At 51.4% G+C, this 54569-nt stretch carries 54 protein-coding genes (1 of these 54 cut by a window edge); 47 read left to right on the top strand and 7 right to left on the bottom strand.

The genetic code is table 11. The annotated features are described in order from the left end of the window. Positions 1–569 precede the first annotated feature (569 nt). From rpmH to JD108_RS22035, 15 genes are all read left to right on the top strand, one after another. Positions 570–704: a 50S ribosomal protein L34 gene (rpmH, locus tag JD108_RS22105; protein WP_198828040.1), complete on the top strand. Its 135-nt coding sequence runs from the start codon at positions 570–572 to the stop codon at positions 702–704. A 379-nt stretch (positions 705–1083) separates the two neighbouring features. Then, positions 1084–1452, top strand: a complete 369-nt coding sequence (rnpA, locus tag JD108_RS22100) for a ribonuclease P protein component (protein WP_198828039.1) — start codon at positions 1084–1086, stop codon at positions 1450–1452. 6 nt (positions 1453–1458) lie between these two features. Next, positions 1459–1686, top strand: coding sequence for a membrane protein insertion efficiency factor YidD (gene yidD, locus JD108_RS22095; RefSeq protein ID WP_198828038.1), 228 nt, complete (start codon positions 1459–1461; stop codon positions 1684–1686). A gap of 51 nt (positions 1687–1737) precedes the next feature. Beyond that, positions 1738–2496: a membrane protein insertase YidC gene (gene yidC / locus JD108_RS22090; protein ID WP_228728249.1), complete on the top strand. Its 759-nt coding sequence runs from the start codon at positions 1738–1740 to the stop codon at positions 2494–2496. After that, positions 2493–3122, top strand: coding sequence for an RNA-binding cell elongation regulator Jag/EloR (gene jag, locus JD108_RS22085; RefSeq protein ID WP_198828037.1), 630 nt, complete (start codon positions 2493–2495; stop codon positions 3120–3122). The genes yidC and jag overlap by 4 nt, the downstream gene beginning before the upstream one ends. 760 nt (positions 3123–3882) lie before the next feature. Further along, positions 3883–5259 (top strand): tRNA uridine-5-carboxymethylaminomethyl(34) synthesis GTPase MnmE, encoded by a 1377-nt coding sequence (gene mnmE, locus JD108_RS22080; RefSeq protein WP_198828036.1) that lies wholly within the window; start codon positions 3883–3885, stop codon positions 5257–5259. A gap of 72 nt (positions 5260–5331) precedes the next feature. Then, positions 5332–7230 (top strand): tRNA uridine-5-carboxymethylaminomethyl(34) synthesis enzyme MnmG, encoded by a 1899-nt coding sequence (gene mnmG / locus JD108_RS22075; RefSeq protein ID WP_198828035.1) that lies wholly within the window; start codon positions 5332–5334, stop codon positions 7228–7230. Positions 7231–7314: 84 nt separating this feature from the next. Then, positions 7315–8031, top strand: a complete 717-nt coding sequence (gene rsmG / locus JD108_RS22070) for a 16S rRNA (guanine(527)-N(7))-methyltransferase RsmG (protein WP_198828034.1) — start codon at positions 7315–7317, stop codon at positions 8029–8031. Between the two features lie 250 nt (positions 8032–8281). Then, positions 8282–8839 carry an MgtC/SapB family protein gene (locus JD108_RS22065; protein WP_228728248.1) on the top strand — a complete coding sequence of 186 codons (558 nt, stop codon included), beginning with the start codon at positions 8282–8284 and terminating at the stop codon, positions 8837–8839. A 542-nt stretch (positions 8840–9381) separates the two neighbouring features. Further along, positions 9382–10233 carry a nucleoid occlusion protein gene (noc, locus tag JD108_RS22060; RefSeq protein WP_198828033.1) on the top strand — a complete coding sequence of 284 codons (852 nt, stop codon included), beginning with the start codon at positions 9382–9384 and terminating at the stop codon, positions 10231–10233. A 534-nt stretch (positions 10234–10767) separates the two neighbouring features. Next, complete coding sequence (locus JD108_RS22055) at positions 10768–11526, top strand: ParA family protein (RefSeq protein ID WP_198828032.1); 759 nt, start codon at positions 10768–10770, stop codon at positions 11524–11526. After that, entirely contained in the window at positions 11523–12365 is an 843-nt protein-coding gene (locus JD108_RS22050) for a ParB/RepB/Spo0J family partition protein (protein ID WP_198828031.1), read from the top strand. The genes JD108_RS22055 and JD108_RS22050 overlap by 4 nt, the downstream gene beginning before the upstream one ends. A 157-nt stretch (positions 12366–12522) precedes the next feature. Beyond that, positions 12523–13683 (top strand): aminotransferase class V-fold PLP-dependent enzyme, encoded by a 1161-nt coding sequence (locus JD108_RS22045; RefSeq protein ID WP_198828030.1) that lies wholly within the window; start codon positions 12523–12525, stop codon positions 13681–13683. Positions 13684–13703: 20 nt separating this feature from the next. Then, positions 13704–14417 carry a DUF554 domain-containing protein gene (locus tag JD108_RS22040; RefSeq protein WP_198828029.1) on the top strand — a complete coding sequence of 238 codons (714 nt, stop codon included), beginning with the start codon at positions 13704–13706 and terminating at the stop codon, positions 14415–14417. Positions 14418–14596: 179 nt separating this feature from the next. Further along, positions 14597–15496 (top strand): diacylglycerol/lipid kinase family protein, encoded by a 900-nt coding sequence (locus tag JD108_RS22035; protein WP_198828028.1) that lies wholly within the window; start codon positions 14597–14599, stop codon positions 15494–15496. Positions 15497–15666: 170 nt separating this feature from the next. Here the strand turns inward: JD108_RS22035 and yyaC are convergent, their stop codons facing one another. Beyond that, positions 15667–16281, bottom strand: coding sequence for a spore protease YyaC (gene yyaC / locus JD108_RS22030; protein ID WP_198828027.1), 615 nt, complete (start codon positions 16279–16281; stop codon positions 15667–15669). A gap of 283 nt (positions 16282–16564) precedes the next feature. On the opposite strand from yyaC, the gene JD108_RS22025 reads away from it, so the two are divergent. From JD108_RS22025 to JD108_RS22010, 4 genes are all read left to right on the top strand, one after another. After that, positions 16565–16837, top strand: coding sequence for a putative Se/S carrier protein (locus JD108_RS22025; protein ID WP_198828026.1), 273 nt, complete (start codon positions 16565–16567; stop codon positions 16835–16837). A gap of 5 nt (positions 16838–16842) precedes the next feature. Further along, the gene (locus tag JD108_RS22020; RefSeq protein WP_198828025.1) at positions 16843–17775 is read left to right on the top strand and encodes a mechanosensitive ion channel family protein; all 933 of its coding nucleotides are present in this window, start codon (positions 16843–16845) and stop codon (positions 17773–17775) included. A gap of 84 nt (positions 17776–17859) precedes the next feature. Next, entirely contained in the window at positions 17860–18069 is a 210-nt protein-coding gene (locus JD108_RS22015; RefSeq protein WP_198828024.1) for a DUF951 domain-containing protein, read from the top strand. 94 nt (positions 18070–18163) lie between these two features. Continuing rightward, complete coding sequence (locus JD108_RS22010; RefSeq protein ID WP_198828023.1) at positions 18164–18949, top strand: Ig-like domain-containing domain; 786 nt, start codon at positions 18164–18166, stop codon at positions 18947–18949. A gap of 151 nt (positions 18950–19100) precedes the next feature. Here JD108_RS22010 and JD108_RS22005 read toward each other — a convergent pair whose 3' ends face one another. After that, positions 19101–19190 (bottom strand): YjcZ family sporulation protein, encoded by a 90-nt coding sequence (locus tag JD108_RS22005; RefSeq protein ID WP_198828022.1) that lies wholly within the window; start codon positions 19188–19190, stop codon positions 19101–19103. A 351-nt stretch (positions 19191–19541) separates the two neighbouring features. Between JD108_RS22005 and pepF the strand changes: the two genes are divergently transcribed. The 11 genes from pepF to JD108_RS21950 all read left to right on the top strand — a co-directional run bounded on the left by pepF (position 19542) and on the right by JD108_RS21950 (position 30825). Next, on the top strand, positions 19542–21452 hold the full coding sequence (gene pepF, locus JD108_RS22000; RefSeq protein WP_198828021.1) for an oligoendopeptidase F: 1911 nt from the start codon (positions 19542–19544) through the stop codon (positions 21450–21452). Positions 21453–21730: 278 nt separating this feature from the next. After that, the gene (gene ychF, locus JD108_RS21995) at positions 21731–22831 is read left to right on the top strand and encodes a redox-regulated ATPase YchF (RefSeq protein ID WP_198828020.1); all 1101 of its coding nucleotides are present in this window, start codon (positions 21731–21733) and stop codon (positions 22829–22831) included. Between the two features lie 139 nt (positions 22832–22970). Continuing rightward, positions 22971–23258: a 30S ribosomal protein S6 gene (gene rpsF, locus JD108_RS21990; protein WP_198828019.1), complete on the top strand. Its 288-nt coding sequence runs from the start codon at positions 22971–22973 to the stop codon at positions 23256–23258. A gap of 30 nt (positions 23259–23288) precedes the next feature. Beyond that, positions 23289–23747, top strand: a complete 459-nt coding sequence (locus tag JD108_RS21985; RefSeq protein ID WP_198828018.1) for a single-stranded DNA-binding protein — start codon at positions 23289–23291, stop codon at positions 23745–23747. Positions 23748–23803: 56 nt separating this feature from the next. Continuing rightward, the gene (gene rpsR, locus JD108_RS21980; protein WP_023559077.1) at positions 23804–24034 is read left to right on the top strand and encodes a 30S ribosomal protein S18; all 231 of its coding nucleotides are present in this window, start codon (positions 23804–23806) and stop codon (positions 24032–24034) included. Positions 24035–24163: 129 nt separating this feature from the next. Then, positions 24164–25072, top strand: coding sequence for a DUF2232 domain-containing protein (locus JD108_RS21975; protein ID WP_198828017.1), 909 nt, complete (start codon positions 24164–24166; stop codon positions 25070–25072). A gap of 4 nt (positions 25073–25076) precedes the next feature. Continuing rightward, on the top strand, positions 25077–27014 hold the full coding sequence (locus JD108_RS21970) for a DHH family phosphoesterase (RefSeq protein ID WP_198828016.1): 1938 nt from the start codon (positions 25077–25079) through the stop codon (positions 27012–27014). Positions 27015–27043: 29 nt separating this feature from the next. After that, the gene (rplI, locus tag JD108_RS21965; protein WP_198828015.1) at positions 27044–27490 is read left to right on the top strand and encodes a 50S ribosomal protein L9; all 447 of its coding nucleotides are present in this window, start codon (positions 27044–27046) and stop codon (positions 27488–27490) included. A 36-nt stretch (positions 27491–27526) separates the two neighbouring features. After that, on the top strand, positions 27527–28876 hold the full coding sequence (gene dnaB, locus JD108_RS21960; protein ID WP_198828014.1) for a replicative DNA helicase: 1350 nt from the start codon (positions 27527–27529) through the stop codon (positions 28874–28876). Positions 28877–29073: 197 nt separating this feature from the next. Beyond that, positions 29074–30360, top strand: coding sequence for an adenylosuccinate synthase (locus tag JD108_RS21955; protein ID WP_198828013.1), 1287 nt, complete (start codon positions 29074–29076; stop codon positions 30358–30360). A gap of 261 nt (positions 30361–30621) precedes the next feature. After that, positions 30622–30825 (top strand): hypothetical protein, encoded by a 204-nt coding sequence (locus tag JD108_RS21950; RefSeq protein WP_198828012.1) that lies wholly within the window; start codon positions 30622–30624, stop codon positions 30823–30825. Positions 30826–30896: 71 nt separating this feature from the next. Here JD108_RS21950 and JD108_RS21945 read toward each other — a convergent pair whose 3' ends face one another. Then, positions 30897–31265, bottom strand: coding sequence for a hypothetical protein (locus JD108_RS21945; protein ID WP_198828011.1), 369 nt, complete (start codon positions 31263–31265; stop codon positions 30897–30899). A 269-nt stretch (positions 31266–31534) separates the two neighbouring features. On the opposite strand from JD108_RS21945, the gene JD108_RS21940 reads away from it, so the two are divergent. The 7 genes from JD108_RS21940 (at position 31535) to JD108_RS21910 (ending at position 40147) form a co-directional block, all read left to right on the top strand. Continuing rightward, positions 31535–33031 (top strand): LysM peptidoglycan-binding domain-containing M23 family metallopeptidase, encoded by a 1497-nt coding sequence (locus tag JD108_RS21940; protein WP_198828010.1) that lies wholly within the window; start codon positions 31535–31537, stop codon positions 33029–33031. Between the two features lie 213 nt (positions 33032–33244). Further along, a complete protein-coding gene (gene yycF, locus JD108_RS21935; RefSeq protein ID WP_198828009.1) occupies positions 33245–33946 on the top strand; it encodes a response regulator YycF in 702 nt (233 codons plus the stop codon). Further along, positions 33943–35790 carry a cell wall metabolism sensor histidine kinase WalK gene (gene walK, locus JD108_RS21930; RefSeq protein ID WP_228728247.1) on the top strand — a complete coding sequence of 616 codons (1848 nt, stop codon included), beginning with the start codon at positions 33943–33945 and terminating at the stop codon, positions 35788–35790. Before yycF ends, walK begins: the two co-directional genes overlap by 4 nt. Further along, positions 35787–37166, top strand: a complete 1380-nt coding sequence (locus JD108_RS21925; RefSeq protein WP_198828008.1) for a YycH family regulatory protein — start codon at positions 35787–35789, stop codon at positions 37164–37166. The genes walK and JD108_RS21925 overlap by 4 nt, the downstream gene beginning before the upstream one ends. Next, a complete protein-coding gene (locus JD108_RS21920) occupies positions 37153–37938 on the top strand; it encodes a two-component system regulatory protein YycI (RefSeq protein ID WP_198828007.1) in 786 nt (261 codons plus the stop codon). Before JD108_RS21925 ends, JD108_RS21920 begins: the two co-directional genes overlap by 14 nt. A 39-nt stretch (positions 37939–37977) precedes the next feature. Further along, on the top strand, positions 37978–38766 hold the full coding sequence (locus JD108_RS21915; protein WP_198828006.1) for an MBL fold metallo-hydrolase: 789 nt from the start codon (positions 37978–37980) through the stop codon (positions 38764–38766). A gap of 163 nt (positions 38767–38929) precedes the next feature. After that, positions 38930–40147: a S1C family serine protease gene (locus JD108_RS21910; RefSeq protein ID WP_198828005.1), complete on the top strand. Its 1218-nt coding sequence runs from the start codon at positions 38930–38932 to the stop codon at positions 40145–40147. 197 nt (positions 40148–40344) lie between these two features. Here JD108_RS21910 and JD108_RS22510 read toward each other — a convergent pair whose 3' ends face one another. Genes JD108_RS22510 through JD108_RS21900 form a run of 3 tightly spaced genes read right to left on the bottom strand, consistent with a single transcriptional unit; the run spans position 40345 to position 41531 of the window. Then, on the bottom strand, positions 40345–40596 hold the full coding sequence (locus JD108_RS22510; RefSeq protein WP_228728454.1) for a hypothetical protein: 252 nt from the start codon (positions 40594–40596) through the stop codon (positions 40345–40347). Then, positions 40587–40823: a methyl-accepting chemotaxis protein gene (locus JD108_RS22505; protein WP_323958394.1), complete on the bottom strand. Its 237-nt coding sequence runs from the start codon at positions 40821–40823 to the stop codon at positions 40587–40589. Before JD108_RS22505 ends, JD108_RS22510 begins: the two co-directional genes overlap by 10 nt. 45 nt (positions 40824–40868) lie before the next feature. Beyond that, positions 40869–41531: an MCP four helix bundle domain-containing protein gene (locus JD108_RS21900; protein WP_198828004.1), complete on the bottom strand. Its 663-nt coding sequence runs from the start codon at positions 41529–41531 to the stop codon at positions 40869–40871. 292 nt (positions 41532–41823) lie between these two features. On the opposite strand from JD108_RS21900, the gene cls reads away from it, so the two are divergent. Further along, the gene (gene cls, locus JD108_RS21895) at positions 41824–43275 is read left to right on the top strand and encodes a cardiolipin synthase (RefSeq protein WP_198828003.1); all 1452 of its coding nucleotides are present in this window, start codon (positions 41824–41826) and stop codon (positions 43273–43275) included. A 47-nt stretch (positions 43276–43322) separates the two neighbouring features. Here cls and JD108_RS21890 read toward each other — a convergent pair whose 3' ends face one another. Next, positions 43323–43505, bottom strand: a complete 183-nt coding sequence (locus JD108_RS21890; protein WP_198830231.1) for a small acid-soluble spore protein H — start codon at positions 43503–43505, stop codon at positions 43323–43325. Between the two features lie 291 nt (positions 43506–43796). Here JD108_RS21890 and JD108_RS21885 point away from each other — a divergent pair, with 291 nt between their 5' ends. The 9 genes from JD108_RS21885 to JD108_RS21845 form a co-directional block, all read left to right on the top strand. After that, complete coding sequence (locus tag JD108_RS21885; protein WP_198828002.1) at positions 43797–44039, top strand: CxxH/CxxC protein; 243 nt, start codon at positions 43797–43799, stop codon at positions 44037–44039. Positions 44040–44044: 5 nt separating this feature from the next. Further along, on the top strand, positions 44045–44524 hold the full coding sequence (gene rlmH / locus JD108_RS21880; protein ID WP_198828001.1) for a 23S rRNA (pseudouridine(1915)-N(3))-methyltransferase RlmH: 480 nt from the start codon (positions 44045–44047) through the stop codon (positions 44522–44524). A 327-nt stretch (positions 44525–44851) separates the two neighbouring features. After that, positions 44852–45154, top strand: a complete 303-nt coding sequence (locus tag JD108_RS21875; RefSeq protein ID WP_198828000.1) for a hypothetical protein — start codon at positions 44852–44854, stop codon at positions 45152–45154. A gap of 38 nt (positions 45155–45192) precedes the next feature. Next, positions 45193–45312, top strand: a complete 120-nt coding sequence (locus JD108_RS22905) for a zinc-ribbon domain-containing protein (protein ID WP_198827999.1) — start codon at positions 45193–45195, stop codon at positions 45310–45312. A gap of 170 nt (positions 45313–45482) precedes the next feature. Continuing rightward, a complete protein-coding gene (locus JD108_RS21865; RefSeq protein WP_198827998.1) occupies positions 45483–45908 on the top strand; it encodes an ankyrin repeat domain-containing protein in 426 nt (141 codons plus the stop codon). A 365-nt stretch (positions 45909–46273) separates the two neighbouring features. Continuing rightward, entirely contained in the window at positions 46274–49516 is a 3243-nt protein-coding gene (locus tag JD108_RS21860) for a helicase-related protein (RefSeq protein WP_198827997.1), read from the top strand. An 11-nt stretch (positions 49517–49527) separates the two neighbouring features. After that, positions 49528–50181 (top strand): DUF4391 domain-containing protein, encoded by a 654-nt coding sequence (locus tag JD108_RS21855; protein ID WP_198830230.1) that lies wholly within the window; start codon positions 49528–49530, stop codon positions 50179–50181. Between the two features lie 17 nt (positions 50182–50198). After that, positions 50199–52115: a site-specific DNA-methyltransferase gene (locus JD108_RS21850; RefSeq protein WP_198827996.1), complete on the top strand. Its 1917-nt coding sequence runs from the start codon at positions 50199–50201 to the stop codon at positions 52113–52115. 15 nt (positions 52116–52130) lie between these two features. After that, positions 52131–54569, top strand: the 5' portion of a protein-coding gene (locus JD108_RS21845) for a type III restriction-modification system endonuclease (protein ID WP_198827995.1). It continues 612 nt past the right edge of the window; only the first 2439 of its 3051 coding nucleotides appear in the window; it begins with the start codon at positions 52131–52133; its stop codon lies beyond the right edge, outside the window.

Below are 54569 nucleotides of genomic sequence, written 5' to 3'. Positions count from 1 at the left end.
CAGAATCCCTCCTTTCGGGAAAGTACAAATATATAATAAAGAGAAAAGTGCGTACGAGAGAAAACGGGTATGAAATCAGCAGTTTCATGAATAAATCGACTGTGGATAAAAAAAGTCGAAAAAAAGGGATTCCTCTCGGATGTGCGCAAAGTAGTAGACATTATCCGCAAACTTGTGAATAATTTGATTCACAGAAGAGGAAAACTGTCCACAAACTTATCCACATGCTGTGGAAAACTGAAATGGTAGGTGGAAGTTATTCACGTTCCAAAACAAAAATATAATAACAAATAAAAGCTATGTCAGCAATGCTTTTTTCGCACTTATCCACAAACACAACGGATTGTATTCTGCACATATTCACACCCCTATATTTTGTGTACAAGCTGTAGATAATCCTGTCGAAATTTGCGAGTGTGGATAAATGGATATCCACAATTTTGGGAAATAGAGCCTTGGGGATATTTGCCGAGAATCTATGGAACGGGCTTTCTTGACTTTTTTAAAAAATCTCCTTATAATTTGAAAGTATGGTTTGAATGGTTTGTGAGGACGGAGGTGTTACAGGGATGAAACCATCTTTTAATCCAAATAATCGTAAGCGTAAAAAGGACCACGGGTTCCGCCAGCGTATGAGCACGAAAAACGGCCGTAAGATTTTGGCTGCCCGCCGTCGTAAAGGGAGAAAAGTTCTTTCTGCATAGGCCACAACATAAGTGGCCTTTTTTGCTGCATATCTGTCGGGAGGAATCCCCCTCATGCGCACGCTCCTTTGAAAGTGAAGCATGGGCTTCTTTGTCGTTTTGTTTGCTGAGACTTTTCGGGGGCCGATCCGTATTTAGTGAAAGTCCTGATCGTTTTGGCAGAGGGAGAAGGCGACTGGAAGGCTTGCCTAAAGCGGGATGGGGATTCCTGCCGACTTTTTTCATCAAGACGGGCAAAGGCATCCCTCATTTTCGCGAAAGATTGAGATGAACCGGAGCAATGGTGCCGTTTTTGGGAAAAAAGTGGTTGAAACAAGGATATACTGGTAGATGCTGCAAGCGTTTTCTACTATAATTATGATGTTAGGGGTTGTTTACCTTGCATCGTTCCCATCGGCTTAGGAAAAACGAGCATTTTCAAGAAGTATTTCAAAAGGGAAGCTCCGCTGCCAACAAGCAGTTTGTACTCTATTCCTGCAAGCAAGAGGGACAAGCAGCCTTTCGCGCCGGAATTTCTGTCAGCAAAAAGATTGGAAACGCCGTCATCCGCAATCGGGTGAAGCGAAAGGTGCGGGAGGCGATCTCTCGGCTGGAGAGGGCGATCCCGCCAGATATGGATGTGGTCATTATCGCGAGGCCGGGCGTGGAAGACATGTCCGTGGACGATATCGAGCAGTCCCTGATTCACGTCATGAAGCGGGCCAAGGTGATCAGACAGGCATCCGTACATAGCCATAAAAGAAGGTGAGCGGCCATGGGACGCGTTTTGATTTGGCTCATACGAGGATATCAACTGTTTGTTTCACCGTATAAGCCGCCGTCCTGCCGCTTTGCTCCCACGTGCTCCCATTATGCGTTGGAAGCGATTCGCCGCTTTGGGCCGTGGAAGGGGAGCTGGCTGGCCATTCGCCGCATTTTGAAGTGCCATCCCTTTCATCCGGGTGGATTTGATCCTGTACCCGAACACCGCAATCACGAATAGCAACAAGGAAGTACCACTGATAACCGAAACAGGGAAAAGGAGGACCATCCCTTGAAGAGACGCATCCTCAGCATATCGATGCTGGCCCTGCTGGTTTTAATCCTGTCGGGCTGTAATCCTCAAGCGGCGGCGCCAATCGGACCGGACGCGGAAGGAATGTGGGACAAGTACTTTGTCTATCCGCTGTCCTGGCTGATTCAGGAGAGTGCCTTGCTGCTGGGAGGCAGCTATGGCTTGGGCATTTTGGTAGCAACGATTATTATCCGGTTGCTCGTGCTCCCGTTAATGGTGAAACAAATCAAGAGCTCCAAGAAAATGCAGGAGCTGCAGCCTGAACTGCAGAAAATCCGCGAGAAGTACAAAAACGATCCGCAAAAGGCCCAGCAGGAAACCCTTCTGGTGTTTCAAAAGAACCAGGTCAATCCGTTGGCCGGATGTCTGCCTCTGTTGGTGCAAATGCCGATCTTGATCGCGTTTTACCATGCGATCATCCGTACGGAAGACATCAAGACGCACACCTTCCTCTGGATGTCTCTCGGCGAGAAGGATCCGTACTACATTTTGCCGATCATCGCTGCGGTCACGACCTATTTCCAGTCCAAAATGATGGGGGCCGTGGCACAGAGCAATGCACAAATGCAGATGATGATGATCATGATGCCGCTGATGATTCTGGCGATCGCCGTCACGCTGCCGTCCGCTCTGTCGCTGTACTGGGTATACGGCAACCTGTTTACGATCGTCCAAACCTATTTCTTGTATCGCGATACCAATAAATCACCTCGTCCCAAGGAGGGAGCCTCCAAGTGAAAAAGGTGGTAGCTACGGCTAAAACGATTGAAGATGCTGTGCAAAAGGCCCTGGAAGAGCTGTGTGTACCTCGTGAAAAAGTGAACGTTCGCATCCTGGAAGAGCCAAGCAGGGGGTTGTTTGGACTGATTGGTTCCCGCGATGCCAAAGTGGAAGTGGAAGTTCAGTATGATCCGGTGGATCAAGGGCTTGCTTTCCTGCAGGACGTGCTAGCAGGCATGAACGTGGACGCCAGAGTAGAAACGCGCCGCGGGGAAGAAGGCATGCTGTTTGACATTCAGGGTGCCAACCTCGGAATCATCATTGGCCGCAGGGGTCAGACGCTTGATTCGCTGCAGTATCTCGTAAACGTCGTAGCCAACCGCCATGCGGACAAGCACGTTCGGATCGTGCTGGATGCCGAGAATTACCGGCAGCGCCGCAAAGAAACACTGGAGCAGCTGGCCGAGCGGGTCACCAAAAAGGCCCTCTCGATGAAGCGCAGCGTCCGCCTGGAACCGATGTCGGCCGCCGAACGGAAAGTGATCCATTCGTTTTTGCAAAAGCGGGCGGATGTGGTTACGTTCAGTGAAGGTGAAGAACCGAATCGTTATATTGTGATTGCACCGAAAGAAGCCTCGTCGTAGGCTTCTTTTTTTTTGTCCTTTTTTTCTATAACTTGATTGCGTGGCTCTGGGGGCATCTTTCGGACGGAGCCGTGTGGGAAGAAGCGTGTTTCCCTGCTCAGCTCCACCTCAGTCCTGCGGGGAAGGGGAGACTGTCCGCTCCGAGGAGATTGGCGGGGGATCGCCAAAGCCGCCCAGCTCCGCGGTGTTTGCAGAGGTGGCGCTCCTTTTTCCCGCCAATTCCCTCTCCGCTAGGCTGGACATCACAGTCGCGCCGCAGGGAAACACGCTTCTTCATGGGGCATATGCGGATGCAAGGAGTGTAAGCATTTTCGGGACGAAGGAGAGGGAAAGAAAGAATCGGGGCAAAGCGATGCGGCTTTTACGCACCCCCGCCGGCAGCTGCGGAGCGGACAGTGGCGGCTCCCTTGCAGGGCGGAGAACGGAGCCTAGCATGGGAATATGCTTCTTCTCACGACAGTAACTCCCCAGGGAGCTTCGACCGCTTGCTTTTTCCATGCCACATGCTGACAACCAAGCATTCCGGCATCGCTGCAATCCACCTGTGGATAGTGGATAACGCCGCTCCTTCCGATTGGAGGGGAACCAAATCGAACATACTGTGGATAACATCAAAAAACAGGCAGCACGGCAACGATGTGGATAGATTGTTGAAAAAGTGTTTTTGGCTGATGCTTTTCTTGGAATTTTTCACAGGGTTCTGTTATGCTAATAAGTTAGTGGCTGACTCGTTTGTTTGGAAAGCAAGAGGTGAAATGAGATGGAATTTGATACAATCGCTGCTGTTGCGACGCCGATGGGAGAGGGTGGCGTCGCGATTATTCGGGTCAGTGGATCTGAAGCGATCGAGATTGTGGATACGATTTACCGCGGAAAGAAGAAGCTGTCCACTGTGGATAGCCATACGATACATTACGGACATTTGCATGACCCCAAGACCGGCGAACTGGTAGAAGAGGTTTTGGTTTCGGTGATGCGGGCCCCGCGCACATTTACGCGGGAAGACGTGGTGGAGGTCAACTGTCACGGAGGGATTGTTTCCGTCGAGCGGGTGCTGGAGCTGATTTTGGACAGCGGAGCCCGATTGGCCGAGCCGGGGGAGTTTACCAAGCGTGCGTTTTTGAACGGGCGCATAGATTTGTCCCAAGCGGAAGCCGTCATCGACCTGATTCGGGCCAAGACGGATCGTGCCATGAAGGTCGCATTGAATCAGGTGGAGGGACGATTGTCCCGAATGATTCGCAAGCTGCGGCAAAATCTGATTGAAGCGATGGCTCACATCGAGGTGACGCTGGATTACCCCGAGCATGATGTGGAGGATGTCACCCAGCAGCTGCTCATGGACAAGTGCCTGGAGGTAAAAGAGGAGATCGGCCGGCTGCTGCAGACGGCTTCGCAGGGGAAAATCTTGCGCGAGGGCTTGTCTACAGCCATTATCGGCCGACCCAATGTAGGGAAGTCTTCCTTATTGAACAGTCTGGTTCAGGAGGAAAAGGCGATCGTCACCGATGTGGCAGGGACGACCCGGGACGTGATCGAGGAATACGTCAACGTTCGCGGCGTGCCCTTGCGTCTGATCGATACAGCCGGGATCCGGGAGACCGAGGATATCGTGGAGAAGATCGGGGTCGAAAAATCGCGCCAGCTCTTGCAAAAGGCGGATCTGGTTTTGCTCGTGCTGAATTACAATGAACCGCTGACCCAGGATGATTATAATATTTTTGAAGCAGTCAAAGGTTTTCAGGCCATTTTAATCGTCAATAAATTCGACCTGCCGCAGCGCATCGATCTGGAAGAGGTCAAGCGCCACTTCCCGAACCAGCCGTTGATCATGACTTCGGCCAAAGAGGAGACAGGCATCGATCTCTTGGAAAAAGCGATCGCGGACACCTTCTTTTCCGGCCGTGTCCAGCAGGATGATCTCACGTACGTCAGCAACGCCAGACATATTCGCTTGCTCCGCCAAGCCGAACAGGCGACCGATGAGGCGATCCGCGGCATCGAGGAGCGAATGCCGATCGACATGGTGCAGATCGACATCAAAAAAGCATGGGAACTGCTTGGTGAAGTGGTCGGCGAGAGTGTCGGCGAGGATTTGATTGATCAGATTTTCTCTCAATTTTGTCTGGGGAAATGAGTTCATCTTCCTTTATTAGCAGGACAACTGAGAGACGGGAAAGACCCACACGCACCCGAAGGAGGAGAATGTATGATACCAACCTATGAAGCGGAATCGTTTGACGTCATCGTCATTGGTGCCGGCCACGCAGGCAGCGAAGCAGCCTTGGCCACCGCACGGATGGGGTGCAAGACACTGCTGTTGACCATTAATCTGGATTCCGTCGCGTATATGCCTTGCAACCCGTCTGTAGGCGGCCCGGCCAAGGGTCACGTCGTCCGGGAGATTGACGCGCTGGGCGGAGAAATGGGGAAAAATATCGACAAAACGCATATTCAGATGCGTCTTTTGAATACCGGAAAAGGACCGGCTGTACACGCCCTGCGCGCACAGGCTGACAAAGTGGCGTACCAGCAAGAGATGAAAAAGACGATAGAAAGCACGCCCAACCTGATACTGCGGCAGGCTATGGTCGAAGAGCTCATCGTCAACGACGGCGTCTGTGAAGGCGTGATCACGCAGACAGGGGCGATGTACAAAGCAAAGGCAGTCGTCCTGACGACAGGGACCTATCTGCGCGGAAAAATTATTCTGGGCGACCTGCAGTACGAGAGCGGCCCCAATAATATGCGGCCGTCTGTTCGGCTTGCCTACCATCTGAAAGAGCTGGGCTTTGACATGGTGCGCTTTAAAACGGGCACGCCGCCGCGCGTGCACAAAAGCAGCATCGATTTTTCCCAGATGGAGATCCAGCCCGGTGACGACGTACCGCGCGCGTTTTCCTATGAGACGACAGAGTTTATCATGGATCAGCTCCCTTGCTGGCTGACGTATACCAATGAGGAGACGCATCATCTGATCAACGACAACCTGCACCGGGCGCCGATGTATTCCGGTACGATCGAAGGCAGGGGCCCGCGCTATTGCCCCTCCATCGAGGACAAGATCGTCCGCTTTAACGACAAGCCGCGCCACCAGATTTTCCTGGAGCCGGAAGGGCGGCATACCGAAGAAATGTACGTCCAGGGGTTGTCTACCAGTATGCCGGAGGAGATCCAGCTTCAGATGCTGCGTTCGCTGCCCGGGATGGAGGAGGCCCGGATGATGAGGCCGGGATACGCCATTGAATACGATGCGATCGTTCCTACCCAGCTTTGGCCGACCCTGGAGACAAAACGGATCGAAGGCTTGTTTACCGCAGGGCAGATTAACGGCACCTCCGGCTATGAGGAGGCTGCCGCACAGGGCTTGATGGCCGGGATCAATGCCGCCCGCAAAATTCAAGGGAAACCGCCAGTGATCCTCGGGCGCGAGCAGGCTTACATCGGTGTATTGATCGACGATCTGGTGACCAAAGGAACCAGCGAGCCTTATCGCCTGCTTACCTCTCGTGCGGAGTACCGCCTGCTTCTGCGGCATGACAATGCGGACCTGCGGCTGACCGATCTCGGCTATGAAATCGGCCTGATCAGCGAGGATCGTTATGGGCGTTTCTGCCGCAAACGTGAACTGATTGAGCAGGAAAAAGAGCGCATCCTAAGCACGCGCGTCCGTCCCGATATGGAAGAGGTTCAGGCTGTGCTGCGCGAGGCCGGCTCTCCGGAATTGACCGAGGTCATCGATCTGGCGCAGCTGTTGCGCCGTCCGGAAATCACCTACGCGCATATTGCGCAAATGATGCCATCGCCACAGCCGCTGCCGGAGGATGTAACCGAGCAGGTGGAGATCCAGATCAAATACGATGGCTATATTCGCAAGTCCTTGCAGCAGGTGGAACGGATGAAGAAGATGGAGGAGCGGCGGATCCCCGAGTCCCTGGATTATCACCAGATTACCGGGATGTCCAAAGAGTCTCGCGAAAACCTGAGCAACATCAGGCCGCTTAACATCGGTCAGGCGTCCCGCATTTCCGGCGTGAATCCTGCCGATATCTCCGTTCTGATGGTCTATCTGGAGCATTACAATCGAGCGGGTGCCGTTGCCGAATAACCAGACGGCGGGCTGCCGGAGGGGAACGTCAACAATAAGCCGGCAGCACGTGGTTTGAGCCGGTTGGAATAAGGGGTACAGCGTATGAACAAGGAACAGTTTTCCGAAGCATTGGCGTCCAAAGGGATCATGCTCTCGGAGCGCCAGCAGGAGCAGTTTCAGACCTATTTTCGGCTTTTGGTGGAATGGAACGAGAAGATGAACCTGACTGCAATCACCGAGGAAGAACAGGTGTATAACAAGCATTTTTACGACTCGTTAACACCCGCCTTTTTCTTTTCCTTTGATCAGGTGGAAAAGGTAGCAGACATCGGGGGAGGTGCGGGCTTTCCCAGCATTCCTTTGAAGATCGCCTTCCCCCATCTGCGGATGACGATCATCGACTCATTGAACAAGCGGATGAATTTTTTGCAGCATGTGGCAAGCGAGCTGGGGTTGGAGAATCTCTCTCCCGTCCATGGCCGGGCGGAGGAGCGGGGGCAGGATCCAGCCTATCGGCAGGCGTTTGATTTGGTGGTCGCCCGCGCTGTCGCCCGGTTGAATGTGCTCTCCGAATACTGCCTGCCGTTTGCGCGCGTAGGGGGACATTTTATCGCGCTCAAGGGCGCAGATCTTGCTCCCGAGTTAAACGAAGGAAAAAAAGCGATTAAACTCTTGGGCGGCAAGACCAAACAGGTTGAAACTTTCCAACTGCCCGAGGATGCAGGCGAGCGCAATATCGTGATCATTGAAAAAGTGGCGAGTACACCCAAGGGGTACCCACGAAAAGCAGGAACTCCCGCAAAAAAACCGCTAATTTAACGGACGAACGGTTTTCCGGCGGTCTTCCGACGGACGGATCGGGAACTTTTGCGGAATTTTCCGGAAAGGCTGTGGCATTTGCTATAGCCTTTTTTGGGCGTAAAAATGCATGGAAAGAACCGCACCGGCACTCTGTTTTCTTTCATCAGACATATAATCATTTCCTCGTTAGCATACAAGTAACTATGGCAGGTTCATGATAAGGTAATGGACGTTGTCTGGAAGTTCAGTTTGTGAAAAGAGGATGGTGATGGAAATGTACACTGCTTTTACCACTTTTTTTCCGCCGGAGCTGCCAACGATCTTGCTTCGGTTGTTTCTGGCTTTTATTGCAGGAGCTGTCATGGGAATCGAACGGGAACGTTTCATGAGGGGAGCCAACCGTCAGCGGGGAGCTGGCTTCCGCACCTATAGCCTGGTTTGCTTCGGTTCCTGCTTGTTTGGTTTGGCCTCCATTTACGGATTTTCTTCCAGCGGGATGAATAACGACCCCGGTCGGGTCGCGGCTCAGGTAGTGACGGGTATGGGCTTTCTCGGAGCGGGTGCGATTATCAAATACAATGGAAATGTAAAAGGCTTGACCACCGCCGCGGGGATGTGGGTCGCTTCTGCGATTGGCTTGATGTTTAGCGCCGGCATGTACATTTCCGCTATTTTAGCTGCTTTTTTCGCGTATCTGACCCTAGACTTTCATCGGCTCTTTCCCCATCTTTTTCAGTTCAACAATGATTCTGGGGATAACGATGAAGATGTCTTGTCCGAAGATGAACGAAAAGAGCACGGGAAGTATCGGGATCAGGACGATTAATCAGAGATGTTTCACGTGAAACACCGTTTTCCAAAGCAGGAATTATCTCCTTCGTGAAGAACTATTTCTATACAATCAAAGAGAGATAAGTTGTTGCTTTTATCACGATTCAGGTTGAAAACCTCCAGGTTGGAAGAGAAAGTGTTCGGCGATCGCGCGATCTGTCGCTGCCTCGCCGATCCTGCTCATCCTGGCATGCTATGAAAGGTTCGCGACATGAAGGTGTTCAACATCTATCTTTGGAAGGGAACCATTTCACAAGTCTTTCTCTCGAAAAGGACGAGCATCGCCGGATGTTGCTTACAGACGAAATGTAGCTGGCTACGCGGTGACAAGGGCTTTCAAGCGGGGCAGCCAGCTTGATCTCACGGTAGACGAAGGAGGTAGCCTATCTGCCGGAGCTGGCAGCTGGCAGCGCAAGCCGCCAAGGATTCGTCGACAACAACCCAGCCTGGAGCGGATGCAGACTGAAATGAGTAGTTGTTTATGGACAGGGTAAGCAGACAACGGCTTATGGAACGGTTGGAAGTGGGGGAGTTTAGATGGCAGTGAAGGATTCGTTTTCTCGTATTTTCGGGTTGACGGACAAGACAGACAGTGAGGAGATCAGGCAGATCCCGGTCGATGAGATCGTACCTAATCCCTATCAGCCGCGAACAGTTTTCGACGATGACAAAATCGATGAACTCTGTCAGACGATTCGGACGCACGGTTTGATTCAACCTATCGTTGTACGGATAAGGAATGATCGATTTGAGTTGATCGCCGGAGAGCGCCGCTGGCGTGCTACGAAAAAGCTGGGCATGGAAAAAATCCCGGCCATCGTCAAGGATTTTAATGATACGCAGACGGCATCGATCGCATTGATTGAAAACCTGCAAAGGGAAGGGCTGACGGCTATCGAAGAAGCGGTCGCCTACCAAAAGCTGATCGACTTGCATGATCTCACACAAGAGAGCTTGGCGCAGCGTTTGGGCAAAGGCCAATCGACCATCGCCAACAAGCTCCGTTTGCTCCACCTGCCTCAAGAGATTCAGGAGGCATTGCTGGCTCGGCAACTGACCGAGCGGCATGCGCGGGCCCTGATTCCGCTGAAGGACCGGGAGCTTCAGCTAAAGGTTTTGCAAGAAATCCTGGAGCGGGAGTGGAATGTCAAGCAGACAGAGACAAGAGTCAAGCAACTGCTGGAAGCATCAGAAAACCCGAAAGCAGAAAAGGAATCCCGGCCGAAGTGGAAGGCCTTTTCCAGAGATACGCGAATCGCGATCAATACCGTTCGTCAATCGATCGATATGGTCTTGCAAACGGGCCTTCATGTAGAGACCGACGAGGAGGATCACGATGAGTTTTATCAATTTACGATCCGCATTCCCAAGCGGAGGGAAGGCAAGTAAACCATAACCAGCCTGTCGTGGGACTCTTCAGGCAACTTCGCCGACCGGAAACGTTTGCAGGGATCCGAAAAGGCTGCCATGTTTTGTGGGCTATTGTTTTTCTACAAGGACAGACGAAGAGGATAGCTTTCGCAATAGCAGAAAAGCGGTGGCAACAGAGCCGCCTTTCTTTTTGACAAATCCCCCTGGCTTGCTTCGTACGGCAGCTCGTGAAGAGCATACCTACCGTAAGCTGGATCCAATTTGTCGCGGGTATGGTCATGGCGAATGATCGATCACCCAGCATGCATGTATCGTCCCAAATTTTTCACGGTACGCGCGATGAATGAAGCGGGGTATACCAAAAGAACAGAAAAGAGGCGCCGGGAGAGTGCCTTTTTTCCACTTATCCGCAAGCTGCTTCCGGATGGGGAGGCAGCGGCGGTCTGTTCAACCATGCAATTGGGAAATATTTCGTTTCCAAAAAACAGGGTACGGAGCAAAGCAAATCTGGTAACATGTTTAGTAGATTGGTGTAAAAATGAGGTGGAGAAGTTGGGTAAAATCATTGCGGTAGCAAACCAGAAAGGTGGAGTAGGCAAGACGACCACGTCCGTGAATCTTAGTGCATGCTTGGCTTCGCTTGGGAAAAAAGTGTTGCTGGTCGATATCGATCCCCAGGGAAACGCCACAAGCGGAGTTGGCATTAATAAGGCGGACGTCCGTTATTGTATCTACGATGTGCTGATAAATGACATCAGTCCGGTAGATGCCACTTTGCCAACTGAGATCGATGGTCTGATGATCATCCCTGCTACCATACAATTAGCGGGTGCAGAAATCGAGCTAGTCCCAACCATCTCTCGTGAGGTTCGTCTGAAAAAGGCACTGGAAGTGGTCAAGGATAAGTACGATTACATCATCATTGATTGTCCGCCATCGCTCGGTATTTTGACAGTAAATTCTTTGACCGCCTCTGATTCCGTGTTGATCCCGATTCAATGTGAATACTATGCGTTGGAAGGTTTGAGTCAGCTGCTGAATACGATCCGGCTGGTACAAAAACACCTGAATTCCCAACTGGCCATTGAGGGTGTCGTTCTGACCATGCTGGATGCGCGAACCAATCTGGGATTGCAGGTTATTGAAGAAGTGAAAAAGTATTTTCAAGAAAAGGTATATAAAACCATTATTCCCCGCAATGTGCGGTTAAGCGAAGCTCCTTCTCATGGTCAAGCCATCATATCGTACGATCCACGCTCACGGGGTGCGGAGGTATATACCGACTTGGCGAAGGAAGTGGTAGGGGTATGAGCAGAGGACTTGGAAAAGGTTTGAATGCGCTGATTACGTCTAACATGATTGAAGAAGAGGAACATGTATCCGAGATACAGGTTTCCGATATTCGTCCGAATCCGTATCAACCGCGAAAAGAGTTTGACCCCACGGCGATTGAGGAGCTGGCTCAATCGATTCAAGAGCATGGCATTATCCAGCCTTTGATCGTGAGAAAAAGCATCAAAGGTTATGAACTGGTAGCGGGCGAGAGACGGCTTCGCGCCGCCAAATCGCTCGGTCTGAAAAAGGTCCCGGCGGTCGTCAAAGATTACACCGATCAGCAGCTGATGGAAATCGCGCTGATCGAAAACCTGCAGCGCGAGAACCTGAATCCGTTGGAAGAAGCGGAAGCCTATGAAAAGCTCCTCAGCCATCATTCCTACACACAAGAGCAGCTTTCCAAAAAAGTAGGCAAAAGCAGGCCGCATGTCGCCAATATGCTTCGCTTGCTGCAGCTTCCCGAGAGCATCAGAAAAATGGTATCGGCTGCACAACTTAGCATGGGACATGCCCGTGCATTGCTCTCTGTGGAAAAGGAACCGCTTCAGCTTCAATTGGCCCAGGAAGTCGTGAAAAAGGGGCTAAGCGTGCGCCAGTTGGAGGAGTTAGCGAAACAGGCGAGTGTTTCACGTGAAACAACGAAAAAGAAACCGCTAAAAAAAGAACCCCAGTTGATACAGATCGAAGAACGATTAAGAAGCAGACTGGGGACATCTGTGAAGATTAAGAAAGGAACCAAAAGAGGGAAAATCGAGATCGATTTTTACTCTCAGGAGGATTTGCAGAGAATCCTCGAAATTTTTGAGCAAGACTAATACAAAAGCGGGAGCAACAGCGATCAGTTGACTCTTGTAAAGAAGAGAGACAAAGACAATGGCGGCTGTAACGGAGGATTTGTCGCCCCCGGAGATGGTCCGCCTAAGTCATGGACAGCATGGCAGGGTATGATACCTGCAGGACAAGGAGGAAATCATGCGCGTGATTTACCTGGACAACGCTGCGTCTACATGGCCCAAACCCCCTGAAGTAAAGGAGAAGATGGCAGATGCCATTGAAAACTTTGCTGCCAATCCAGGGCGCGGCGGACATGCATTGGCGATGAAAGCAAGCAAGGCCGTGTTCCGGACACGGGTGGAGCTGTCGCGGTTGTTTGGGATTCAAAACCCGAATGACCTCTTTTTTTATCTGAATGCGACACAAGCTTTAAATCAGGCAATCAAGGGTTTGCTGCAGGAGGGGGATCACGTCATTACTTCCTCCATCGAGCATAACTCGGTCCGCAGGCCTTTGGAATACATGGCCCGCACGAAAAAGATAGAGATCACTTATGTGGAGCCGCGCGGGGACCAGCTCTACTACGCGGAGGATTTTGAGAAGGCGATCAGGCCAAATACCAGGCTGCTGGCAGTTAGCCATGCGTCCAATCTGACGGGAGTGATTCTGCCGATCGCAGAGCTGGGAGAGATCGCGAAGCGTCATCAGGCATTGCTCTTGGTCGACGCCTCGCAGACAGCCGGCGTGTTGCCCATTCATGTCGAAGAGATGCAGATTGACATGCTCGCTTTTCCCGGACATAAAGGACTCTATGGTCCGCAGGGGACGGGGGGATTGTACGTCCATCCTTCCATCGATCTGGAGCCTTTGATTCACGGAGGCACGGGAAGCCAATCGGAAGCCGTCGACCAGCCGACGACAAGGCCGGATCGCTATGAGAGCGGGACGGTTAATACGGCCGGTCTCGCCGGATTGCAGGCGGGAGTATCCTTTGTTTTGGCAAAGGGTGTGGACCAAATTCACGCCCACGAGTGGAAGCTGACGAAGAAAACGATCGAAGGGCTTGGCCAAATCCCGGGGGTAGAAGTATACGGGCCGGGAGCAGAGGTGGAGCGTGTAGGCGTTATTTCCTTTAACATCGAGGGAGTAGACGCCTCGGAGGCATCCTTTATTCTGGACCAACAATACGGTATCGCGACTCGCGCAGGCTATCATTGTACCCCGCTTGGACATCAAACGGCGGGAACGGAACAACGTGGGGCAGTGAGAGTAAGTTACGGAGTATTTAATACAGAACAGGACGTGGAAGCACTGTTGAACGCGGTACGGGAAATCGCATCCGCCTTTCAGTCTTCATGATTCGCAGGGGAGTGGAATAAGTGATCTTGTTGGGAACCCTGGTCAATGCGGTGGCCATCATTGCAGGAGCCTTGTTGGGACGTTTGCTGTCGGGAATACCGGATTCTATTCGGCGCACCGTAATGCAGGGGATTGGTCTGGCGGTTGTTTTGCTCGGCATCAAGATGAGCCTGGGTACGGAGAACTTTTTGCTCGTCATACTCAGTATCGTCATCGGCTCCATTTTGGGGGAACTTATGCGAATTGAGTCCGGGCTCAACCAACTGGGACAATGGCTGGAGAGACGGATAGGAGGCAAGCAGGGCGGTATCGCGACGGGCTTCGTCACTGCTACACTGGTATATTGCATTGGGGCAATGGCCGTGCTTGGCTCGATGGACAGCGGGCTGCGCAACAACCACGAGATTCTCTACACCAAAGCGATGCTAGACGGCTTTTCGGCCATTATCTTTTCCTCTACGCTCGGGATTGGTGTTCTGTTCTCCGCCGTCCCTGTGTTTGTGTATCAGGGAGCGATTGCTCTCTTGTCGACGCAGATTTACAATTTTGTCAGTCAGGAAACCTTGAATGCAATGCTGGTGGAAGTAACAGCCGTAGGCGGGTTGATGATTATCGCGATCGGCATCAATATCCTGGAATTGAAAAAGATCAACGTAGCCAATATGCTGCCAGCGCTGGTGATCGCAGCTATTGGGGTGCCTGTCGTGAACTGGCTGTCAGCGCTGATTGGTTAGTCAAGTATGCAAAAAGCAGCATCAAGCGAAGGATTCCTTTTCTAAAAAGGAGTCCTTTTTTTGGTCGATAGGAATTTATCAGTTCTGGGGAACGTTGCGAACGTGACTACGCCTAGGCAAGGCGGAAGCCTCATGCGATAATACAGGAAAACAGATGAGATGGCGGGGAGCTGTGGACAATGCTCGGGTTTGTCGTCAATCCAGTGGCAGGCAACGGAAGAGGATCGCTGGTATGGAAACGCCTTGAGAAAGAACTGGTGCGGCGCAGAATCGGTTTTCGTGTGAAGATGACCACGGAACAGGGGGAAGCCAAAAAATTGGCGGAATCGCTGCTGCGAAAAGAGGAAGTAAGCAAAGTGATTGCCGTAGGGGGCGACGGAACGGTAAACGAAGTGATGAACGGGATCAAGGAAGCGGGGCGGAGTTGTCCATTTGGACATATTCCGGCTGGCTCGGGAAATGACTTTGCCCGCGGGCATTCGCTGGAGAGAGATCCTGTATTGGCCTTGGAGCATATTTTGGCGGATCACGCTAACAAGGCCATTGATCTCTTGCAGGTAAACGGGCAAATCGCGGTAAACGCGGTGGGCGCGGGATTTGACGGCCAGGTGGCCAAGACGACCAATGAAGCAGTCTACAAAAAATGGCTGAATCGTTTGGGGCTTGGGAAGATTGCCTACGTCATGTCCGTGATTCGCGTGTTGCTCTCGTACCGGACGTGTCGGGTCAAACTGCACATCGACGGGCGGGAAAATGAGCTCAACGAAGTATGGTTGATTGCCGTTGCCAACATTCCCAATTACGGCGGCGGCATGCTGATTTGCCCGGATGCGGTGCCGGACGACGGAAAGGCGGAGGTATGCGTCGTCAGCGGCGTTTCGAGATGGGCACTCTTGTGCGCATTTCCGATGATCTACAAAGGAACGCATGTCAGCCATCCCGGCGTCCGTTTTTTCCAGGGAAGGCGGATCGTCATCGAATCGGAACGGGAGTTGATCGTGCATGCGGACGGTGAAGTGATCGCCTCCACGCCGATTGCCGTAGAGGTCACGCCGCAGCGTCAGGTGATATGCCTGTAGGCCGTGGCCCCTTTTCGCCGTGAAGGCATCGCTGCTCCGGTCATTGTTTCACAGGTGATCTTTCTCGGGGTACCGCTGAAGGGTTGATGTTAGTCTCGTCAGCGGTGCCAATAAAAAAACGCCTGAAGGATCGCGCCTTCAGGCGTTTTTTCGCTCATACGGCTGCAGCCTCAATCCGGGTAGGCGCGTACTTGCGGGGCATCCCCGGTTGCATGGACGAGCAGGGAGGACGCTTTTGCCAAACCGGCGGCGATAATCTCAGCCATCTGCATGACGACGAACAGACGGGTATTTTGCAGCACGAAATATTCCATGAACCCTCCGACGTTGACGATTCCGGTGATGTGAAAGGTTCCCACAGCAGGGAGCTCTTTTTTTACGCCTGCACCGGGCTTGAGGGGGCCGTCCACCACGTTGATCTTGCCGACGTTGCTGAATTGGCCCAAACAAGCATCGACCGCGATCAGCAAGGCTTCCGGATGCTTTTTCTGAATAACGTCCAGCTTTTCGCTCAGGTTGACGGCATGTACCGGATCCTCCAACGTACCGTAGACCTGAAAGGAGAGAGGTTTCTTTGCGATCAGCTTGCTGCCCACAAGGGGACCGAGTGCATCTCCCGTCGAACGGTCCGTACCGATACAAACAATGACGATTTCCTCCGCAAACGCATGGTTCAAAAAGCGCTCGACAAGATGCTCAGCCAATTGATCCACAGCCGTTTCAAGCCGGTATTCCACGGAAAACGGCGAAAGAACACTCTCCTTGTGGCTATTCGACAGATTCATGACGACCCCCACTCCTGGCCACGGCCAAAAATCATTAGAGTATTCACAGTATAGTGTCGTCCCGCCATTTTTATACCTCAAATAGAAAGGTTGAGCAGGTTTCAAACAGTTTGCCGTATGGGGCAAATCGCGCTTGCATGAAAAGTGGGAAAGTAGAACCGCAAAAGGAGAGCACTTAGGGAACAAAGAGAAAGAAGAGCAACGGAAGAGTAAATAGAAGAGAACTGGCGTCACATGGGCCGAACGAGTAAAATGAGTAGAGGCATAGGAGGGAGGGAGAGATGTGGAGCAGGATACGGTCTTGATCGCATTTGATTCTACGCAGCAGGCTTTGCGAGCGGAGATGCTGCTGGAGTATGCCGATATCGAGATTGATACACGTCCGACCCCGAAAGAAATCACGGCGGGTTGTGCCCTTTCCATCGAGTTTCCGTTGGAAAACTATCAACAGGCCAGGGAGATCATTCATCAGCAGCATGTGGAGATACGCGGTTACTTTCGTTTGTTTTCTGACAGCTATCATGAAATCGATGAGTCTGGAAACAGGAAGGTGTAGACAGAATGAATGAAGCGAACGAAGTAAAAGAAGTATTGGCCAAGCAGGGCAATGTGCTGGAACAACTGTACGAGAAAACAGTGGCCTATCTCAGCGACCCGGAAATGTGGGTGCGCGTAGGGCTGATTTTCATAAAAATCATCCTGATCGTGGTCCTCTCCCGGATCGTGGTCAGCATCGTCAATGCGGCCGTCAACCGGGTGTTCCAACATCGGAAAGGGAGCAAGCTGTCGATCGACCAGCGGCGGGTGGACACGCTGCGCGTACTGGTCAACAATGTGACCGGCTATAGCATCTATTTTCTCGCGATCCTGCTGATATTGCAGCAGCTCGGCGTGGATCTCAGACCTGTGCTGGTCAGCGCGGGCGTGCTGGGTCTGGCCGTCGGCTTCGGGGCGCAGAGCCTGGTGCGGGATGTGATTACCGGATTTTTTATCATCTTTGAAGATCAGTTTGCCGTTGGTGATGTGGTGACGATCAATAATTTGACGGGAACGGTGCAGGAGATCGGTCTCAGAATTACCCGGATTCGAAGCTGGACAGGGGAAGTGCATATCTTCCCAAACGGAACCATTACGCAGGTAACCAACTTTTCGCTGCAAAACACAGTAGCCGTGGTAGACGTATCGATACCCTATGAGGAAGATGTGAATCAGGTAGAGGAAATCCTCAGGGAAACGATGAAAAAGGCGCGGGCAGAGATGGAAGACATCGTTGCCGAGCCGGAATTTCTCGGTGTTCAGGCTCTCGGATCCTCTGAGATGATCATGCGCGTCACTGCCGAATGCAAGCCGAATACGCATCACGGCGTCACCCGGAAAATGCGGGCCATGATCAGGCAGGAGTTGAGCAAGCGGGGCATCGAGGTGCCGTACCCGCGCGTCGTCACCATGGCGGGAACAGGGAAGGCGCCGGGACAAAAGCAAGCGGATGCGTGAGGCCGAACATGCGGGCCCGTCCAAAGCGAGCCTGTACGAAGCAAAGGAAGAAAAGACGGGAAAAAAAAGTGAGGAGGGAGCGGCATGCAGAGGAAGCAGTTTGGATTACATGACGTGGTGCAGATGAAAAAAGCGCATCCTTGCGGGACAAACGCCTGGAAAGTGATCCGGATGGGCATGGATATTCGCATAAAATGTACCGGCTGCGATCACAGTGTCATGATTCCGCGGCTGGAATTTGAGCGGAAAATGAAAAAAGTGCTGATTCACGCCGAAGGAGAGCCGGAAGCGTAAGTTTATTTGTAGGAACTGCCTGTCTTTTCTTAGAATGCCCGTATAGGGGAGACCGATCGCGTATCGGATCTCCCGATTCGGGGAGGGATCGACTATGAAAAGAAGGCGGAAAGGTACGTGGGTGCTGGGTATGGTGATGCTGATGCTGGCTGCTTTTGCTTTTGTCCCGGCAGCCGATGCCAGTCAGGGGACGGGATGGACGGCCGTCATCAAGCCGGCCAACCATGCGCAAGACGTAGACCCTGATGCCCTGGTTACTCTGGTTTTTCCCGATAAAGTCAAAGCAAAGACGGGAAAAGACCTGACTAACAGTTCCATTCCTTCGCTGGTCAAACTGGTCAACAGCAAAAAGCGGAACATCCCGTACACTGCCAAGTGGGACAGCGGCAAGAAAATAATTACGATTGACCCGGTGGGCGATTTGGAAGCGGGGGAACGGTTTACAGTCACCCTTGTGGAAAACAAGCTGAAGGATGGACAGGGGCGTCTCAACCGGGGAGTGTCCAGCACCTTTACCACCAAAAAAGCTGTGGATAAAATCGCGCCTGTCGCGACCATCCTGCCGGGCCATGGCGCCAAATCGGTCAAGCTGGATGAAAAGGTAACCATTCAGTTTGCGGAACCCGTCATGCTGGCGGATGGAACGGCATTGTCGAGCAAGCTGGCGAGGCAGCTCGTCGAAGTGACGGACAAGTACGGAAAGCCTGTGGCACACAGCGTTACCTGGAACAAGAGCAAAAGAACCCTGACAATCAAGCCAAAAGGAAAGTGGCAACCCCACAGTTCGTATCAAATCGACGTACGTCCCCATCTCTTGAAAGATGAGGCCGGCAACCGCAATCCCGGACAGCGGACGCAGTTTACGACAGCAGGAAAGTAATAGAGAAGACCGAAAAGAGGAAAAGACCACCGAAAAGAGGATGCAACCCCACGCCAGGGTGCATCCTTTTTCATCGAAAATGCGTGGTGGAAGGTAAGATTACAACCGAGGTGCAAGCTTACCTTCAACCGGCTGGATGGCAGAGGAATGGTTAATCACAGTCACAACCAACGATCACGAGCAGGATGAAGAGAACCAATACAAGCGCGAAGTCGTCAAAGTTGCCATTGAAGATACCCACTAGCTGACACCTCCTACCATGGATTCAATACCTATGCTATGTCGGAGGGGCAGAAGGGGTATGGGCATTTGTCACAGGTGGCAAAAAATAAGTTATACACAGGCTATCCACAGAAAATGTGGATAAGTTCACACGAAAGAGCGCAATCAATTCAATAGATATGTGGACAAAGGAGGAGTCGCGAGGAAGATATCCACAGGCTTGCTAACAAAATCAACAGTTTTCGGACTAATGCGCTCGTTGTTAATGAATATTTTAAAAATTTTTATTAATGAGAAGGAATTTTTAACTGATGGATATAATTAGACTATATAGCAAATAGTAGATAAGAGGAAAAAGGGGCTGATGTTGTTGAAAAAGCGAGCATTTACCTCATTGACGGCGCTGGCGATTGCCTTGTCCATGGTCAGCACGCCATTTATCCCATACAGCACGCAGGCCGTAGCAGCTGCGGAGCAGGCGGCACCTGTCTTTAAGGACCGTTCGGAAATCCCGGAGGCATACAAGTGGCGGCTGGATCACATTTATGCCAGCGTCCAGGATTGGGAAAAGGACGTAGCCAAAGTAGAGGAAATGGCGCAGGCTTTTACCAAACATCAAGGCAAGCTCAATTCGGCCGACGCCCTGAAAAAAGCGCTCGACGACTACAGCGACCTGATGCGTCTCAATGACAAGGCCTATGTGTATGCCAATATGGCGCTGGATGTGAACTCCTCCAATGCGGAACTGCAAAAACTGGCTGACCGCACGGAAAAAATGTACACGCTGGTGTCGGAAAAGACAGCCTGGCTGCAGCCGGAGATCGTGGCCATTCCTGACGGCAAGATGAAGAATCTGCTCGCGTCCAAGGAACTGGCTCCGTATAAAATGATGCTGGAGGACCTGATCAGGACCAAGCCGCATTCCCTGTCCAAGGAAATCGAGGAACTGCTGGCCAAATCCTTGCCGCTCGGCAGTTCTCCGACCAATATTTACGGCATGCTGTCCAAAGACGTTCGTTTCCCGAAGATCAAGGATGAAAAAGGCAATGAAGTGCAGCTGACGAGAGCCAACTTCGTTTCCTATCTGGAAAGCAAGGACCAGCGTGTCCGCAAAGAGGCTTTCCAGGCGTATTACAAGGCGCTGACGGATTTTCAGGACACTTTTGCCCAGACGCTGGCCGCCAAGGTAAAAGCGGACAACTATTATGCCGATGTGCGCAATTACAACTCGGCGCTGGAGGCAAGCCTGACGCCGAATAATATCCCGACGAAGGTGTACGACGAGTTGATTGATACGGTGAATGAAAATCTGCCGCTTTTGCACCGGTACATTTCTTTGAAAAAGAAGATGCTGGGTGTTCCGGAGCTGCACATGTACGATATTTACGTGCCGATCGTGCCGTCGGATGACCGGTACATCCCGTACGAAGAAGGCAAGAAAATGGTCGCGGACGGCCTGCAGGCGATGGGCGGCGAATACGTGAAGATCATGTCCGAGGGCATGGAGAGCGGTTGGGTAGATGTCTATTCCACCGACGACAAGCGGAACGGCGCGTATCAGTGGGGCGCGTATGACACGCATCCGTACGTGCTTTTGAACTACCAGGGAACGCTGGATGACGTCTTCACCATCGCCCACGAGATGGGCCATGCGATGCAGTCCTACTACACCAACAAAACGCAGCCGTACATCACGTCCAACTATCCGACGTTTACGGCGGAAGTGGCTTCGACGATGAATGAGACGCTCCTGTTCAAAGATATGTACGCAAAGGCTGAGACCAAGGCCGAGAAGATGTACCTCTTGAATCACTATCTGGAGAATTTCCGCTCCACGCTGTTCCGTCAAACCCAATTCGCCGAGTTTGAGCGGGCGATCCATGAGAAGGAGCAGGCGGGCGAATCTCTCAACGCCGAAGCGATCAAGAAGATTTACCTCGATATTAACAAGAAGTACTACGGCAAGGACATGGTCTCCGACGACGAGATCGCGATGGAGTGGGCGCGTGTCTCCCATTTCTTCAACTACAAATACTACGTCTATCAATACGCAACCAGCTTCGCTGCGTCCCAGGCGCTGGCCAAGCAAGTCCTGGACGAGGGCGACGCGGCTGTCGAGCGCATCCAGAAGAACTTCCTCGAGGCGGGCAATTCCGCACCGCCGATCGAAGTGCTGAAGGCGGCTGGCGTGGATATGTCCACCTCCAAGCCGATTGAGCAAGCAATGGAGATCTTCGAGGAGACGCTCAATGAGCTGGAAAAGCTGGTAAACGAAAAATAAGTATCGACCGGATTCGCGTCAATCGCCATGAGAGACGGCAGGGAGAGATTATCTCCCTGTTTTTTTTTGCTCCATGCAATTGTATTCGTTTTTGAGATGTAAATTTCGCTCGCCATAAGACTCAAGTTTCTTTGACAGAAGCGCTGTCTTTTTTAAAGATAGGGGTAGCAGGATACGAGAGAGTGCGAATTTTCCACAGGGATTCGATTGTAATTAAAGACACAAGTTTTTATACTAGAAAGGATGTGAATGAAAAAAAGTACAAGGAGTGTATATAGATGGGTGCATCTTGTGGCATTGTAGGACTTCCCAACGTAGGCAAGTCGACTCTGTTCAATGCGATTACGCAAGCGGGAGCAGAATCGGCCAACTATCCGTTCTGTACGATCGATCCCAACGTGGGGGTAGTCGAGGTGCCAGACCCGCGCCTGAACAAACTGACGGAGATCGTCGTTCCCAATAAAGTAGTCCCGACGGCGTTTGAGTTCGTCGATATTGCCGGACTTGTAAAAGGAGCCAGCAAAGGGGAGGGACTGGGCAACCAGTTTCTCGGCCATATCCGCGAGGTGGATGCCATCGCGCACGTGGTTCGCTGCTTTGAGGATGAGAACATCACGCACGTGGCGGGACGCGTAGATCCGCTGAGCGATATTGAAACGATTAACCTGGAGCTGATTTTTGCCGATCTCGACTCGGTAGAGCGCCGGATCGACCGGATCGCCCGCAAGGTAAAAGCCGGGGATAAGGAAGCAAAGCAGGAGCTGGACGTGCTGGAGCGGCTGAAGGCTGCTTTTGAAGCAGGACAGTCCGCACGCAGTGTGGAGATGAGCGAGGATGAGCTAAAACTGATTCGCGACCTCCACTTGCTGACGATCAAGCCGGTACTGTATGTGTGCAACGTAGCCGAAGACGGCATCCTTGACGCGGACAACAATCCGCATGTGCAGACTGTCCGCAAATTTGCCGCAGAAGAAGGCGCGCAGGTCGTCGTGATCAGCGCCAAAGTAGAAGCGGAGATCGCCGAGCTGGAGGGCGAGGACAAGCAGATGTTCCTCGAAGAGCTGGGATTGCAAGAATCCGGTCTCGACCGTCTGATCCGCGCCGCTTATGAGCTGCTCGGTCTGATTACGTACTTCACGGCAGGCGTACAGGAAGTCCGTGCTTGGACGATTCGCCAAAACACCAAGGCTCCGCAAGCTGCGGGGGTCATCCACACCGACTTCGAGCGCGGCTTTATCCGTGCCGAGGTGATCGCCTACGACGATCTGGTGGAGGCCGGTTCGGTAGCCGCCGCCCGGGACAAGGGAAAATACCGCCTGGAGGGGAAAGAGTACATCGTGCAGGACGGAGATGTCATGCATTTCCGGTTCAATGTATAGAACTCTTCCTTGCTATGAGGTAGGCCATTTGCTATAATCTTTAAATGCGAGTATTTATGGAGTGCATCTATATGCGTTTCTTTAGCACTCGCTCCTTGCCCGCTAGCGGGCCGCTAAGTCCATAAGGAGGTGAAAAGGTATGCGTCAATACGAAGTGATGTACGTATTGCGTCCAGACCTTGAAGAGGAGAAAATCAAAGCCAACGTTGCTCGTTACAGCGATGTAATCACCAGCTTCGGCGGAGAGATCACGAAACTTCAAGAAATGGGCAAACGTCGTCTTGCTTATGAGATCCAAAAGTTCCGTGAAGGTTACTACGTTTTGATGAACTTCAAATCGAATGCTGATGCTGTTGCGGAAGCAGATCGTCTCATGAAAATCAACGACGACATTATTCGCTTCTTGTTCATTCGTGAAGAGAAGTAAACTGTCGTATCGGGCAGAGGGGGACCCAAGATGAATAAAGTCATTCTCATCGGCAACCTGACGAAAGATCCGGAGCTTCGCTATACGCCGAATGGCGTCGCCGTTACCACCTTTACCTTGGCCATCAACCGTCCGCGTCCGAACCAGGCGGGCGAGCGTGAAGCCGACTTCATTAATATTGTCGCTTGGCAAAAGCTGGCCGACCTGTGCGCTACCTATTTGCGCAAAGGAAGACAAGCTGCTGTCGAGGGCCGTCTGCAGACGCGCTCCTATGACAATAAGGAAGGAAAAAAGGTATACGTGACGGAAGTCGTTGCGGAGAACGTTCAGTTTCTCGGCGGAAAAGGCGGAGAAGGTTCGGGCTTTGACCCAGGCTTTGGCGGAAGCAAACCGTTCGGCGGTCAGAGGGATGAGATGGATGCGTTTAGGGATCCCTTTGCGAATACTGGCAAGCCTATCAACATTTCGGACGATGACTTGCCGTTCTGATTGAAGGACACTCGATCGTATAACGTTCACATTTCCTGAAAAAAGGAGGGACTTGCATGGCACGTAAAGGACGTCCAAATAAACGCCGCAAAGTATGCTTTTTCAAAGTAAATAAAATCAAGCATATTGACTACAAAGATGTTGATCTGCTGAAAAAGTTTATCAGCGAACGTGGCAAAATCCTGCCTCGTCGTGTGACTGGTACTTCGGCGAAGTATCAACGCGCACTGACTGTTGCGATCAAACGCGCTCGTCAAGTAGCGTTGCTGCCGTACACCACTGAATAAGGATGAAAGCAAAAAAGGGGGACACAATCGCGTGGCCCTCTTTTTTCCTATATCGATAAACCTTTATCCGTAAACTTTTCGCAAAGTCAACGCAATGAATCACGACGAGATACATGAAGAGGTGTCGCCATGCCTTCGAAAACCAAACAATTGGCGGAGAACGCCCTATTACTGGGAATTGCATTGGTTCTGCTGTTCGTCAGTACATATACAGTAGCAGGCGTAGTTACGAGCCTGCTCTTGCCCTTGCCGTTTGTCCTCTTGGGAATGCGCAGAACCATGTCATCCACGATCTGGATTGTCGTCGTATTCGCATTCCTGGGCGGAGTGTTTACAGGAATCGTGTCTGCTCTCATGGCATTGACGGTGGCTCTCTGGGGAGCCGTCATGGGGCAGATGTACGCCAAAAGAGGGTCGGCGCTTGCGGCAATCACTGCGGGAGCTGCTGTCGTCTTCCTCGGTTATGTGGCGATTTTGGCCCTGTCCACGTACATCTTCGGCTTGGATTTGAACGAGATGATGAAACGGGCGGCGGAATACAAGCCCCCCTTTATGCCGCAGGAGCAGTTTGATCAGGGAATGCAACTCGTCAAAATGGGGATGCCAGCCTTTCTCGTGATGATGAGTTTTATACAAAGCGGGATTACGCACGGCATATCCCGGCTCGTGGGGAAACGGATGAGACTGTCTGTTCCGGCTCTGCCACCGCTCCGGGATTGGAGTTTTCCGCGCTCTCTTTTGTACTACTATTTTATTTCCATGATGGCTCTGCTTTTCATGGGCAATGACCTGGAAGGGACCTTCTGGACGAGCGCGGTACTGAATGTCAAGGTGATGCTGGATGTCATTTTGACTTTGCAGGGACTTGCCTTTTGCTTCTTTTCCATTCATTTGTACAACAGGAAGGCATTGGCTCCTGTGCTCATTGTCTCTCTATTTATTTTTCCTCCGCTAACCACTATACTTAGCTTATTGGGCATATTTGATTTGGGAGTAAACTTGCGAAAGAGACTGGAAACAAGAGTGAAGAGGGGCTGAGGAAATGCCCAAATTCCTGTTAAAGCGATGGTACGGGCTGCACATGGTCTTGGCTCTTACCTTTAGCTTGTTGCTGCTGGGAATTTTGACGCTTCATCACTGGATGTACGGGGCGATCGGGGTCATCTGCCTAATCGGGCTCGTAATCTATGTCCTGCAGGCTGAAAAAGGCTTCCAGCGGGATCTTCGTCTGTACTTGGCCACGGTCACGCACCGGGTCAAAAAAGCGGGCGAAGGCGTCATTCAGGAAATGCCGATTGGGATCTTGCTATACAACGAAGAAAAAGTAATTGAGTGGGTAAACCCCTTCATGACCAATATGTCCGGTGACGAGATGATGATCGGGAAAAATCTTCTCGACGTCTTTCCGCAGTTGACGCTGAAGCCGGAGCAGAAGAGACTGGAATTTGTGTATAACGAGCGCACCTATGAAGTGCTGGTCCGGGGAGAAGAGAGATTGCTCTACTTCACGGACATCACCAACTTCAAAGAGCTGACGCTGCGTTACCATCGCGAAAAAGCGGTGCTGGCCATCATACATCTGGACAATCTCGATGAGGTCGGTCAGGTCATGGATGATCAGAGCCGTACCCTTCTTTCGACGAGTGTGGCCGGCGTGATTACCGAATGGGCCAACCGGCACGGCATCTATTTGCGCCGCGTCTCTGCGGACAAATTTTTGGCGTTGATGGAGCGGGAGACACTCGACAAACTGGAAGAGAGCCGCTTTGACATCCTCGATGTGGTGCGGGAGATGACCGCGGACAACAAGATTCCGATCACCCTGAGCATCGGGGCGGGAGCGGCGGCCAATTCCTACATCGAGCTGGGGCAGATGGCGCAATCCAGCTTGGATATTGCCCTCGGCCGCGGCGGCGACCAGGCGGCCGTCAAGATTGGAAACAAGCTGACCTTTTTTGGCGGCAAATCCAATGCAGTTGAAAAACGGACACGGGTCCGCGCGAGGGTCATCGCCCATGCGCTGCGGGATCTGATCCACGAAGCGGAGCACGTCATCGTCATGGGGCACAAGCAGCCGGATATGGACTCCATCGGGGCGTCGCTCGGCGTACTGAAAGCTGTGCAACTCCACAAAAAAGATGCCTATATCGTCATGGACGAAGGAAATTCGTCTGTGGATCGTTTGATGAAAGAAATCTATGCGCACGAAGAGCTGGCGGAAGCCTTTATCACGCCGGAACAGGCCATTCGTCTGATTACCGGGCGCACCCTGCTCGTAGTCGTCGATACGCATCGGCCGTCCCTGGTCATCGAGCCGCGGCTGCTCGAGGAGACCAGCCGTATCGTGGTGATCGACCACCACAGACGCTCGGAGGAGTTCATCGAGCCGGTGCTCCTCTATCTGGAGCCGTATGCTTCCTCCACGTCTGAACTGGTGACCGAGCTCTTGCAATACCAGAGCGAACGCTTGAACATCGACAGCCTGATCGCGACCGCGCTGCTGGCCGGAATCGTGGTGGATACCAAAAGCTTTGCGTTTCGCACAGGCTCGCGCACATTTGAAGCGGCCTCGTTCCTTCGTCGGAACGGTGCGGATACAGCAGCCGTGCAGCGTCTCTTGAAAGAAGACCTGAACCAGTATGTGAAGCGGGCTCGGGTCATCATGAATACCGAGAAGTACCGGGACAATATGGCGATTGCCGTCGGCGATCCGCAGGAAGAGTTCACACAGGTGCAGGTGGCTCAAGCGGCGGAGCAATTGTTGACGCTGTCGGGCATCCAAGCCGCCTTTGTCGTCGCCAGAAGAGCGGACGATACGGTACTGATCAGTGCCCGTTCACTCGGGGACATCAATGTTCAATCGATCATGGAGCATCTGGGCGGAGGCGGCCATTTGACAGCCGCAGCCAACCAGATGGAGGGAGTATCCTTAAAAGAGGCAGTCAGACGATTGAAAGAAGCGATTGACGAAGTCGTCTAAGCTGCTGTCTGACAGAGGAGGAATGTTTCATGAAAGTAATTTTTCTGAAGGATGTAAAGGGGCAAGGCAAAAAGGGAGAAGTCAAAGATCTCTCGGAAGGCTACGTACGCAATTTCTTGCTGCCGCGGGGATTGGTAAAAGAAGCTACCGAAGCCAATATGAAAACGCTGGATGCCCAGCAGCGCAGCGAGGCCAAGCGCAAAGAGCAGGAAAAGCTCGATGCGGAAAAGCTGGCTGAGACGATCAATGAAATCACCGTAAAGGTAGCGGGGAAAGCGGGAGACGGCGGACGATTGTTCGGAGCCATCTCCAGCAAGCAAGTCGCGCAGGCGCTGGAAGATCAGTTCCAAATCAAGCTGGACAAACGCAAGCTGGAGATGGAAGCGATCCGCGCGCTGGGTGTGACCCAAGTCAAAGTGAAGCTTCATAATGAAGTGACCGCTACACTGAAAGTGCATGTCGTGGAAGAGAAATAATAACGGCGAGAATACGAGATAAGTGAGGGGTGTGACGTGAGCGACCTGTTTTTGGACCGTGTGCCGCCGCAAAACAACGAAGCGGAGCAGTCAGTTTTGGGGGCCGTGTTCTTATCGAAGGAAGCTCTCATCACGGCAATCGAAATCCTTCGACCCGAAGATTTTTACAAAACCGCCCATCAGCGGATTTTCAAAACCATGCAGGACCTCTACGACAAAGGGGAGCCGGTCGACCTGGTCACGGTGACCGCAGAGCTGCAGGATCACAAGCTGCTGGATGAAGTGGGCGGCGTTCCTTATCTCACGGAGATTGCCAGCTCGGTTCCCACCGCAGCCAACATCGAATACTACGCGAAAATCGTCGAGGAGAAGTCTCTCCTGCGGCGATTGATTTTGACGGCGACCAAAATCGCCAACGACGGATATTCCCGTGAGGACGAAGTCGGGGAGATCATCGCCGATGCGGAGAAATACATCCTGGAGATCGCCCAGAACCGGAACAGCGGCGGATTTACGCCGATTCGCGACGTCCTGTTGGAGACCTATGAACGGATTGAGTTTCTCAGCCAGCGGCGCGGAGATGTCACCGGCATTCCATCCGGATACCCCGATTTGGACAAGATGACCGCCGGTTTTCAACGAAGCGACCTGATCATCCTGGCAGCCCGCCCCTCTGTAGGGAAGACGGCTTTCGCGCTGAATGTCGCCCAGAATGTGGCGGCACGCGCAGGAGAGACCGTCGCGATTTTCTCACTGGAGATGGCGGCTTCCCAGCTGGTGCAGCGGATGATTTGTGCGGAGGGCAATCTGGACGCCTCCCGCATGCGTTCCGGCTGGCTGGAGGAGGATGACTGGCAAAAGCTGACGATGGCGATTGGGACGCTGGCCAAAGCGCCGATCTACATCGACGATACGCCGGGCGTCACCGTCCAGGACATCCGTGCCAAGTGCCGGCGCCTCCAGGCCGAACGCGGCCTCGGGATGATCCTGATCGACTACCTGCAGCTGATCCACGGGCGCGGCAAGGGCGACAACCGCCAGCAGGAGGTATCGGAAATCTCCCGAACGCTGAAGGGAATTGCCAGGGAGCTGAATGTGCCGGTCATCGCTCTGTCCCAGCTCAGCCGCTCCGTGGAGCAGCGCCAGGACAAGCGGCCGATGATGTCGGATATTCGTGAGTCCGGCTCGATTGAGCAGGATGCCGATATTGTCGCGTTTCTGTATCGGGACGACTATTACGACAAGGAAACCGAGAACAAAAACGTGATCGAAATCATCATTGCTAAGCAGCGTAACGGCCCGACCGGAACGGTGGAGCTGGCGTTTTTGAAGGAATATAACAAATTTGTCAGTTTGGACAACCGTTATCGCGATGCGGCAGGATGATGAAGCAGCATATTTTACCGTTTTTGCCAGAAGAGCCGGAACCGTATCCGGCTTTTTTTCTATTATGAAAATACCGAACGTATTAACTTGACAAATTGTTAACGTTCGTATTTTCATTGACAGACTTGGGCTGGTTTAGTACACTTAGATTGTTTCAGGCCCAATAAGGCAATGATGAAATCAGGAGGTGTTTTTCGATGTCAACTGTCGTTGTCGTCGGAACCCAATGGGGCGATGAAGGAAAAGGGAAAATTACCGATTATCTAGCGGAGAGCGCAGAGGTCGTAGCTAGATACCAAGGTGGTAACAATGCGGGCCATACCATTATTTTTGGCGGCAACAAATACAAACTGCACTTGATTCCCTCCGGAATTTTCTATACAGATAAGATTTGTGTGATCGGAAACGGCATGGTGATCGATCCAAAGGCGCTGGTAACGGAGCTGGATTACATCCATGGCTTTGGTTTCTCGACCAAAAACCTGAAAATCAGCGATCGCGCGCATGTGATCCTGCCTTACCACATCAAGCTGGACAGCGTGGAAGAAGAGAGCCGCGGCCCAAACAAGATCGGGACGACCCGCAAAGGGATCGGCCCGGCGTATATGGACAAAGCTGCTCGTATCGGGATCCGCATCGCCGATCTGCTGGACAAAGAAGAGTTCGCGCGCAAATTGGAGCGCAATCTCGCCGAGAAAAACATGCTTCTGGAGAAAATGTACAACACGAGCGGTTTCGATCTGAACGAAGTGCTGGAAGAGTACCTCGGCTATGCCGAGATCATCCGCCCTTACGTGGCCGATACGTCCGTGGTGCTGAACGACGCCATCGACCAGGGAAACCGCGTCCTGTTTGAAGGGGCACAAGGCGTCCTCTTGGACATCGACCAAGGCACGTATCCGTACGTAACTTCCTCCAACCCGATCGCCGGCGGCGTGACGATTGGTTCCGGCGTAGGTCCGACCAAGATCAACCAAGTAATCGGTGTGGCGAAATCCTACACGACTCGTGTCGGCGACGGACCTTTCCTGACTGAATTGACCGATGCGACAGGCGACCACATCCGCGAGGTCGGCTTCGAGTACGGCACGACCACAGGCCGTCCGCGCCGCGTGGGCTGGTTTGACAGTGTCGTGGTTCGCCATGCGCGCCGTGTGAGCGGCATTACCGGACTGGCGATCACCAAGCTGGACACGCTGACAGGCATCGAAAAGCTGCGCATTTGCACAGCGTACAAGTACAACGGGGAAATCATCGAGTCTTTCCCGGCAAACCTGAACCAGCTGGCAAAGTGCGAGCCGGTGTATGAGGAGCTCCCCGGCTGGACGGAAGACATCACCGGCGTACGCAGCTTGCACGAGCTGCCGGAGAATGCCCGTCACTACATCGAGCGCATCACGCAGCTGACCGGTATCCCGCTCTCCATCTTCTCGGTAGGGCCAGACCGCGAGCAAACGGTTGTGGTGCGTGGGATTTACGGATAATCGCAGGAAAGAGTATGTGTTGGCTCTAAGGCCTTAGAGAGCGATCACTTATAGAACAGGCTGGCAACGGTTATGCAGCCTAACCCCCGTCCCTATGACGGGGGTTTTTTAATCGCTGTGGAGCGGATCAGTAGCGACAACAGCCATCGGTTCAAACAAAGGGGAAAAGCCGGCAAAACTTTTTTCGCACCGGACAGACACGAAAAGAGATCATCTGGGCATATGGTATGGCATACCAAGAAAAATGAGGTGGTCATGATGATGGGTTTTGATCAGAAGGCGATGAAGCTTCTGGGCAAGAACGTTCAGGTGAAGATGTTTAACGGTGTCGTCATCAAAGGAACCATGACTCATTTTGACAACGGCTATCTTTGCTTTATTACGACGTACAAAAGAAAGGACGCCGGGAAGACGACCATCCGCCGCCTGGCCGTCAAGGATATCACGTCGATGGTCGAGGTGTGACTTCCCATGCAAAATGGCAAATAGCCACCTATCCCTCTACGGGGCAGGTGGCTTGTGTTTTGTCCCTGCTGCTAAATCTCGCCGCCGTGGGATCTAATAATCTGCACGGCTTCGTCGCCTCTATTCTCCGGAACGACCGCTGTAAGCAAAATATTGCCCAAACCGACATCGCCGCGATCAGCCATGCCGCTGGCGTCCGGTCCAGCGGCAGCGAGGACGCTGGCATCCCGTCCTGTGGGAAAATCGCCGGCTTCGGTAAGGGCGGCCAGACTCGGAATCTCTCCTGTTACGGGATTGGTGATCTGTTCGATGCCATCACCCGGATACTGGCCGATATGCGCAATCTGAATCGTGTCGAAGCCCGCCTGACGAAGCGAGTTGGCTGCCTTTTCGGCTGCCTCGACTGTCTGAAAACCGGCTAAAATATTCCGTTCCTTCAAGATTTCTCTGCTCCTCTCGTCCCTGATGATAAAAACTTCCAGATAGTGTGTACCTATTATGGGGCAAAAGGCAAAAATCTATTCGACGGTATTTTACACTTGATGGTGTCGGTATTTTTGTGGTAAAGTCGACATAGTTGCTTTCTTTAGGCAATATGGTAGATAATTGGAAACGAATATGTGGTAATTTCGACCTAACAAATATGTACAAAAATTCCAAATAGTTACGTTCGTGAAGGAGATGTATCTGTTTTCAGGAGGGACAAGGTATGCAAAAGGCCGATTGGATGGCCAAGCTGCAAAATCAGACAAAGCAGTTTGTCGAGAGAAGCAGCCGAGCTGCGAAATACGCGGTCGAGCGAGCAAGCACGTTTGTCCGTACTAACAAAAAGCAAACCCTTACGATTGCGGCAGGATTGCTGCTGACGGCAGCGATCGGGGCATCGGCCAACTATTACTACAAGAGCAACATCATTACCGTTTATCACGTCGCGGTGAATGGGCAAGAGATCGGAGTCGTGAGCGATCCGCAGGTGATCCATTCCTGGACACAGGCAAAGTTGGAAGAGGAAAAGGCAAAGCACGGCCTCAACCTGACCATGTCTGACTACATAACGTTTACGGAAGAAACCGAATACAAGGCAAAATTTGATAACGAGGCAGCTCTCAAAGCACTGTCGGAAGTAGCCGACATCAAAGTCGAGGCTGTCAAATTGGTCGTGGATGGAAAAGTGGTCGGCTATGCCGAAAACAAAGAGGCGGCCGAGAAGGCTTTGAACATCGTGAAGGAGAAATTCTCCGGCATCCCGCAAGATCAAGGGAAAAAGCTGACGGTCTCCGCGGCGTCAATCGGACAGCCGAAAGCAGCGCCTGCGGTGGAAGTGGCGATCAAGGAAGAGGTAAAGCTGGAGAATGATTCGGTGACAGCCGCACAGGTCTTGCCAGTGGACAAGCTGGAGGAGCTGTTGTCCAAAGGGACTTTCAAGGAAGTCATCCATACCGTCGTCGAGGGTGACTGCGTCGGCTGCATCGCCAAGAAATACGGTATCACTTCAAAAGACATTTATGCCAACAACCCTGGCATTACCGAAAATACGGTGCTTCAACTGGGGCAGCAAATCAATGTGACGGCATTGCGTCCGCTGGTAACCGTCCAGGTGAAGGAAGAGGTTACGCAAAAAGAATCGATTCCGTACACCACGCAATTCCAAAACAACGACAAGCTGCCAAAAGGGGAAACCAAGGTCGTCCAAGAAGGGAAAGAAGGCAGCAAAACGGTCCGCTATCTGGTCATTAAAGAAAATGGACAAGTGGTCGAGCGAAAAGTACTGGATCAGCAGGTAGACAGCCAGCCTCTGGTCAAAATCGTCGAACGAGGCACGAAAGTGATTCCATCGCGTGGGACAGGCCGTCTGGCTTGGCCGGCAAGAGGAAGCATCAGCAGCGGCTTCGGCATGAGGTGGGGACGTCTCCACAAGGGGATCGATATTGCCGGATCTGGCGCCGTACGGGCGGCAGACAACGGACGGGTCATCTCCGCCGGATGGGACGGCAACTACGGCAAATCCGTCTTGATCGACCATGGCAATGGCATGCAGACGCGTTATGGCCATCTCCGCTCCATCAGCGTCAAAGTGGGCGATGTGGTCGCGCAAGGCAAAACCATCGGCGTCATGGGGTCTACCGGACAATCGACGGGTGTTCACCTGCATTTTGAGGTCTTACAGAATGGACGAGCCCAGAACCCGATTCGTTTCCTTAAATAAACAGAAAAGTGTAAGCAAATTTATCCAAAGGGCTTCTCTCCCGCAGAGAGGGCCCTTTTTCTGCTTGCGGGAGGGAGCGCCGAGCGAAGCTGTCTGTTACAATAAGAGGAGGTGTGTCTCGTAAAACTGCGGCGCTGACCGGGCTGGTAGCGCTGTGAAGGATATCTCATGGATCAAGTGGAATCCATTACGATACAGAAGGGGGAGAGCGAGATGGCAAAACTCCTGGTAGTAGACGACGAAAAACCGATTGCCGATATTTTGAAATTTACCTTTGAAAAAGAAGGGTACCAGGTCGTCTGTGCCTACGACGGGGAAGAGGCTCTTCTGCTCGTTCAGGAGGAAAAGCCGGATTTGATCCTGCTGGATGTGATGCTCCCCGGACGGGACGGCATGGACGTCTGCCGTTCCGTACGACAGACCTGCGATGTGCCGATCATCATGCTCACCGCAAAAGACTCGGAAGTGGACAAGGTGCTGGGGCTAGAGCTCGGGGCGGACGATTACGTCACCAAACCTTTCAGTGCCAGGGAACTGGTAGCCCGCGTCAAAGCGCAGCTGCGCCGCCAACAGCCGAAGAGCGAGGAACAAGAAAATCACGTGCTGCGGATCCATGAACTGGAGATCGACACCCAGTCGTATACGATTGAAAAGGCGGGGGAGCAGCTCGATCTGACTCACCGGGAATTTGAACTTTTGGTCTATCTGGCTCGTCACCAGGGGCAGGTGCTGACGCGTGAGCATCTGCTGCAATCTGTCTGGGGCTTTGACTACTTCGGAGATGTACGTACGGTGGACGTGACGATTCGGCGCCTGCGTGAAAAAATCGAAGACGATCCGAGTCAACCCCGGTACATTATCACGAGACGGGGACTCGGCTACACCATGCGCAACCCGGGAGGCAATCTGGGATGAGGTCAATCCCTCTGTTTCGCGTGTTTCGCCTGTTCAAAACGGTTCAGTGGAAAATGGTTGTGATCTACATGCTGCTGATCCTGATGGCGATGCAGTTTATTGGCGCGTACTTCGCCCGGGAAGTAGAGAGCTACTATCTGAACAATTTTTCCGAAACGCTGAACGCGCAGGCGAGCCTGTTGGCCACACTGTCGCAGGGGTACTTGCGGCCAAACGAAGGCAAGGAGCAAAGCCCCGAAGAAGTACGCCAAGGCATCGACAACCTGATCACCCACTTGGTCAAGCTGAATGGCGCCAATGTGAGGGTCATCGATTCAAATGGAACGGTCATTAGCACGACCGAAGACAAGCGGACGATCGGCCAGCGCAATTCCCAGCCAGAGGTGACGATTGCCCTCCTGGGGACGCGCAGCGAATCGACCCGAATCGATCCCCGCACCGGAGACCGGGTCAAAATCCTCGTACTGCCCGTCAAAGGCGACAATATCGTCTACGGTGCCGTCTATATGGCCGCCTCGATGGAGGGGACCTATACGACGATTCGCAAGATGAACGGAATTCTGGCCTCGGGGACGATGATCGCGCTGATATTGACAGCCGCGCTGGGCGTGGTCCTGGCTCGGACGATCACGACGCCGGTCAAGGAGATGACACGCCAGGCTCGCGCCGTTTCTGACGGAGATTTCAATAGAAATGTAAGAGTATATAGTGATGATGAAATCGGCCAGCTCGGGATGGCCTTTAACCATATGACGCTCCGGCTGAAGGAAGCGATCATGCAGCAGGAAGAAGAGCGGGAAAAACTGGCGGGGATCCTGCGGAACATGTCTGACGGCGTGGTCGCCTCCAATCGGGACGGACAGATCATGCTGATGAACCGCGCCGCCGAAGAGATGCTCCAGGTTACCATGGGTGAATGCGCGGACAAGGAACTGACGCTGTACGATCTTCTCCGCTTGCCGCCGGAGGAGGAAATGCCGCTCCACGCTCAGGTGGAGCCGCTGATTATCGAGATGATGCTGCCGCATCGCGAAGTGCTGATCTTGCGTGTGACCTTCACCCCGCTCCAGCACGACAGCGGAAAGCGGGGCGGCATCATCACGGTGCTGCAGGACGTGACGGAGCAGCAGCGGCTGGACCAGCAGCGCAAGGAGTTCGTGGCTAATGTTTCGCACGAGCTGCGGACACCGCTGACAACTGTTAAAAGCTATGTGGAGGCATTGCTGGATGGCGCTGCCCAGGACCCGGAGCTCTCCAACCGCTTTTTAAAGGTGACCATGTCGGAGACGGAGCGGATGATTCGTCTGGTCAATGACCTGCTCCAGCTCTCGCGTTTCGATTCGCAAGGCATCCATCTCAGGTACGTGGAGACGGATGCCAATCAGCTGCTGCGCTATGCGGCGGATCGCTTCTCCATGTTTGGCGAACAGCAGGGGGTCCAGCTCCGCCTGGAAGTGGCGGAAAATCTCCCACCGATCTATGTCGACCGGGATGCGATCAACCAGGTCCTGGATAATTTACTGTCCAATGCGGTCAAGTATACCCCAGAGGGAGGCTCGGTCGTGTTGATGGCGCAGGCCAATCGTCATCTGAAACGTCTGTATATCTCGATCACGGATACGGGAATCGGCATTCCCAAGCGCGATTTGAAGCGGATTTTCGAGCGGTTCTATCGGGTGGACAAAGCGCGTTCGCGCGGCCAGGGAGGAACCGGACTGGGTCTTGCGATTGCCCGCGAGCTGGTTGAGGCCCATGGAGCCGAGATCGATATTGAGAGCGAAGTGAATCAGGGGACCACCGTTACGTTTTGGGTGCCGTTCTACAGAGGAGGGACAGCGGGATGAAGCGGTGGATTGAACCAGTGAAGACCCTGTTGCTCACGGTACTGGTATTGTCCAGCTTTTGTCTGACGGCCCTGCTGTGGACGAACCAGCCCAATCTCCAATTTATCGAGCCGGCACAGTACAAGGAGTCCAAGCCGGTCAGGGAAAAGCAGCTGGAGGAGCTGGTCGCTCCGGAGTCTGTCGTCTTTCACTACGGAGATGACCGGCATACCCGGGCTACGGCAACCGATGGCCAGTACCGGATGATCCGGGATGAGATGTCCAAATGGATCTTTCTGGAGTTTACCCCCTACATCCTCAAGATTGAAAAGTGGGAGGAAATTGCCCGGGAAAAGCCGGGAATCGAGATTCGCTTTCGCAACAGCATCCCTCTCTCTGTCGTGGGGAAGCTGGTTACCTTTCGTGATGAGATCAGCGACAAGGGGAAGGGCATCGACCGTTTGGTGCTCTACTACGAAGAAGAGGAGGATCTCGTCTACGCGCTGTTCATCCTCTCCGGGGAAGAGCAGGTCCTGCGCAGCCGCACATCGATCAGTCCCAAGGATTTGCGGCAGTCCTATCTGCCGGCAGGCAACACGATGCCCGAGCAGATCATGAAGGTCGTCCAGCGGGCGCCGGTGCTTCCTTTTCTGGAGCGGGCGCGAGGGGCCGGGTCGATCTACTATCTGCCGAAAAACCCGGTGCGGATGCAATCTTTCCGCTTTGCCTACCAAACGATCGACAACAACCAGCTGCTTGACGCATACTTTCTCGACCGCACGCTGGTGAGGCAGATCGTCGAGCGGGACAAGTCGATTATCTATACGGACGGCAGCCGTTCGATTCAACTGCGGCCCGATCAGCAAACGATCACCTTTACCGATCCGGTTATCCAGTCGATTGCACCCGAGCTGACGGATGAGGAAAAGGTAAAGGGGGCTGTCTCCTTTATTAACAAACATTTGGGATGGACGGACGAGTTTCATTTCGAGACAATCAAAAAAAGCTACAACGAAAAGGATGTCGTCACTTTTCGCCAGTACATGGGCGCCTATCCGCTCTACAGCAAGGGAGGCTATCCGATCGATACGATCCGGGTGACGGTGGAAGCGGGACAAATCGTCACGATGGAGCGTTCCCTGATCGATTTGGACCGCTACATCCAAAGCACGGGGTGGCTGGCGATGTCGGGGCCGGAGTTGTACCAGTACATCCGGGACAAAGGGCTGGCCAATACCGATCAGATCCAGAATGCCTATTTGTCGTATGAGACGGTGACCCATGAAGAGTATGTCGAGCTGATTCCGATCTGGGTGGTCGAACTGATCAATTATCCAAATCTGACGATTCCTGCCCAGTTGACTCAGGGAGGGGGGGCGGGCCATGGACTGGAGTAAGACCAAAACCATTTTAATCTGGGCCTTTCTCATGCTGGACGTATTCCTGGGGTATCAGGTATACGCGACGCGCGGGGGATACTTGCAGAGTCCGCAGGCATCCCAGGCGGAAAAATGGGAGATGAGGGACTACCTGAGCCAGCACAACATTACGCTGGACGCGGAAGTGCCTACAGAAACGCCGGATATGACCCTATTGAACGCGGAGTATACGGGGTTTGGACCCATCGAGCTTCAGGAGATGACGGGCATCCAGGCGACCGTCGAGAAAATGGCGCTGGCCGCCAGACTGGACCCACCCATCCCGATTCACGGTCAAATCACTCCAAGTGAGCTGCTCAGGCAGATCGGGCCGCGTATGATGTATGCGGAGCAGTATACCGCCGACCTGTATCAGTCCAACCAGGGACGGCTGCTGTACTGGCAGATGTACGACAAAAAGCCGCTGTTCGTAGCACCGTTGGAGGTCTACCTGGCAGACGGCACCATCCTGGGATACCGGCAAACCTTCCTGAACATTCGCAGCCAGGGGACAAGCAGACCGATCATCTCCGGCTACACGGCGATCCGCTCTTTGGTAGAAAAGCAGGTCATCCAGCCGGGAGAGCGAATCGAGAGTGTGACGCTGGGCTACTACGGCTCGTACGATGCGGAAAGTCAGGTTTTGGCGCCGGTATGGCGGATCATTCACGATGGAAAGCAACACTTTGTGAACGGGATAACCGGGGCGCAGGAACGCCCCCTCATCGGTTTTTATTTCCCGGGGAAATGACAAAAGCAAGCAAGCGGCACGGAGAGAAGAGGGGTTTTTGTGAGATTTAGTGTACTGGCAAGCGGGAGTACCGGCAATGCCATCTACGTGGCGACAGACCGTATCTCCGTATTGATTGACGTGGGAATTACTGGAAAACAGGCAGAGTCGGCTTTGCGGGAGATTGGCGTGGATCCCAAAGAGCTAAGCGCGATTCTCGTCACGCATGAACATGTCGATCACATCAAAGGGATTGGCGTGATGGCCCGCCGCTACGATTTGCCGATCTATGCCAATCAGAAGACGTGGGCTGCATTGGAAGGGCAGATCGGCACGCTGCGCGAGGATCAGAAGCTGCTGTTTGAGGTGGGAGAGAAAAAGGAGCTGGAGGACCTGGGGATCGAGTCGTTTGGCATCTCGCATGATGCTGTCGAACCGATGGGCTTCTGTTTTTACCACGGCCAGAAAAAGCTGAGCGTGGCGACAGACCTCGGGTATGTAAGCGACCGGATCAAAGAGACGATTCGCGGCGCAGATGCCTATGTGTTTGAATCCAACCATGATGTCGAGCTGCTCCGCATGTCCCAGTATCCCTGGAGCATCAAGCGGCGGATTCTCAGCGATGTCGGCCATTTGTCCAATGAAGCGGCCGGGGAAGCGATGATCGATATCTTGCAGGGCCGCGCCGAAAAAGTATACCTGGCGCATCTGAGCCGAGAGAATAATATGATCGACCTGGCCCATCTGACTGTAAAGGGTATCCTCGAAGAGAGCGGGCTCAAGGTGGGAGATGACATTCACCTGCGGGAGACATACCCGGATCGCCCGACGAAGCTGGAAATCTTGTAGACAAGCCATACCCCCAGCCGTTCCACAACCTTTCCATATTTCTCACGCGATTTTGCCGAAAAGAGCGCGTATACTGAAAGTGTCAAAAACGATACGGTTTCAATTGGTATACAGGAAGGCGAAATCTGTAAAGCTAGGTACTAGAGAAAGGAGAGCGCGAACCATGGGTTTTTACGATGACATGGCACATGTAGAACGGAAGAAGCGTCAGCCGGGAATGGGTCGTTTGGTGATGACGTCCATTACTTCGGCGGTAATTGGGGGAATGGTCGTTCTCTTGATGCTGCCTACTCTCTCCAAATCGGGATATATATCTATGGTAGAACCGGGCAAGGTGAATGCGATGAGCAATCCGGCTGCCAATCTCTTTGCGCAGCCGGTTTCGGTAGAGGTGAGCAGCGCGACGGTGGACGCTGTGGAAAAAGCGGAGAATGCGGTTGTGGGCGTGATCAACATCCGCAGGGTCGTCAACTGGTTCAATGAGGAACAGGAGCAGAGAGGCGAAGGTTCCGGCGTCATTTTTGAAAAGAAAAACGGAAAAGCAAAGATTATTACCAATCATCACGTTATTGCCGGGGGCAGCCGAATCCAGGTGGCGCTGCCGGACGGGGAGACGGTCGAAGCCAAAGTGCTCGGCGCCGACCCTTTTACCGATCTGGCCGTGCTTGAAATTGACGGAGCCAAAGTAACCAAGGTGGCGGAACTGGGCGATTCCAGCACGCTGAGAGTCGGGGAGCCGGCGATTGCGATCGGGAACCCGCTGGGCTTGGAGTTTTCTCGTACGGTTACCCAAGGCATCATCAGCTCCTTGAACCGCTCGATGCCGATCGATATTGATGAAAACGGGCAGGACGACTGGGAGCTGGACGTGCTGCAAACGGATGCCGCGATCAACCCGGGCAACAGCGGAGGCGCCCTGGTCAACATCCGGGGGCAAGTTATCGGGATCAACACGATGAAAATCTCGAAAACCGGCGTCGAAGGACTCGGGTTTGCCATCCCGATCAACGATGTGAAAAAGATCGTCACGGATCTGGTCCAGTACGGCGAACTGAAGCGTGCCCAATTGGGAATCACGCCGTATGATCTGACCCGCGTGCCGCGCTATCACTGGAAAGAAACTTTGAACCTTCCGAATGATGTAAAAGCGGGCGTGGTCATCAGCAGCCCTGTCGGCAAATTCTCCGCAGCAGGCAAAGCCGGGCTGCAGCAGTACGATGTGATCGTCAAGCTGGACGGCAAGGATATCAACAACAGCGCGCAGCTGCGCAAGTATCTGACGCTGAACAAAAAGCCGGGAGACAAGATGGAAATCACCTATTACCGCGATGGTTTTCTGAAAACAACCACCGCGACCTTGGATAATCCCAGCCAGCAGTAAGTAATCGTGTCATGGAAATTGCGAGACGGAGGTCCCTCCAAGCGGGGCCTCCGTCTTTTTGATCGTGCGGAATCGGGAACTTGTCTCCCGATCCGATCCGACATGCGTGCGTGCAACGAAATGAAAGCCAAGTCCCGGTTTTTCAAGGCAGATGGGCACGGGCTAATCGTGCCTACCGATAACCCAGCTTCGCGACGTCAAAATTTGGTAACCAGTTGATTCAGATTCTCGGCCATTTTGGCCAGATCGACGACGGCGATGGAAGTTTCTTCCGTGCTGGCCGAGGTCTCCTGGGTGATGGCCGCAATATTTTGCGCGGCTCTCATCACTTCGGCCGTCTGTGCACTTTGTTCTTCGCAGCTGGCGGCTACTTCCGCGATGCGGGCCGACGTCTCTTTGGGTGGCGACACTGCTTTGTTTGGCCAATTTGCCGACCTCGCTAGCGCCACCGCAAACCCTCTGCCGTGCGCTCGCCAGCCCGGGCTGCTTCGATCGAGGCATTGAGGGCGAGCAAATTGGTCTGGCTCGCAATATCTTGAATGGAGCTGATGATCCGATCGATTTTCTGGGAGTTGGACAGCAGCTCGTCCACTTTGGCCGTGATGTCTTTCATGCCCGCGATGGACTTGGACATCATTTCGCCGCCGCTGAAGGCGACAGAGACGGTCTTGCTCACGAATTCATTCGTCTGCTCGATGTTTACTGCGGTCTGCGAGATAGCCTAGTTCATCTGCTCGATCATATCCGATACCTGACTCACCGAGGCGGACGGATGCTGGCTGCCGCTCGCGATCTCCTCGATACTGGCGGCGATCTCCTCGGAGGAGCTGGCGACACTCTCGGATGATTGCTGGATCTCATGGGTCACCTTCTTGATGTCGCGCATCGTGATGAAAGCCAGGACGATGCCGATGATCAGCTCTTTGGATTTATCCCACTGGGCTTGGGTGCTGTTGATGGCCTCGATGGTCTTGGCGGTATCGGTGTTGCGGGCGATTTGGAGAACGGTTGGGATTCTTGCGAGATAAGCCCCCCATTGCTGGGAAAAGTCGGCGTACAGTTGTTTTTCTTCCTCAGAAGAAATCATTTCCTCGTATCTTTTGAATTTTTGGTCCATTTCCTTCAGGAGGGCATTGATGTCTGCTTCCTGGGAGGCGATTTTCTCCCGATCTGTTTCCAGCCCGATCTTGGAGATGAGAGCAGGGACGTTGGAAATGTCTTCGTTCAGATCCCCCAGTACCACGACGCTGGGCAACCAGTTGACATCAATCTCTTTTGCTTCGTTGCCCATCTTTCCCATCAGGTACAGGGATACAGCGGAAGACAGCAGCAGCAAGAATAGGATGAGGGAAAACCCCAATAAGACTTTTTTGCGAATCGTCATGATGTGTAGTGCTCCTCTCCGGTTGTCAGATATTTAGTTACTACCACAAGTTTCACGGGTCTAAACAAGTTTTCTTTGATTTTCTGTATGAAACGGTGTTACATAGGGGAAATCGCCGTGAAAACACCCTTCTGATGGGGTGAGCAGGCAGGATCAGACGGCCCCTCAGAAAAATTAGGTATCTGCGGGATCTTCGTGTAAAATGGTGAGCAAACAGATGCACCTGGCGTCCGGATCGGGACACCTTCGAGAGCAGAGCTGTATAGGCGGAAACAGGGGAGGATCAGAAGACATGGAACTGTTTCAACAAATCTATGCCGGCTTGTCCATCATCAATCTGCTGTTGGCAGCGGTATTGATTTTTATGGAAAGGCGCAATATCGCCTCCACCTGGGCCTGGCTGATGGTTCTGTTGTTTTTGCCGGGTGTGGGGTTTGTGCTCTACCTCTTGTTTGGCCAAAGGCTTTCCCGTAGAAAGCTGTATAAATTGAAGGAAGGGGAATTTTCCCGTTATCGGGTAGCGCTGGAAAAGCAGAAGCAGGAGATTGAGTCCAACAGCATCCGCTTCCACGATCCGGCGATGGTCGACCACCGCAATATGATCCACATGAATCTGGTGAGCGACGCAGCGCTGTTTACCCAGGATAATGAGATTGATTTGTATACAGAGGGACACGGCAAATTCGAAGCGCTGTTTGCCTGTATCGACCAGGCGCGTGATCATATCCACCTGCAGTATTACATTATCCGCGACGATGCGCTGGGACAGCGGCTCATCCAGGCGCTGACGGAGCGGGCGCGGCAGGGCGTGAAGGTGAGGCTGCTCTACGATGCCGTCGGCTCCTCGGAGCTGACACGGCGATTTTTCCGGCCGCTGGTCGAGGCGGGAGGAGAAGTGGCGGCGTTTTTCCAATCCCCGATCCCGTATGTGAATATGTGGGTCAATTTCCGCAATCATCGGAAGCTGGTGATCATCGACGGCGTGATCGGCTTCATCGGCGGCTTCAACGTCGGCAATGAATACCTGGGGCTGGACAAGAGGCTGGGGTACTGGCGCGACACGCATCTCAAGATCGTCGGCAACGCCGTCCACTTGTTGCAGGCCCGTTTTTACCTCGATTGGAATCTGACCGGGCAGGGGAAGCGGCGAATGGAGGATGAAGTGCGCTATTTCCCCAGGATCGAGGGAAAGGGAAAGGTGGGCGTGCAGATCGTCTCCAGCGGTCCCAACTCGGAGAAACAGCAGATCAAGCACGGCTACCTGAAGATGATCTACAACGCCAAAGAGCGCATCTACCTGCAGTCGCCCTATCTGATCCCGGATGAGAGCCTGTTGACGGCTTTGAAAATGGCCGCGATGTCCGGCGTGGATGTCCGGGTCATGATCCCCGGCCGGGCCGATCACAAACTGGTCTACTGGGCCTCGCAGTCCTACCTGGGCGAGCTGCTCAAAAGCGGTGTGCGCTGCTATCTGTATGAGAAGGGCTTTTTGCATGCCAAAACCATGGTCGTCGACGGACAGATCGCCTCCGTGGGCTCGGCCAATCTGGATATACGCAGCTTCAAGATCAACTTCGAGACCAATGCCTTTTTGTTTGATACCGGGATGGCGAAGCGGCTGGAGAGAATTTTCCGGGAGGATCTGGCCGAGTGCCATGAGGTGACGCGGGAGGAGTACGAGAATCGCCCGCTGAAGGCGAAGCTGCAAGAGTCGCTCACCAGGCTGCTGTCGCCGATTTTGTAAAAGGAAAGAAGACGCTGACTCGCGGGAGGCAGTGTCTTCTTTGCATGCTAATCATGTTCAACCAGGCTGCGGACCGGGACGCTCTGCTCCCTCTCCGGCTCGTCGAGGGGAAAGATGCGGGCCATCTCCGTATCCTCGTCGACATGCTGGATGTAGACGGGGACTTCGTTAAAGGTAACACGGGCCATAACCGGGGACTCGGCGATTTCCTTCGCGCGTTGGGTGTTCAGGGGGAAGACCTCCTTTGCAGTGTTGTTACGACTAGTATTGGCCTTGGGGCTGTGATTGCATTCGGTTGCTGGGAGTGAGGCTGGCCGGAAGGTACGGGGCAATGAGCCAGGCGGTCATGGCGAATGGATGTAAAAAGAAGGGCGTCTGGGGTAGAATAAAGGACGATAGACTGGAGCGGAAAGGGCGAAATAAGCAAAAGAGGATAGAGCAGAACAGGGCAAATGCCAAAGAAATTGAAGAGAGATAGACCAATGGGAAAACAGATGAATAACACACAGGAGGCTGGAAAGATGGAAAAAATCAGAGAATCGATTCGGATCGACGGCAAAGAGGCAGAGCTGCATCAGGAGCACCCGGTTCGTTTTGTCTGCATGGAGCATCTCGATACGCAAATCGATGAATACGTGGATGAATTCGAAGTAGCACCCGATACGTACCGGGCGGAGTCCATCGAGGGCAAGCAGCTGGACAAGCGCTGCCGGGAATGCGGGGCACCTGCCGAGGTGGCATTGTTGCACGAGAAGGGAATGTAGGAGACATGCAGATCACGATTGTGAGCGTGGGGAAGCTGAAGGAGAAATATCTGCGGGAGGGGATCGAGGAGTACGCCAAGCGCCTCTCCGCCTACTGCCGGCTGCAGATCGTAGAAGTCAGCGACGAAAAGGCCCCGGAAGAGCTGAGCGCCAGCGAGATGGAGCAAGTGAAGCGCAAGGAGGGCGAGCGCATCCTGGCGCAGATCAAGCCGGATCATTACGTGATCGCGCTGGCGATCGAAGGGCAGATGTGGTCGTCGGAGAAGCTCTCGGCGGAGATGGACAAGCTGGCTCTGCACGGGCGGAGCCAGCTGGCTTTTGTGATCGGCGGATCGCTGGGGCTGTCGGCTGAGGTGCTGAAGCGCTCGGATCTGCAGCTGTCGTTTTCGAAGATGACCTTTCCGCATCAGCTGGTGAGGCTGATGCTGGTGGAGCAGGTTTATCGGGCGTTTCGGATTGGGAGGGGGGAACCGTATCATCGCTAATGGTAAAATATTATGGGAGTTCATCAAGTCCCTGATGCTTTCGGTATGGGTGCTGTTCAGATTGTCCAGCACATAAGGTTCAAGCGGGGCAATAAAGTCACATTCTTGGATCGTTGCTAGGCGGGTAAGGAGTATCGAGGAATCCTTCTGTAATGTTTCGATAGTAAAGTCGAATAGAAGGTTGATTTGGGTAATCTGCCGACCGACCACTCATAGCGGTGGTGGTGAATGCCTTGCTGGTATGAAGTTTTCCGATCTCTTTGCGGAAAAATCTCAACCTTTCCCCGAGGCCGACTGTTCTCAAGTAATCAAATTCATCCGGAGTTATTGTCCGTCGCGGCATATGTGTATGCCCAGCAGACGACGATCAAGCTTGTCCTGACGTTGGCCATCTACCACGCCCAAAACGTTACCGTCATGGATGAAATCTTGGGCGAGTTGGACAAGGCTAAAGGCGTACATACCCGGACAGCATCGCACATCGAATTCCTCTATGATCAAGTGCAGATGATTCGAGACACGCACCGACCGAAGAATAAGCAGTTGGCCGGGAGGCTGGCTATGTTGGCGGCAGGATTTCTCGTAGCGGTGTCCGTAATGACATATCTGTTTTGGAATCAATTCCTTTAAGTTGTCCCGTTTGATTAAACAGCCGAGGAGATGAAAACGTGTTTTGCACGAATTGCGGACGCAAGTATCGCGAAGATGAAAACTTCTGTGCTCAATGCGGAAAACCTGTAAACCGGGGTAATATATCCGAGAATGATCAACCGCAGAGCATGCGTTAACGTCAAGAAGTACCAAGGAAAAGAGCCGGATTCATTATTTCGATTGCAGTATGCAGTCTGCTGATGACGGTCGGACTGACAGCAGGCATGTTTTACATTGCGGATAAAATTGAGACATCCAAGCCGCCTTTACGGCCAATTGTAACGAGCGGCGGGACTTCAACCAAACCATGGGAAAACTTGGTGCCAGAAGAAGTGATGGAGCTGACTCCACTCGATCCAATGCCATATTAGTGGCTGCCGGAAACAAAAATATGAAAATCATAGAGCTTCTATTGAAACACGGAGCCAATCCCAACTACATGAGTGCAGGAAAAACGGCTTTGAATTACGCTGTAGAAAATGATGATATTGAAATGGCCAAGTATCTTTTGGATTCGGGTGCCGACCCAAATGTAAGCACTGAATCGGCGATATGGAAAGCGGTAGAAAAAGGTTCAACCAAAATGGTCAAAATATTGCTGGACTATGGGGCCGATCCGAATCGAACTATCGTCAACAATAAATATTTGCTGCAATTCGCCAAGGACTCTGGACTGACAGAGATAGCTGAATTGTTAAAAAATGCTGGAACAAAAGAGAGCAAACGAGGTTAGATATACGATTAATAAGGCTGGGTTTTAAACTACGGGCTGAACTTGATGGTTCGGCTTTTTCTGTGTTACGTTACAATTCATCAAGATTGACGATATATAGAATATTGATCAGCCGACAGTAACCCTTCATCGATTGATTTTGTGGACTTTTGGCTTGTTTCATTGGGATTCTTGCCTGGGTAAGGCGGTGCTGAGGCCGAAACATCAATTTTTTCAAGTTCAACACCCAATTCACGTTACAAAAGTCATCATCGAACAATATATTTCCTCAAATAGGAAATCAGAACTACTTCAAACAAGGAATTTCAGCGGGGGATGTCGAATAGGAAAAGTTGCGTGGTTTCGGGCGGAACAAGAGGTGAACTATGGAAATCATCAATAATATCGACAATCTTCTCGGCGAAAATTTGAAACTTGAAGTTCGCAAAGGCAGCAAAGTATCGATTGCTGCATCATGCTTCTCCATTTATGCATATGAAGCCTTAATGAAAGAACTGAATCAGGTGGAAGAAGTCCGGTTCATCTTCACCTCTCCCACCTTTATTGCGGATAGCATAAAAAAGGAGAAGCGGGAATTTTATATCCCGAAACGGAACCGGGAAAAAAGCTTGTACGGCACCGAATTTGAAATCCGGCTCAAAAACGAATTGACACTCAAAGCGATTGCAAAAGAGTGCAGTGACTGGATTCGTAAAAAAGTCACGTTCAAATCGAACCGTACTTCAGGTTCAATGCAAGGCATGCTGAATGTGCAGACTGCAAACGAGCCGATCACCTATATGCCGATCGATGGCTTTACGACCGTTGATCTTGGTTATGAAAAGGGCAATGCTCTCTCCAAGATGGTGAACAAGTTCACAGAAGCTCCGTTTACCAAAATGTATTTCGATCTGTTCGATCAGGTATGGAATGACAAAAGCAAGCTTGAAGATGTCACGAACCAGGTTGTGGAGCATATTTCATCGGTGTATAAAGAGAACTCTCCGGAGTTCATTTACTATGTCATTTTGTACAATATTTTCAACGAGTTCCTATCGGACATCACAGAAGACATATTGCCCAACGAAGCAACTGGATTCAAAGAGACGGAAATCTGGAAACGTCTCTATCACTTCCAGAAAGACGCGGTTCTTGGTGCGATTAATAAACTGGAAAAATACAATGGATGCATCCTGGCAGACAGCGTCGGTCTGGGGAAAACATTCACGGCTCTTGGCATCATTAAATACTATGAACTTCGCAACAAGTCCGTATTGTTGCTATGTCCCAAGAAGCTCGGCGACAACTGGCTTACATATAAACAGAACGTGACCAACAACATCCTGTATGCCGACCGTTTCCGCTATGATGTACTCTACCACACGGACATATCGCGGGAAAGAGGCAAATCAAACGATATCCCGCTTGATCGGTTGAACTGGGGTAATTACGATCTGCTCGTCATTGATGAGTCGCATAACTTCCGCAACAACGAAGCCAAGAAAGATAAAGAGACGCGGTATCAGAAGCTGATGCGGAAAGTGTTGAAAAGCGGCGTGAAAACGAAAGTGCTCATGCTCTCCGCTACTCCGGTGAACAACAAATTCATGGATCTTCGCAACCAGCTTGCCTTGGCTTATGAAGGAAATCCAGAGGAAATCAACAGCAAGTTGGGGACGGAGCGGGGGATTAACGACATCTTCAAACGAGCTCAGTCCGCGTTTAACCAATGGTCTAAGATGGATGTTGCTGAACGTACAACGGAGACGCTTCTTGGTATGCTCGACTTCGACTTTTTTGAGCTGCTGGACAGCTTGACGATCGCTCGGTCACGCAAGCATATCCAGAAGTATTACAAAGCGGAGGAGATCGGCGAGTTCCCAAGGCGGCTGCCGCCTCTCTCGAAGTTTTGCGATTTGACCGACAGAGCGGATGTTATCGGGTATAATGAAATCTTTATAGAATTGTCCAGAATCAATCTCGGCATCTATGCACCATTCAAATATATTCAACCGAGCCGATTGCGTTTCTATGAAGAGTTGTATGACACCAGTGTAAGGGGCGGTAGCGGGAACTTCAGGCAGATGGATCGCGAAGGCAGCTTGCAGCTCTTGATGCGGATCAACCTGCTGAAACGCCTGGAAAGTTCGGTGGAGTCGTTCCGATTGACCCTTTCCAAGATTGTCTCCAAAATCGATCAGACGCTACAGCAAATCGAAGCCTTCGAGGGAAGCGGGAAATCCGACGCTGTAGGTTATACCGATATTGAGGATGCCAATCTGGACGATGACGATTGGCTGGACGATGATTTCAGCATCGGGGATACAATCAAGATCAATTTGACCGATATGGATGTTCTTCGCTGGAAAGAAGATTTGACGAATGACCGCAACATTCTTTCCGCCTTGCTGACCGAAATGCGGAAAGTAACGCCTGAACATGATGCGAAGCTAAACACATTAAAGCAAGTTATCGATCACAAAATCAATCATCCAATCAACCCCGGCAACCGCAAGGTCATCATTTTCAGTGCGTTCACGGATACCGCAGCATACTTGTACACGCATTTATCCGAGTATATGAAGGCCAAGTACAATATCGATACGGCCAAAATCGTCGGCAGCGATGAGAACAAAAACACCGCTGGTTTACGGAATGATATCAGCACATTGCTGACTTGCTTCTCGCCGCGATCCAAGGAAAAGAAGCTGACCATGCCGGATGTCAAAGGCGAGATTGATCTGCTCATTGCTTCCGATTGTATTTCTGAGGGGCAAAACTTGCAAGATTGCGACTATCTGATCAACTATGACATTCACTGGAACCCGGTGCGGATCATTCAACGATTTGGCCGAATAGACCGGATCGGTTCGCAGAACAAGGAAATTCAATTGGTGAACTTCTGGCCCAACATGACGCTGGATGAATACATTCAGTTAAAAGAACGGGTTGAGAATCGCATGGTCATCATGGATATGACGGCAACCGGCGATGATAACGTTCTGTTCAATCAATCCAGCGATCTGGAATATCGGAAGCAGCAACTTCATCGTTTGCAGAAGGAAGTCGTCGATCTGGATGATATGAACACGGGCGTCTCCATCACCGATTTGGGCCTGAACGATTTTCGCATGGACTTGGTGAACTATGTCAAGGAGAACGGAGAACTTGATACCGTTCCGAGCGGACTGCATGCGGTTGTGGCTGCTGACGAAGAGAAGGGAGCAAAGCCCGGCGTCATCTTTGTTCTTCGCAACGTTAATGAGGAACTGAATCCCGACAAGCAGAACCGGCTGCATCCCTTCTATCTCGTCTACATGAGCGAAGATGGTGAAGTCATCACCAATCATATGGATGTCAAAAAGACGCTGGATATCCTGCGAGCTCTATGCAGAGGGCAATCCGAACCGATGATGGATGCTTGCCGCAGTTTCAATCAAGCGACGAAAGACGGCAAAAAGATGGACATGTATTCCATGCTGCTCCAAGAAACCATCCGCTCGATTGTACAGGTGAAAGTAGAAAACGATCTGGATAGCTTGTTCAGTTCGGGAGGTACGACAGCATTGATCGACTCGATTAAAGGGCTTGAGGACTTTGAACTCCTCACCTTTGTCGTTATCAGGTAGGTGAATGCGTGATGTTTCAATTGCCGTCAAGTACACTCGTAAACCGCAAAATTCCGAAGAACAAATTTTATGAGAAGCTGCATGCAAACCAACATCTGAAGGAATTGTTTACTGAACAAGTCGAATCGATCATCTGGAAACACAAGTTATCCAAGGAGACGATTCGTCTCGATCCGAAAGACGACATTGAAGAAATTCAGATATTCGAGATTCATTTGAAGGAGCAAACCTACTCCCTTGACTTGCTGCGGAATATTGACAAGGCGATCCCTTATCCCATTTTGCATGTCTTAATGTATGATGGTCAGGCCAAGCTCGCTATCGCCTACAAAGAGCGAAATCAAACCGACGACAATCGGTCTGTAGTTCGTTCCTACCATGAGACGGACTGGCAGCCGGTGGAGAGTATCAAACTCGACATTCTCCAAGGACTCGATCTGAAGGCTGTTTACGAGAACATCATCCGTCAACTGCTTCCCATCAAGGTGAAGCCGGAAATCGAGCTTACAGCCGTTTTGGAGCGGCAAGCCCAAATTGACAAGCTGACGCAAGAATGCCAACGGCTAGAGTCCAAGATACGGGCCGAAAAACAATTCAACAAGAAAGTTGAATTGAACATGGAACTGCAACGAAAGAGAAAAGAATTGAATCAACTACTTGATTAAGTAACAGGAGGCGTGCCATGAATAAACTAACGATGAAATCGGTGGATTTGACCCAAGCCAATATCGATAAGATTGCTGAGTTGTTCCCCAACGTGATTACCGAAGCGAGAGATGAACAAGGAAAAATTAAACGAGCGGTCGATTTTGATTTGTTAAAACAGGAACTTTCTGATTTTATCGTCGAGGGTGAAAAAGAGCGGTTTCAATTGACGTGGCCGGGAAAGAAAGAAGCTATACTTAATGCAAACACTCCTATTGATAAAACATTACGTCCAATTTTACAAGACAGTGTAGACTGGGATAATACACAAAACATATACATCGAGGGGGACAACCTCGAAGTGTTGAAACTATTGCAAGAATCGTATTTAAACAAGATAAAATGCATATATATTGATCCACCATATAATACAGGAAAAGATTTCGTTTATAAAGATGATTTCAAAGCATCATCCAACGAATATTTAGAGGATTCCGGTCAGATAGATGTCGAAGGTAATCGACTCTTTCAGAATACCGAATCAAACGGACGTTTCCATAGTGACTGGTTAACAATGATGTATTCAAGATTGAAATTAGCAAGGAATTTGTTGCGTGAAGATGGAGTCATATTTATTAGTATTGATGATAATGAGCTAGATCATTTAAGAATGATTTGTGACAATGTTTTTTCAGGTAATTTTGTAGCACAAATCACCACATTATGTAATCCTAAAGGAAGGTCGCAGGATAAATATTTTGCAACAAATCATGAGTATATATTAGTTTATTCAAAGTCACCCCTTCCAAAGGGATATTTTGCAATAGAAAAAGATCAAGATCAAATAGAAGATGAATACCCGGAACAAGATGAACTAGGAAGATATAGAACCTTAGAATTAAGAAATACTCATAGAGAATTCGGAAAACATAATCGTAAAAATCTTTTTTACCCGTTTTATGTAAACCCTGTTACTTCCGAAGTTTCGCTCGAATATATAGATGGTTATGTCACAGTTGAACCGATATGGGACGATGGGTTTGAAGGTTGCTGGACATGGGATAGAACTAAAGCAGCAAATGATATTCACCTTTTGGTTGCAAAACAAAATCCAAACGGCCTTTGGAAAATATATCGTAAAAGCTACGCCGAAGGTGCTACAAAAATGCTTAAAACTATATTTAACGACAAACTCTTCTACACGGAAAAAGGACAGGCCGCGTTTTCATCTTTGTTCAATGAAAGGGCAAAGTTATTTCAATCACCAAAATCTGTAGACCTAATAAAAACTATATTAAATACTGTTACAACGTCGAATGACATTATCCTTGACTTTTTCTCTGGCTCTGCTACAACTGCTCATGCAGTAATGGAGCTAAATGCAGAGGATTTGAAAAATCGTAAATATATCATGGTACAAATCCCTGCTCTTACAGATGAGGATTCTGATGCATATAAAGCGGGATTTAAAACAATTTGCGAAATCGGCAAGGAACGCATACGCCGAGCTGCTAAGAAAATCAAGGAAGAAACAAAAGCGGAAATCGATTACGGTTTTCGAGTGTACCGTGTAGACTCCAGCAACATGAAGGACGTTTACTACACGCCTGACAAGTTGGGTCAGATGAATTTGGATGATCTGACATCCAACATCAAAGAAGACCGCACAGGCGAGGATTTGCTCATCCAGGTGATGCTGGAATGCGGACTGGAACTGTCTTTGCCGATGGAGACTAAAGAAATCGAAGGCAAAACTGTCCACTACGTTGCCGGAAACTCTCTAATCGCTTGTTTCGATGAAGAGTTGCCAGAATCGGTTATCAAGAAAATCGCAACGGATCAGCCGCTTAGGGTTGTTTTCCGCGATAGCTCGTTCCGGGATGATTCGGCCCGCATCAATGTGGAAGAACTGTTCAAACTGCTCTCTCCGAGCACCGAAATTCAAGTGCTGTAAGGAAGGTGAGCAGCGATGAAAATCAAATTCAAACATCAACAATTTCAATTGGATGCGGTCAAGAGTATTGTAGACGTGTTCCAAGGGCAGCCGAACGAATCCTCTCGGTTTACGCTTGATAAAGGACGCAGGCAGAAAAGCGTGGAAATGGGAGATTTGTTTCAAACCACAAGCGGTGAGTCTGATTATGGCTTCAAGAACAATCCTATTAAACTTATTGATCAGGAAGTGTTGAGTAATATTCAGGCCATACAACGGCAAAATGGCTTGAAATTGTCCGAACGGCTTGAAGGCAAATACAACCTTACAGTCGAGATGGAAACCGGTACGGGGAAAACATACACCTATATTCGGACGATGTTCGAACTATATAAAAAGTATGGCTGGAGCAAGTTCATTATTGTTGTTCCTTCGATTGCCATTCGGGAAGGCGTACTGAAGACGTTTCAGATCACCGAAGACCACTTCATGTCTGAATACGGGTCAAAGGCTCGGTATTTTGTCTACAATTCAAAGCAATTGCATCACATCGAGAAATTCGCCAGCGACGCTGGAATTAATGTCATGATCATTAACTCCCAAGCGTTTAATGCGAAGGGTAAGGATGCAAGAAGAATATCTATGGAACTGGATGACTTTAACTCTCGGCGTCCGATTGATGTAATCGCCAGCACAAATCCAATATTGATAATTGACGAGCCTCAATCGGTGGAAGGTCAGAAGACGAAGGAAGCACTCAAAGATTTCAAACCATTGTTTACGCTGCGGTATTCGGCAACACACCGGGAGGATTATAACAAAGTCTATCGCCTCGATGCTCTGGATGCGTATAACATGAAGCTAGTCAAGAAGATCAGCGTCAAAGGCATTTCAGTGAAAGGAACCAATGGAACCAACAGCTATGTCTATCTCGAAGGCGTAGATGTCAGCGATAAGCACGCTCCCATAGCCCGTCTTGAATATGAAAAACGGACAAAGTCCGGATTAACCAAAGTGTCCAAGAAAATCGTGACGGGCGATGACCTCTATCAGTTGTCCGATCATCTGGAGCAATATAAAGGCTATAAAGTATCGGAAATTAACGGACAGAATAACAGCATCAGTTTCATCAATGGTGTTACGCTGTACGCCGGTGATGTACAGGGCGATGTCAGCGAGCTTCATTTCCGCCGAATTCAGATTCGAGAGACGCTGAAATCTCACTTCGAAAAGGAGCGGGTGCTATTCCATAAAGGAATCAAAGTGCTCTCACTCTTCTTTATTGATGAAGTCGCCAAGTACCGACAATATGATGAAGACGGCAACGAGAAAAATGGAGAGTACGCTGACATTTTTGAAGAAGAATATATGGAGCTATTGAACGAACAGCTGTCGTTGTTTGCGGATGACCCATACATTCAATATTTGAATTCGATTCAGGTAAAGAGTACGCATAAAGGCTACTTCTCCATTGACAAGAGAAGCAACCGGTTTGTCGATTCCAAAGTGTCTGCAAGGGAGACGGACTCCGATGATGTTGATGCCTACGACTTGATCATGCGGGATAAGGAACGGCTTCTCAGCTTCGAGGAACCGACACGATTTATTTTCTCCCACTCGGCGTTGAAGGAAGGTTGGGATAATCCGAACGTATTCCAGATATGCACGCTCAAACATAGCGACTCCACGATTAAGAAACGGCAGGAAGTTGGGCGTGGATTAAGATTGTGCGTGAATAAATACGGTGAACGGATCGACTCCAGCATTCCAGGTATTGATGTTCACGAGATCAATTCTCTAACCGTTATTGCAAGCGAGTCCTACGAAGAATTTGCCAAGCAGCTACAAAGCGAGATTGCCGCTACATTGTCGGATCGGCCACGTAAGGCTAACGTGGATTTCTTCCTGAATAAAGTGCTTACCAATGCCCGCGGCGAACAATTAAGTATCGATGAGAAGCTGGCAAACAAGCTGCAATTTGCCTTTATCAAAAATGGCTATGTCGATGATGAATTTCGTTTGACGGACGACTACTTTGCCGCAGTTAACGAGCAAACGGTCAAGCTGCCCGATGAACTACGTGAATTTCAAGAATCGCTCATCGAACTGGTTAAATCCATCTACGTAGAAGGCAAGGCAGATATTGCGGAGAATGATCGGAATCGCAATATCGTTTCGGTGAAGGTTAACAACAACTTCTATAAGCAAGAGTTCAAGGAGTTGTGGAACCGGATCAACAAAAAATCTGTCTATACAGTTCGATTTGATTCCGATGAGTTGGTACGGAAGTGTATCCTGGCGTTAGACATGAATTTGCAGGTGCCCGACATCCGCTACGCAATTAAACACGGCGAGATGAAGGAGATTGAGTCTCGGGAGCAACTCAAACAAGGTGAAGCATTTGTAACACGGGAGACGCAAACGGAGTACGTGAACGGGCCTGCTACGTCAAAGATCAAGTACGACTTGATCGGT

This window comes from Brevibacillus composti (assembly GCF_016406105.1).
Lineage (GTDB): Bacteria > Bacillota > Bacilli > Brevibacillales > Brevibacillaceae > Brevibacillus > Brevibacillus composti.
The sequence above is the reverse complement of the archived record's forward strand: the minus strand, read 5'-3'. Positions and strand labels throughout refer to the sequence as shown.

Excerpts from the sequence above, each read along its gene's own strand:
- JD108_RS21955 (WP_198828013.1), top strand. The coding sequence starts at position 29,074 with ATGTCAACTGTCGTTGTCGTCGGAACCCAATGGGGCGATGAAGGAAAA.
- rplI (WP_198828015.1), top strand. The coding sequence starts at position 27,044 with ATGAAAGTAATTTTTCTGAAGGATGTAAAGGGGCAAGGCAAAAAGGGA.
- rpmH (WP_198828040.1), top strand. The coding sequence starts at position 570 with ATGAAACCATCTTTTAATCCAAATAATCGTAAGCGTAAAAAGGACCAC.
- rlmH (WP_198828001.1), top strand. The coding sequence starts at position 44,045 with ATGCAGATCACGATTGTGAGCGTGGGGAAGCTGAAGGAGAAATATCTG.
- JD108_RS21885 (WP_198828002.1), top strand. The coding sequence starts at position 43,797 with ATGGAAAAAATCAGAGAATCGATTCGGATCGACGGCAAAGAGGCAGAG.
- JD108_RS21850 (WP_198827996.1), top strand. The coding sequence starts at position 50,199 with ATGAATAAACTAACGATGAAATCGGTGGATTTGACCCAAGCCAATATC.
- JD108_RS21950 (WP_198828012.1), top strand. The coding sequence starts at position 30,622 with ATGGGTTTTGATCAGAAGGCGATGAAGCTTCTGGGCAAGAACGTTCAG.
- JD108_RS21860 (WP_198827997.1), top strand. The coding sequence starts at position 46,274 with ATGGAAATCATCAATAATATCGACAATCTTCTCGGCGAAAATTTGAAA.
- yycF (WP_198828009.1), top strand. The coding sequence starts at position 33,245 with ATGGCAAAACTCCTGGTAGTAGACGACGAAAAACCGATTGCCGATATT.
- JD108_RS22050 (WP_198828031.1), top strand. The coding sequence starts at position 11,523 with ATGAGCAGAGGACTTGGAAAAGGTTTGAATGCGCTGATTACGTCTAAC.
- rpsF (WP_198828019.1), top strand. The coding sequence starts at position 22,971 with ATGCGTCAATACGAAGTGATGTACGTATTGCGTCCAGACCTTGAAGAG.
- yidD (WP_198828038.1), top strand. The coding sequence starts at position 1,459 with ATGGGACGCGTTTTGATTTGGCTCATACGAGGATATCAACTGTTTGTT.
- JD108_RS22035 (WP_198828028.1), top strand. The coding sequence starts at position 14,597 with ATGCTCGGGTTTGTCGTCAATCCAGTGGCAGGCAACGGAAGAGGATCG.
- JD108_RS21920 (WP_198828007.1), top strand. The coding sequence starts at position 37,153 with ATGGACTGGAGTAAGACCAAAACCATTTTAATCTGGGCCTTTCTCATG.
- mnmG (WP_198828035.1), top strand. The coding sequence starts at position 5,332 with ATGATACCAACCTATGAAGCGGAATCGTTTGACGTCATCGTCATTGGT.
- JD108_RS22020 (WP_198828025.1), top strand. The coding sequence starts at position 16,843 with ATGAATGAAGCGAACGAAGTAAAAGAAGTATTGGCCAAGCAGGGCAAT.
- walK (WP_228728247.1), top strand. The coding sequence starts at position 33,943 with ATGAGGTCAATCCCTCTGTTTCGCGTGTTTCGCCTGTTCAAAACGGTT.
- JD108_RS21865 (WP_198827998.1), top strand. The coding sequence starts at position 45,483 with ATGGGAAAACTTGGTGCCAGAAGAAGTGATGGAGCTGACTCCACTCGA.
- JD108_RS22015 (WP_198828024.1), top strand. The coding sequence starts at position 17,860 with ATGCAGAGGAAGCAGTTTGGATTACATGACGTGGTGCAGATGAAAAAA.
- noc (WP_198828033.1), top strand. The coding sequence starts at position 9,382 with ATGGCAGTGAAGGATTCGTTTTCTCGTATTTTCGGGTTGACGGACAAG.
- yyaC (WP_198828027.1), bottom strand. The coding sequence starts at position 16,281 with ATGAATCTGTCGAATAGCCACAAGGAGAGTGTTCTTTCGCCGTTTTCC.
- JD108_RS22010 (WP_198828023.1), top strand. The coding sequence starts at position 18,164 with ATGAAAAGAAGGCGGAAAGGTACGTGGGTGCTGGGTATGGTGATGCTG.
- JD108_RS21970 (WP_198828016.1), top strand. The coding sequence starts at position 25,077 with ATGCCCAAATTCCTGTTAAAGCGATGGTACGGGCTGCACATGGTCTTG.
- JD108_RS21855 (WP_198830230.1), top strand. The coding sequence starts at position 49,528 with ATGTTTCAATTGCCGTCAAGTACACTCGTAAACCGCAAAATTCCGAAG.
- rpsR (WP_023559077.1), top strand. The coding sequence starts at position 23,804 with ATGGCACGTAAAGGACGTCCAAATAAACGCCGCAAAGTATGCTTTTTC.
- mnmE (WP_198828036.1), top strand. The coding sequence starts at position 3,883 with ATGGAATTTGATACAATCGCTGCTGTTGCGACGCCGATGGGAGAGGGT.
- JD108_RS21925 (WP_198828008.1), top strand. The coding sequence starts at position 35,787 with ATGAAGCGGTGGATTGAACCAGTGAAGACCCTGTTGCTCACGGTACTG.
- JD108_RS21910 (WP_198828005.1), top strand. The coding sequence starts at position 38,930 with ATGGGTTTTTACGATGACATGGCACATGTAGAACGGAAGAAGCGTCAG.
- JD108_RS21900 (WP_198828004.1), bottom strand. The coding sequence starts at position 41,531 with ATGACGATTCGCAAAAAAGTCTTATTGGGGTTTTCCCTCATCCTATTC.
- cls (WP_198828003.1), top strand. The coding sequence starts at position 41,824 with ATGGAACTGTTTCAACAAATCTATGCCGGCTTGTCCATCATCAATCTG.
- ychF (WP_198828020.1), top strand. The coding sequence starts at position 21,731 with ATGGGTGCATCTTGTGGCATTGTAGGACTTCCCAACGTAGGCAAGTCG.
- JD108_RS21975 (WP_198828017.1), top strand. The coding sequence starts at position 24,164 with ATGCCTTCGAAAACCAAACAATTGGCGGAGAACGCCCTATTACTGGGA.
- rsmG (WP_198828034.1), top strand. The coding sequence starts at position 7,315 with ATGAACAAGGAACAGTTTTCCGAAGCATTGGCGTCCAAAGGGATCATG.
- JD108_RS21985 (WP_198828018.1), top strand. The coding sequence starts at position 23,289 with ATGAATAAAGTCATTCTCATCGGCAACCTGACGAAAGATCCGGAGCTT.
- JD108_RS22065 (WP_228728248.1), top strand. The coding sequence starts at position 8,282 with ATGGAAATGTACACTGCTTTTACCACTTTTTTTCCGCCGGAGCTGCCA.
- JD108_RS21940 (WP_198828010.1), top strand. The coding sequence starts at position 31,535 with ATGCAAAAGGCCGATTGGATGGCCAAGCTGCAAAATCAGACAAAGCAG.
- JD108_RS22045 (WP_198828030.1), top strand. The coding sequence starts at position 12,523 with ATGCGCGTGATTTACCTGGACAACGCTGCGTCTACATGGCCCAAACCC.